Genomic DNA, 50,836 nt, shown 5'->3' with positions numbered 1-50,836 from the left:
CTTAAAATAATTATTTAAAAATTACTTCATATAAGTGTTCGATAGCTTTTATGAGCCTTTACGTACATGTACGCTTAGTATAATTATATACAGTTGAAATAGACACTTTTAATTTAGCTGCAATATCCTTTTTTGATACACCCCGATTAGTTAGTTGATGAATGGCTTCACTTTTTTCGGCAGATATGCTTGGCCTCCCCCCAGATCGGCCTCTTTTTTTAGCTGCTTTTAAGCCCAGCAAAGTCCTTTCTCGAATCATCGATACTTCCATTTCAGCGATAGCCGCGATGAGGATAAAATAGAACTTACCGATGGGGGAGGAGGTATCGATTTTTTCTTTTAAGCTGATGAAATGGATGTTCTTTTTCTGCAGAAACTCGCTGATTTCCAATAAATCTTTTGTTGTGCGACTTAGTCGGTCTAGTTTAGTCACGACCAGTGTATCCCCGGCTCTCATTCGTAAAAATAAATTTTCTAGCTCTTTTCGTCGTTTCCTACCTGACTCTTTCTCAAGAACAATCTGCTGACAGCCAAAAGCTTCTAAAGCATCCACTTGACTATGCATGGATTGCTCTTGTGTCGATACTCTAGCGTAGCCGTAAATTTTAGCTTTCATTTCTTTCACTTCTCCCATTTGTGAATATTCCATGAACGTAACCACCTACCTTTAAAATTTTCTCTTTTTTTTATCTGCTTCTCTTGCATACTATGCGTGAAACAGATAATATGTAGAATATACCACAAAATATTTAATTTCTCAAAAAACGTTCGTTTTTTAAATTTTCGAACTAAATGCCATATAAACCATGCTAGTGTATAGTTATGTGAGAAAAATAGACTGAAAGACCACCCTTCTAAAAAATGAACGTTTTTTTAGAAGGGTGGTCTTTGTCTTGGGGAATAAACTAGTTCACTTTATTGATTCAATTGAATTTCAGCATTATACCCGACTAATCCACCTATATTTCGGAATGGAAATTTTTTTGGAAAGACATATATCTGATTGATGATGTGGTGCTTTATAGCCGGCATAGAGGAAGTTATATGAAAATAATTCCTGTTTTTTTGAGTAATATTTTGTATGGCGAAAAGAAGTCATATATTGCTTGGAATGAGAGTGTTTCGCGGTATCTATGGAATTTATAAAACTTGCCTTCCCAAATTCTAAAGTAAAGCCGACTATAGATTTTGTGTACCAGCGAGAGAACCTTTGGGGTAGCTTTTTTAACTCAGTAGAATGTATGGAAGCCGCGCTGCTGAAAACATTGTTGGGTAGCATTAGTAAACAGACACTACAACGAATCCATAAGTCTAGCTTAGTATTTTTGGGAATCAAACTAACCTTTCAGAAAATCAGCTACAGGTTACTTGTGCATCACTATATCTTAAAAGTGCTGTTCATATAAATAAAGAACTAAATTGTTGCATGCTTCTTTGCCATATCTCGCTCAATATATGGATACACTGTTTGAAGAATTCATGGTAAAGGAGGGGAGAAAAATGTGAAGGAAAGTAGATTTACTAACAATCTAGAGTTTAGAAACTGTTGGTGAAGGAGGATGGTGCTTATGGAATTTAATGATTTCAAAGGGAGTTAGCGTACTCTAATCTAAAACAAATAGAAACTATATCAAAATATGATAATTAAAATTTGAACAGTAAAAAGGAGGCATTTTTAAATTATGAAAAAAATATTTATTACGATGATATGTGTTGTTATGGCATTGGTTGCCGTGTACAATCCTTATTTAGCGCCAGGGGAAAAGGCGCATGCAACATCTGGGAATATCACATCGATTGTGGATAGGCCATTTTCTCCAAATGATTATCGTGGGGGTGTGATGGATGTAACTTTTACTTCATCCTCTTCTCTATATTACATGACACAGGAAGACTATTATAATGGCTCTTGGTACAGAATTAGTTCTCAGCGGGTAGGTGCTCTTAGAGGAACACTTACATTTAGTGCATCGAGCAATGCACGATACGGCGATCAGTATCGCTACACGCTGTCAACCAAAGATAATAAAGGTGGTATAGTGCTAGCTACAAGCTACCATTCGTTGCGAAATGATTATGGAACCTTGCGAAGTACAACGATTGGTAGTTTAACATCTTTATCAACAAGTGTAACAGGATTGGCTGAGGCTAATTCTACAGTTACTATTCGAAATGGTACAACTGTGCTGGGAAGCGGAACAGCCAATAGTTCTAGACAATATACAATCTCTATACCTGCTCAACCAGCAGGGAGTACGATAACTGCTACGGCGGTGTTGGGGAACTTAAGTGCTCCAGCGGTCAGTACTATTGTTCAACCAGCTACGCTGGAAGACACAACGTTGGATTCCTTAACGAACCAGTCTACAAGCGCATCAGGAACAGCACATCCAGGAGCTACAGTACGAATTGAAAATGGGACAACAGTGATTGGGACGGGTACAGCCGACAACAATGGGGATTACACTATTCCTATTCCGGCCCAAGCAGTGGGAACTGTTGTAACGGCTCAGGCCACATTTAATAATGTGAGTTCTAATATTGCATCGAGAACAGTTACCAGCGCACAAACGGTGGGAACGATTACACCCAACCGCTTTAATGTGGGAGATATGAATATTACTGGAACATACACGGATGATGTGGTACGAGCACGTGTATGGGTTAATGGAGCTTCCATAAATATTGGTGGTGATTTCGATAATGGCAACTTCTCATTCTTTGTTGGGAATGCAGGAATTAAAGCTGGAGATATTGTGACTATTCAAGCGTTAGATTTCAACAACCGTATTTTGGATACGCAACAACTTACTGTTGTGTCTCCGTTACCACAAGGCACTATTCGACCAAGTGATTACACCGTTGGGACAACAGCTATTACAGGAAGTTATACGGGCGCTGTAACCAGTGCACGTTTAGAAGTTGATGGTCGAATCATTACGGCAGCTGGTGGAACGTTCAGAGCAGACGGCACTTTCACATATTTTGTGAGCCCAGGCACTATTCGAGCCGGCGCTAGGGTAGAGTTGATTGCATTGGATGTTCCAGGAGGTAGGGTGTTAGATCGTCAGCTAGTAAACGTGATTGCGAATTCGCAAGGAACAATTACACCAGCGAATTATCGTGTGGGTGACGCTAATATTACAGGAACGTATACGGGTGATGTCACAAGTGCGCGTTTATTGGTCAACAATAATGTTGTTACACCTGCTGGTGGAACATTCAATGCGGATGGAACCTTCACCTTTTTTGTTCGTAGTGGTGCGATTCGATTTGGTGATGACGTAGAACTTATTGCACTCGACGCCCCAGGTGGAAGAGAACTTGATCGTAAAACAGTAAGCGTCCTTGCAAATACGCAAGGAACGATTACACCAGCGAATTATCGTGTGGGTGACGCTAATATTACAGGAACGTATACGGGTGATATCACAAGTGCTCGCCTGTTGGTTAATCGTAATATTGTCACACCTGCTGGCGGAACGTTCAATGCAGATGGAACCTTCACCTTCTTTGTTCGATCTGGAGTAATTCGAGCCGGCGATGACGTAGAACTCATTGCGCTCGATGCCCCAGGTGGAAGAGAACTTGATCGTAGCACAGTAACGATTGCATCAACGCAAGGAACGATTACACCAAATTCATTCCGTGTCGTACAAGGAAATAGCAATATCACAGGAACGTATACGGGTGATGTCACAAGTGCGCGTTTATTGGTCAACAATAATGTCGTGATACCTGCTGGCGGAACATTCAATGCGGATGGAACCTTCACCTTCTTTGTTCGAAGTGGTACGATTCAAGTTGGCGATGACGTAGAACTCATTGCACTCGACGCCCCAGGCGGGAGAGTACTTGATCGTAGCCCAGTAACAATTGCACTAACACAAGGAACGCTTACAGCCAATGCTTACAAAGTGGGAGAGACTAATATTACCGGAACCTACACCGGTGATGTAGCATCTGCGCGTCTAGTGGTGAATAACAATATCATTACCGCTGGTGGTGGGACATTCACGAATGGAACCTTTTCATACTTTGTACGCGCTGGCGTGATTCAAGCTGGAGACGATGTGACATTAATTGCGCTCGATGCAAATGATCGTGAATTGTATAAAACTACTGTGCGCGTGAATCCAAATATTCAAGGTACCATCACATTAGATAACTATACCGCTGGAGGCGCCAACTTGACAGGTACCTATACAGGTGATGTGGCACGCGGACGTATCACTGTCAATGGTGTCGTTGGTAATTGGGGCGGTACATTCAACCTGAATGGCACCTTCTCATACTATGTTGGTAACCTAGGACTTCAAACAGGAGATGTTGTTAAGTTAACAGGTTTCAGCTTAGATCACACAGAGCTCGATGATAGTACGATTACTGTTCAATAATTATTAGCACAAAAATAACTGGCTTAATTCCTGCGAGAGCAATCTTGCAGGAATAGCCTATTTTATGGAATAAAGGAGATATCTTATGAAAAAAATAATAATTGCTAGTAGCATAGTTGTTCTTACCGTGCTAGGGGCTTGTTCAACGAATGCAGAGCCGGATACTAATCCAAAAGATACCAGCACAGCGAAGGAAAATAGTAAAAAAATCAGCAACAGATAACAATAAATCAGCTACGGATAATAAGAAAGTCACTGCATCGGAGCCTGTGGTTGTCAATGGAATCCAATTAACGTTAGATAAACAAGAAGTTACGAAAGCTATTTCAAAAGACCAAAAAGAGCAAAATCTTTACACCTTCCGTGTCACAGGTAAAAACGTTTCTTCTATCAATAAAGGACTGGGATCAGCTGATTTTATTCTGAAGACAAAAGACAACAAAACATTAGAAACAGACTATAATTACGCAGCATTCGGTGGAGAAATCCAACCAGAAAAAACCCTTTCTGGCCCCGTATCGTTCACGTTGAATAAAGATCAAAAAGCGACGAAATTAATTTATCGTATCGGTAAGAAAGAAATGATGTCCTGGGATGTGGAAAATTAAATGAAGATTAATGTGATGGGCTTAGGCTATATAGGTTTACCGACAGCTCTAATCTTTGCTAAATATGGTGCTAACATTGTAGGCGTTGATATCTCAAAGGAAATTATAGAAAAGTTAAATGCAGGAGAAGTGCATATTGAGGAGCCTGGAATACCTGCAATGCTTCAGCGAGTAATAGATACGGGGAATTTTAAAGCTAGCTTGGTACCGGAAAAAGCCGATGTTTTCATTATTGCTGTTCCTACACCGAACCAACAAGATACATTTAAGAGCTGTGATCTGACATATGTGAAACAAGCAATGTTAAGCATCTTACCTTACTTGGAAACTGGTAATACCGTCATTATTGAATCCACCGTTTCGCCACGAACAACAGAAGGCATTATAAAAGTGATGATAGAAGAAGCTGGTTTTAATATTGGGCAAGATATTTATCTTGTGCATTGCCCGGAACGAGTATTACCTGGGAAAATTTTAGAGGAGCTCATTTTTAATAACCGCATTATAGGTGGTGTTACGGAAGCTTGTACGAAGCGAGGAAAAGAGATTTATGAGCTTTTTGTGAGAGGTGAACTGATTGGAGCTACGGCCTCGGCTGCTGAACTTTCTAAACTAATGGAGAATACGTATCGAGATGTCAATATTGCGCTTGCAAATGAATTGGTGAGAGTAGGAGACGCTCTAAATATTGATGCGCTTCGTGTGATTGAGATGGCTAATAGGCATCCTCGTGTAAATATTCATCAGCCAGGGCCTGGTGTAGGTGGGCATTGCTTAGCGGTTGATCCCTATTTTATTATTTCAGAAGCTCCGGAACAAACAACGCTTATTCAAGCAGCGCGAGACATCAACAATGCGATGCCGCAATTCATCATAGATAAGGTACAAGAGTTAATGCAGCACTATCAGTCTAAAACGTTGACTATTTTAGGCGTTTCTTATAAAGGAAATACGGATGATATACGTGAAAGTCCAGCAATGGCTATTTATAATGGACTTCAAGCGCTGGGTCAATTTGACATTCGTGTATACGATCCCCATGTGACACAATCATTTATTGCATCTAATTTGGAAGAGGCTCTGACAGGAAGCGAGATGGCTTTAGTTCTATGCGATCATGATGCATTTAGATCTTTGTTATCAGAGGATTTTTCTTCTATGGAAAAGAAACTTATTTTTGATACGAAGAATTGTATAGAAATAACGGATGTTTCGATAAACAAATATAATTTGGGTAATTTCAATTGGAGTGAAACAAACTATGAAGGTAAATACGCTTTTTAGTGATGGCTTTCTCTGGAACGCGAATTTGGAGTTGGAAAGTGGTGTAGTAGTGAATCGAGATTTTGTTTCTGTGGCTACATTCGAGGCAGAATCTAGATCTAAACTACTACAATCTTTGAAAAGTTATCCTCAAATAAAAAGGGTCCTTTTTATTAACTGTGTCGGTGAAGCATTAGTTCTTAAAGAAGATTTGGGACTAGGAGAATGATATTGTGAATACTCGAATCGATTTAAACAAAATTCTTGTGTCTATCAAGAATAATAAATGGTGGCTTATCGGGATTTTGTTGATTATTTTGACAAGCGCGTTTGTTTATCTACATTATTTCGCTACACCGATATATCAAAAAAAAACGCAAATCCTAGTCAATCAGTCTGAGAATGTGCAAAAAAATAATTTAGAGGCTCAGACTGTTCAAGCTGATTTGCAATTGGTCAATACGTATAGTGCGATTATTTTGAGTCCGCGAATTTTGACGAAAGTAGAAAAGGGACTACAAAATAAATATGATATCCAAGAACTTACAGATATGATTCAAGTTAAAAATTCAACCAATTCACAAGTTATTGATATAAGTGTAGATAACCCAAGTCCTGAAGTTGCTGCAAGAATTGCAAATTTAACTGCTCAAACTTTCAAAAAAGAAATTGCTCAAATCATGAAAATAGAGAATGTTACGACGCTTTCGGATGCTATGTATACAGGCAAGGAAGTGCCCATCAAGCCTCAAAAATTTTTTAATTATGAGTTTGTCGTTTCTTTGCGGGGTCATGATAGGATTTATCTTTATTTTGACGAAGCTTTTTTTTGAACGTACATTTACATCCGTTGATGAGATTCAGGAGTTGTTACATTTAAATGTTTTAGGTGAAGTAAGTGAGTTTTCGGTTAGCTATAACGTGCAAGCAAGAAATGAAAAATGAGGTGAGTCCATTGTCGAGATATAAAAGGAAAGGAAAGAAAAGTTATTCTCCTGTGGGCGAGCAGTTTAAGTTGATTCGGACAGGGATAGATTTTTCAAATATCGATAAGCAGAAACAGGTGATTCTGATTACCTCTCCAGAAAGTGGCACGGGTAAATCTACTATCGCCTCGCACTTGGCTATCAGTTATGCTCAAAGAGGAGAGCGCGTCTTGTTGGTTGATGCAGATATGCGGAGGCCAACATTGCATCGACGTTTTTCCAAGGGCCTTCATGCCGGTTTATCCAATATAATCTTAGGATACCATAGCGTGGAAGATGGGTTACAAAACGTAACTTTAGAAGATTGTAATTTCTTTATTTTAACAAGTGGCTCCATACCTCCAAACCCAAGTGAGCTACTATCGTCTGAAAAGATGATAGAACTACTGGAAAAGCTTAGAGAGGAATTTGATTATATCATCATCGATACACCTCCCGTTACGATTGTTTCGGATGCGTTGGCGCTAGCTGATATGGTGGATGGCATGATTTTAGTTTGCCGATACCATAAAACACTTCGAGTAAAGGCTGTTCAAGCTGTTGAAAAGCTCAGCCTCTCTCAAACAAAAATATTAGGTGCTATATTTAATGGCACTAAAAATATGGAAAATTATTATTATTAGGAGTGCAAGACACATGAAACCAAATATGTATCTTAAAAATTAAAAAAAAAATCTGATTGTGTCATAAGTTTGCTTGCTCTTGCGTTACTGTCACCAATTTTAATCATTATTATGTTAGTAATCAAGCTTTCCAGTTTGCATGCTCCTGTGTTTTTTAAGCAAAAGCGCGTCGGAGAAGATGGTCATTTATTTTATATGTATAAATTCCGGACGATGCACGTGGATGCGGAAGCCCAATTAAATTACTATTTAAAACAGAATGAGATCGAAGGAGCTATGTTTAAACTGAGAAATGATCCACGTGTCACTAAATTTGGACGTATTTTAAGAAAAACGAGTCTCGATGAGTTACCACAGCTTTGGAATGTCATCAAGGGTAATATGGCGCTCGTAGGTCCCAGGCCACCTTTACCACGGGAAGTAGCCGAATATACTACGCATGATAAGAAACGGCTTTCAATCATACCAGGGTGTACGGGACTTTGGCAGGTGAGTGGGCGTAATGAGCTCAGCTTTCAAGAAATGGTTGAGCTAGATTTGCAATATATTCAACAGGTTTCGTTCAAGTTAGATGCTAAAATTATTGGTAAAACAGTTTTGGTTATCCTGATGCCTAAAGGAGCATATTAATGGTGGCAAAGGAGCGAATTCACCTGCTTGGAAGTTATCTAGATCCGCTGACGATGGAGGAAACCTTGGAGCGTGTGGAAGCGTTTGTTACCTCAGGGGAATATGTACAGCATGTAGTTATTAATGCAGGAAAGATTAACCTTATGGCGCAGAATCCTACTTGTCGGCAAATTATTAATAAAAGTGCACTCATTAATGCGGATGGACAATCGATTGTATGGGCAGCTCGATTTCTTGGCTATGATGTACCAGAACGAGTAACTGGAATTGATTTATTTGAGGAATTAGTTAAAAAAGCGGCTGAAAAGGGTTGGCGCCCCTACTATTTTGGGGCTACGGAAGATGTCGTTCAAGCGGTTGTTACCAAGCATCGGCAACAGTACCCCAAATTAGATATTGCGGGCTTTCGCAACGGTTATTTTGAAGAGATGGAATCAATGGAAATTGCAGAAGCGATTCGTGATAGCCGAGCTGATTTGCTTTTCGTTGCTTTCTCTAGCCCCAAAAAAGAAATATGGGTTCGTGATTATCAGTCAGTTATGGAGGTTCCTTTTGTGATGGGTGTTGGTGGAAGCTTTGATGTGCTTGCTGGTAAAACGAAACGGGCACCGAAATGGATACAACGAATAGGGTTGGAATGGTTTTATCGATGGGTGCAGGAGCCAAGGCGGATGTTCAAACGCTATATTATCGGCAATATTGCTTTTATTCAACGGGTTCTGAAAGAGAAGTGGGAACGGAGTTAAAAAAAATGACAATGACGAAAATACCTCTTAATATTCTTATTTTTATTGGCCTTACTGCGATATTTCCGCTTATTGATTTTTTAAATGGGCTGTTTCTTACCACTGGAATACCGGTGCCTGTCGGGGTTGGCTATCGTTTTGTTTTCCTCTTATTTTTGCTTATTTCAATTGGTATGGAAGATCTTCCAAAATCAGGATTGACATATATCACCTTTTTGTTTGTTGCAGGTAATCTCTTGATTTGGCTCTTGCAGGGAATTTTTCTACAAAATCCAATTAGCTGGATGATGGCGGATTTGTCAGTTTTTATCAAATATTTTTTTATGGGTTTTGATTCCTTACTACATCTATCAACGAAAAAGTGTTCTCAGGACAATCCGCTATGAAGAACTGTTTATTGTGATTAGTTTTTTATTTACTGCTGGTCTTTTGATTCCGTATGTGCTTGGTGTGGGTTATCAAACGTATGACAATTCAGATGCTGGGTATAAAGGTTATTTTTTCGCAAATAATGATACTAGTTTTGCCTTCATTATTTCAATTACATTTACGGCAAGAGCACTGTGGCTACAGTTGGCGGGAAAGTGGAACATGCGATTGCTACTATTGCTTGTTCTTTATGCTGGCAATATCATCTGCTTGCTTCTAGTGGGTACGAAAACAGGTATTTTATACGGCGTGACGGTGAGTGTTTTTCTACTTGTGCATCTCCTTTTTGGCACAGGTTATCGCTCGACATTGCACCGCATCTTGATTTGGATTGCCAGCTTTCTTGCTATTGGTTGGGTAGTGTTTCGAGGCATTCATTATGCTGTGGAGATAGTGGAAGGGACGTATGAACGTATTGTTTATTTCTACCATTTGTACGATGGGGATTTAGTGCGACTTTTGACGAGTTCACGAAGCGATTTTTTAGAAAGTGGGATGACGTATTTTTTAGAGGATTCAAATCTTGGTTTCAGTTTTTTATTTGGGCAAGGGTTTGAGTACAGGTTAGAAAATTTCGGACGGCTCGGGCTGATTGAAATGGACTTTTTTGATGGATTATTTGGGCTAGGAATGCTCGGAATCCTACTTCTAGTTCTGATGCTTGGATACTTTTCATGGTTGGCTTTTGCAAAAGGTGAGCGCTCTATTTATAGTTATATGTTTCTCGTAATCGTGATGTACAGTTTCTTCGCTGGGCATGTTCTATTTTCAGCGTTGTCTTCCACCTTTTTAGGACTTGTTTGTGGCGGTATTATTCTATCTAAGAAAGAATGAGGTTATTTTGAAACAATTATTGATTCGTTTAGGCCAATTTTCGATTGGTTCATTGGGGGCAGCTTTGCTGAATTTAATCTTGATCCCCGTGACCACTTATTTTTTGTCACCTTCAGAATATGGAAAGACAAGTATGTTCTTCCTGGCGCAGACTTTCTTGATTTACATCATTTATTTAGGATTTGATCAGGCATTTACCAGAGAATTTCACGATCAACCAAAGCCGGTCACTCTAATGAAGCAAGCAATGGTGATTCCACTTCTTTCTTCCTTAGCGCTTATCGGGTTCATGGTAGGGTTTGCACCTTGGATTTCCACTATTTTATTTGCGGATTCAAGTTATACTATCGCCATTTATTTGTTGGGGGTTTCGAGCTTTTTCCTGATTTTTGAGCGCTTCTTGCTATTGCTCATTCGAATGGAAAATCGAGCACTTTCTTTTTCATTCTACAGTATTCTTGTCAAGGGAATGATTTTGATTGGGACACTGGTTGCGCTATGGGTTGGGCCACCGACGTTCATTACGGTTATTTACGGTATGTTAATCGGGCAAATTGTGGGTGATTTTCTATTGATATTGGCTCATTTTTATCTATTTCGTGCGATGCCAGGGAAGCTGGATACCCACCTCTTAAAGCAGCTGGCGCATTTTGGATTACCCGTTGTTGTAGGAACCTTTCTCTACAGTCTACTTATTCTAATAGATAAGGTTTTCCTACGGATGTTGGCTGATTTTTATGTTCTTGGTATTTATACTGCTGCGTTTAAAGTCGCCAGTGCGCTAATGATTATTCAGGTGAGTTTTGCTAATTTTTGGGTTCCGACGGCGTACGAATGGTACAAGCATAAGAAGCCGATTAGCTATTATGAAAAAGTGAGTCATATAGTGATGTTTGGTATTAGTTTTTTCTTTCTGACGATGCTTTTTTTCAAAGAATGGATTGTTGTGATTCTTTCACCAGCATATTTGGAAGCGCAGTATATCTTTCCGCTTCTTTGTTTTTACCCACTTATGATGACAGTTAGTGAAACGACCAATCTGGGTATCGTTTTTTTTAAAGCGCAGCGCTCTGAATATTTATGTCTCATTGATTGCTCTTATTTTTGCAGTGGTATTGAATTTTCTGTTCGTCCCACTCTACGGTGCGGTGGGTGCAGCGCTTGCGACAGGAACAGCGTACATTATTTTTTTCCTAGCTCGTACTTTTTTTTTTCCATGCGTATTTGGGAAGGGTTTTTCTGTCAAGCGGCACTTAATCATCATTAGCATCTTATATGGGCTCGCTGTTTACAGTGCTTTTTTTAGACAAGAATGGATTGAAAAAGCGCTGATTATTGGAGCGTTTGCCTTCTTAGTTTGGTTGTACCGCCAAGATATAAGGGATCTTCGTACAAAATTTAGCAACCGTAAAGGAGGAAGTGCATGAACATATTAATGGTAGGGCCAGATCCGAGGGCAAAAGGTGGTATGGCAACAGTGCTGTCTAATTTTCAAAAATATTATAGCCATCCTGAGCATCGTCTTTTCTTTTTAAGTTCTTGGTCAGGGGAACAAAAATGGCGTACAGAATGGCGAGCTTTTCAAATGATTCGGCATATCATTCGAGAAGAGCAGATTGATGTTGTCCATTTTCATGTCGCCCAAAAAGGCAGTTTTTTTTCGAAAGGCGCTCTTAGCTAGGCTTGTTCCGAAGTGTTGTCGGGTGATTTTTCATATGCATGCCTCGCAGTTTGATGTGTTTTTCCAGCAGAGTAGCATTTTTATACAAAACCAGATTAGAAAGGCGCTAGACCGTTTAGATCGTCTTGTTGTCTTAAGTGATAGTTGGGCAGATTTTTATAAGCAACTCACAAATACAGCAGTGACGGTTATTCCTAATGCTGTGAAACTACCCGAGCAGTCTATTTTTCAGCTGTCCTCAAAGACCATTGTGACATTTGGACGGATGGGACAGCGGAAAGGGAGCTACGATCTTTTACAGGTAGCACGAGAAATAGAGGCTATATTCCCGGATGTGCGCTTTGTCTTATATGGAGATGGTGAAGCCAAACAAGTAGCTGCCGCGATTCACGCGCAGCAAATTCAGAATGTTGCCATCGGTGGTTGGATTGATACAGAAGAACAGCAGGAAGTTTTGGAGAATGCGCTTCTGCATTTCTTACCTTCCTATCATGAAGGGCTTCCAATGGCGATTCTAGAAACGATGGCAGCGGGAATTCCCAACCTTTCGACAAGGGTTGGCGGCATTCCGGAAGTGATTCAGGATGGTGAAAATGGGATGCTTTCAGAGCCAGGTGATGTCAAGGATATGGTAGGCAAACTTACATCATTTTTAAAGGATACTAGAAGGCAGAAAATGTATAGTATAGCTGCACGAAGCACAATAAAAAACCAATATTCGCTCAAAGCATACCATGAAAAATGGATGGATCTATATAATGCATTGAGATGAAGAACAGAGTAGAGACTATCATATCAAGATGAATGATATAAAAAATAAATACCTTAGCACAAAATATAAATTAACAATATAAAGTGAATGAATTCAAGTAAAGGAGTTTTATGCTATGAAGGAACTTTGGCTTCCACTCACAGACACGATAGAATTCCAACAACACGCTGAATTAATAACAGTTAAGAAAGATGAAACATTTTACTATGAATCAGGCATTATACTCGTTGACGATGGCTTGGTATCATGTACGGGTGCTAATAATTTACATTTAATAGGAACAGATGGAATGCTATTCAATGTGAAGTCACTTACATTTAGAGCTTGGAAAAATACATGTATATGGTACCTCCCAATGCCACTGTTAAGAAGGATGGGCGATAGAAAAGAAGTGTGTAATTTAATATTGTGGAGCAAACAACAACAGTCAATATGGAGAGAATGTATTTTAAGCAAAGAAAATGTTAAGTCAGCCATTTTGAATACACTTATTGAGCTGTTTATTAAAAGAGGTAGAGAACGATTTTATTTGGTGTTAGACGAGCTATGCAATGAGATGGCATATTATTCTAAAGAAATGATTCACACTGCTTGTTTAAATTTATCCGAAGAAAACGCTATTTATTTTAGTCGCCGAAACAATAAAATAACATTTTCTGCCACAGCTTTTGCACAATATATTGATAGGCAGGTCTGTGCTACATATACAACTAGTATTAAAAAAATACCAGATTTATGTAGATTAGATTGAATGACATATTGCTTTCTGGTAATGTAAAAGCCAATTAAATGAACTATGATAGCATTCCCCTTAGTAAACAAGTGGATTGAGGCGGTGCTACGCTGAGAATAAAAATATCATATCTGGATTAGCGCTGATATATACTTAATGTTAATAGTATTTTGTATATACAGGTGGAAAAATGCGTATCAAAAATCTGACATTAGATTTTCGATACGCATTTTTTAATATTGTGGTGAGGATATTTTGTGTGTGCTGAGCTAGGCATGGTTTTTTGTTGAGAAGTACTTCAAAAATGCTTATTAGTAAATAAGTGTCACATTTTTTTCCTTTAAGAATTGTCGCCACTCGTGTGATGGTTCTTGGTCGGTGATTAGGTAATCGATTTCTGAGATGTCGACAATATTAATGAAGGCGCTTTTGTCGAACTTAGAAGCATCAGCGACTAGAATCACTTTGTTAGCACGTTTGAGCATGTGGTTTTTAATCTCGGCTTCTGGCTCATTCGAATCAGTGATACCATTTTCCATAGAGATACCTTTACAACTAATAATCGCATAGTCTACAAAATAGCGACTGATTGTATTGGCAGCATCGGAACCAATCAGGGAGTTGGATTTAGTACGCAATGTTCCACCGGTCAAAATAAGCTGTACTTTAAATTTGGAAAGCAAATCCACGGCTGTAATCGAATTGGTAATGATTGTGAGATTTTCTTTCTCACGTACGAGCAAATTCAGGGCTTCAAAAACGGTAGAGCTCGTATCCGCAATGAGGGAATCACCGGCTTTGATTAGTGATGTGGTTTTTCCTGCGATTACTTTTTTCTCTTCAACGTTAATGATGTTTCTCGTGGCATATGGTAAATCTTCGTTTGTATGTTGGCTTAGTGTCGCTCCACCATAGCTTCGTTCCACAATACCTTCTTTTTCTAACTTATCTAAATCACGCCGAATAGTTTCTTCGGACACACTGAAAATCTTGGCTAGTTGGGATACGTGGACTTTCTTGTTTTTCTTGATTTCTGATAGTATTTTGTCTTTTCGCTCGAAAGCAAGCATTTTCATCACATCCTTGTCTTCTTCATTGTAAACAAAGCTAGATTTACAAGCAAGCATTAATCAAACTCCACACAAAAACCACATAAAACTACAAAATAGTAAATTTAAATGTTGACTTAATGATGATTTTGGTTTATTCTTGGTTTATAAATTAAAAATGTGGAGGGGGAAGGGCTTTTGAAACATGTGGCTGTGGATGTTGGCGCGTCAAGTGGGCGTTTACTTATGGGCGAGCTAGTGAGTGGAAAAATGGAGCTGACAGAGATTCACCGTTTTCAAAATGGCTTCACAGAGGTTGATAATCAATGCGTATGGGACATTGATCATATATTCACGAACATTTTAATTGGTTTGGAGAAATTGAAAAAAACAGGTGTGACAAGCTGCACGTTAGGAATTGATACGTGGGCGGTAGACTACTGTTTATTAGATAAAGAAGGAAAGCGATTACATGAAGTGGTGAGTTATCGAGATAAGCGGACGGATTACGCGATGGAAGAGGTTTTAGCGAAAGTTCCGGCTGCGGATATTTATGAGAAAACAGGGATTCAATTTTTGCAGTTTAATTCATTGTATCAGTTATATGTGGAAGATGTTGCGCTTAAGAAGCGGGTAGATGCAGTGATGATGGTACCTGATTATTTGGGATATCTTTTGACGGGTGTGGGTGTGACAGAAGTGACGAATGCTTCTTCTACTCAAATGTTGAACTTACATACGAAACAATTTGATGAGGATTTATTGCATTTAGTGCAACTGGACGCGGAGCAGTTTTCGCGATTTGTGAATCCAGGTGAGCTGTTGGGAAAGGTTTCGAGAAAGTGGCATGAGCAGTATGATTTACCGGATTGTGATGTGATTGTAGTGGCAACGCATGACACAGCTTCGGCGGTATTGGGAGCACCTGGGACTGGTGATGATTGGGCGTTTTTGTCAAGCGGGACTTGGTCGTTACTTGGAGCAGAGTTACCAAACCCAATCAATAGCGAGGTAGCATTTGAGGCGAACTATACGAATGAGTGGGGTGCGTATAACACATTCCGGTTCTTGAAAAATATTATGGGGTTGTGGCTAATTCAAGAGGTTGCGAGGATGCAGAATTATGCTTATAGTTATGCAGAGTTGGCAGAATTAGCTGCTGGTGAAGAAGCATTTTCCATTTTGATTGGTGTAGATGATTATCGTTTTTTGAATCCGACAGATATGATTGCGGAGATTCAGGCGTACTGCATGGAAACGGGGCAGCCCATTCCGGAGACACCGGGTCGATTGGCGCGTGCTATTTATGATAGTTTAGCGGTTCAGTATGCGATTCAGGTTGAACAGTTGCAAGCGCTGATAGGAAAAGAAGTGAGGCATCTGCATATTATTGGTGGTGGCTCGAATATTGCGATATTAAACCAATTAACGGCTGATTTGACAGGGATTACGGTGCATGCAGGACCAACTGAGGCCACTGGACTTGGAAATCTGGCGGTACAGATGATTGCAAGTGGTGAGGCCAAGGATATAGCAGAGGTTCGAGCGTTGATTCGCAACTCGACTAAGGTAACGACATATGTGCCGAGCAATGGTGTAAATATGGCGGAAATTCGGGCAAGGTATAAAAATATATCTGGAAAACAGGAGGCTTTTTAAATGGGGAACGAAAAGTTGCAACAACAGTATGATTGGGCAAAAGAAGAATATGCGCAATATGGCGTGAATGTGGATGATGTTTTAAAGCGTTTGGCAGATGTGAAAATTTCTATGCATTGTTGGCAAGGTGATGATGTGACCGGTTTTATGAATCCAGATCAGGAGCTGACGGGTGGTATTTCGGTTACGGGAAATTATCCTGGTGCTGCGCACACACCAGATCAGTTGCGTCAGGACTTGGAAAAGGCGTTCTCATTAATTCCCGGAAAACATAAAGTGAACCTCCATGCCATGTATGTAGATACAGATGAGCCAGTTGATTTAGACGAAATTGAACCAGTACATTATGTGAAATGGGTAGATTGGGCCAAAGCGCAAGGTTTAGGTTTAGATTTCAACCCTACATTCTTCTCACATCCTAACTCTGAAGACGGTTTTACGCTGAGCCATCCAGATAAAAAAATTCGCGATTTTTGGATTGAGCATGGGAAGCGATCTCGTAAAGTAGCGGCATACTTCGGTGAAGAACTAGGGCAAACATCGGTCAATAATTTTTGGGTTCCTGATGGATATAAAGATAATCCCATTGATCGCTTAGCACCACGTAAACGTTTGATGGAATCGCTCGATACTATTTTTGCAGAGGAGTTAGACCGAAAATATACGCTGGACGCGGTGGAAAGTAAGCTATTTGGTCTTGGTGCGGAGGCTTATACGGTAGGATCTCACGAGTTTTATATGGGGTATGGCATTACGCGCAACAAGCTAATCTGTCTAGATGCGGGACATTTTCATCCAACAGAAGTGATTTCAAACAAGCTATCATCGCTATCTTTGTTTAGTGATGGGATTTTGCTACATGTGAGCCGTCCAGTACGTTGGGATAGCGATCATGTGGTGATTATGGATGATGAGTTGCAGGAAATTGGGCGTGAGTTAGTTCGAAATGATTTGCTAGGCAAAACGCATATCGGTTTAGACTTCTTCGATGCGACGATTAATCGCGTAGCTGCGTGGGTCATTGGAACGCGAAATACGCTGAAGGCACTTTTAAAAGCAATGCTCGAACCAACAGAATATTTGCGAAAAATAGAGTTGGATGGTGATTATACGTCACGTTTGGCTCTGACAGAAGAGTTGAAGGACTTTCCTTTTGTCGCAGTTTGGGATTATTATTGCCAAATGCAAAACGTGCCTGTTCGGGAGGAATGGCTAAAAGAAGTGAAAGATTATGAAAAAAAATGTGCTGGTAAAGCGATCTGAGGAGGTCATTGGAATTGAGTAAAGAGGTTATGAAAGCACCATTTGTACAGGAAATGATGAAAGTAACGGCTAACTTATATCGTCTAGGTTGGGATGAAAGAAATGGTGGTAATATTAGTTATTTGCTGACGGAGGCGGAGGTTGGAGAGTATCTTAATCCGGACCAAGTGATCCGCACAATTCCGATGATTTTTGATGCGACGGAGCTTGCAGGAAAATATTTCATTGTCACTGGTTCAGGAAAATATTTCAAAAATGTTATCGATGCACCTGATGTAAATCTTGGTATTATCCGCGTTGCTAAAGCAGGTGACAGTGTGGAATTGTTATGGGGCTTTACCGATGGTGGTATACCAACAAGTGAGTTACCATCACATTTTATGAGCCACATCGAACGCCTGAAAATAGATGCTAATCATCGTATCATTATGCACAACCATGCAACTAACATTATCGCTATGACATTTACGCATTCTTTAGAAGAACGTGATTTCACACGTACTTTATGGCAGATGTGTACAGAATGTATTGTTGTTTTCCCAGAGGGTGTCGGAATCTTACCATGGATGGTGCCTGGAACGGATGCGATTGGGATAGCGACTGCTACAAAAATGCGCGAATTCCGCCTAGTTATCTGGCCACATCATGGGATTTTTGGAGCTGGGAGTACGATGGATGAAGTGTTTGGCTTAATTGAAACAGCTGAAAAAGCTGCGGAAGTTTATACACTAGTTCAAGCACAAGGTGGCGCACAGCAGACGATTACCGATCAACAGCTACAAGACTTAGCAGATGCATTTGGAGTAACAGCGAAATCAGGCTACTTACAAGTAGGAGTTAAGTAAATTTTATTGGGTGGCGATTAATTTTCGCTACCCTAAATATAGTAGGAGGCGTCGCAACATGGAGAGAGTGGCATCAATTATGTACTTGAAAGATGGTTTTGTAGAAGAATATAAGGCGAGGCACGATGATTTATGGCCAGAAATGGAGCAAGCACTAAAAGAACATGGCGCGCAGAACTATTCGATTTTCCTGGACGATAATACACACGTTTTGTTCGCGTACTTAGAAGTTGAAAATAAAGAAAAATACGACGAAATTGCATCAACTGAAATCTGCAAAAAATGGTGGGCATATATGGAGCCGTTCATGGATACAAATGAAGATAATAGCCCCGTTTCGAAAGATTTAACATCTGTTTTTTATCTTGCGTAACATAGAAGAAGGAGGAAAAATGTATGGCAAATGCAGGACAAGGTAGTTTAAAAGCGACTCTTACTGTGTCGATGTCGAATTTTCTGGAAGCTGGATCTATTGTTGCAGCAGCTGGAGGTCTTACGCTATGGGTGAATTATTTGAATTTATCGGATGCATCTGTCGGTTTGCTCGGTGCCGTTAGTGCAAATGGCTTTGGATCAGCTGTTGGTGCTTTTATCGGTGGTGCGCTAGTCGATAAATATGGACGGAAATTTATCTATAAATACGATTTGATTGTATATATGATTGGCGTACTTTTGATAGCGCTATCATTGAATTTCGGTATGTTGTTGACGGGGTATATTGTGACAGGGATAGCAGTCGGTGCAGCGATCCCAGCGGCTTGGACGTATATTGCAGAGGAAGCTCCAGCAAAGGATAGGGCAGCGCATGTTGGGTATGGGCAGTTGGCTTGGTCGGTGGGTCCCGCGGTTATGCTATTTCTGGCGGTATTAATGGCACCGCTTGGTTTGATGGGAAGTCGTATTATTTTTGGGATGTTATTTGTAATCGCTCTCATCACGTGGATTTTACAACAACAAATTAATGAGTCTACCGTGTGGGAAAATCAGAAAAAAGAGGATTCAAAAGCGGAAAATGTAGGGAAAAAAGTCTCGATTAAGGAATTATTTACAATTAAAGCGAACCGAAAAGCGATTATGCTCGTTCTTGGAATCTACTTTTTCTGGAATTTGGTTGCGGGTGTAATGGGTTATTTCATGCCATATATTTATCAAGTTGTTGGCGGTTTGACACCAGCGCACGCGAATTTATTGCAAGGGACGTTATGGGTGTTTACGATTCTATCAACGTACTTTGTTTTCATTAAATTGGGTGATACGTTGAACCGGAAATTGTTGTTTGGAATTGGTGCGGTGATGGGGATTGTAGCATGGATTATTCTGGCGTTTGGCTCGATGGGAATGACGCAATTGCTATTATTTATTATTTTATGGGGTGTTGCGGCTGGATTTGGAGCGCAGGCGTTCTATGGACTATGGGCAGGTGAACTTTTCAAAACGCAATATCGAGCCAAAGTTCAAGGGTTGATGTTTGGCTTGGTGAGAGTGGGTGTTGGTTTGATTTCACTTGTTGTACCGGCCATGATTACTTTTCTGGGATTCAAAGCAGCGGGTGTCGTGATGATTATTTTCCTTGTGATTCATTTAATTATTGGGCTAGTTTTGGCGCCAGAAACACGTGGTAAAACGCTAAAAGAGATTGAGGAGGAGCGTTACGGCCCAGAGGAAAGTGGCATTATCGAGGAAGAGCAATTAGATGGTTTATAGAATGATTTTAAATCAAACTTCTGATTTTAGCAGGCATTATTTTGTTAATAAAAATTTCATATTTTCATCTTAAAAAATTCATGACTGTCCTGTAATGTATATTTTGTAGATAACAGTAACTACTTTTTAACTCCCTTTTAGAGTAGTTGCAATGTTTCTCACCTTTTTTCATACCTCTCTTATAAAAACATCAGTCCTGACTAGGATTGGTGTTTTTGTATGTACAAATTCAAAACATGATACAATGAACCAAGTTAGGAAATGCTAAAGGAGAAGATTTTATGCTTAAAAAAGGTGATTCAATAGGCTTGGTTGCTTGCTCTAATGGGCGTGGTAGGGAGAATGCTGGAGATATCACACGTTTGGAGGAGCTGCTCTTAAATTATTTTTCAATAGAATGCGTGAGAGCGAGTACGATTTTCAAGGTAGAAAACGAGCGAATGGATCGAAGTGCCAGTAAACGTGCCGAAGAATTGATGAAGCTATATCAAAATCCTGAAATCAAGGCGATATTTGATATTTCGGGCGGGGATGTAGCGAATGAAATTTTGCCATACCTTGATTTTGAAATTATAAGAAAAGCTAATAAACCCTTTGTTGGATATAGTGATTTAACAGTAGTGTTGAATGCGGTATGGGCGAATACTGGTGTTGAAGGGTATAATTACCAGATTCTCCATTTGACGGGGAGCGAATCAAAGTTCCAGTTGGAGCAGTTTAAAAAGGTATTTTTGGATGGGGAAAAGCCTGTTTTTCCATATGAGATTTTACGTAAAGTGACTAAGATGCGCGGAGAAGTTATCGGTGGAAATATTAGATGCTTGTTAAAGCTTGCTGGTACGAGATATTTACCTGATCCTGCTGGAAAAACAATTCTTCTGGAAGCAATGAGTGGTAATCGTAATAAAATCGCTACTTATTTTGCGCAATTGGATCAAATTGGATATCTAGAACATGCGAATGGTATTATTTTAGGAACTTTTTCTGAGCTGGAGAAGTCGGGACGGCGGCAGGAAGTTGATGAAATAGCTCAAATGTATATGGAAAGGTATAATAAATTTTTGCTAAAAACCACTGTTGTTGGGCATAATGACAACGCTTGGCCATTTCCGCTTGGCAAAATACTTGAATTCTAATAAAACTCTCATGAAACCCCCGCAAAAATTTCATCAATTCCCTGTATTATAAAAAGTGTAAAGCAAGGACAGCAATTAGTTTCCCCCTTTTTCTAATTGTGTTGTTCCTTATACAAACTCCCTTTTTGACCAGCTTCCCCGGCTGGTTTTTTTGTTGTGCAGTAGGTTATGATTGTGAAGTAACGGGAGGGATTTTAGTGGATATCGATAACAAGGTTTATGCAATGAATCGTAGTGAGTGGCGAGCGTGGCTGGAATCAAACGGTGAATTTGAGAAATATTGTTGGCTCATTTTGCCGCGAAAACAGAGTAAATTTACGTATATTGATGCTGTAGAGGAAGCTTTGTGTTTTGGCTGGATAGATAGCACTAAAAAAGGTCTGGATGACGAGCACATTGCGCAACGATTTTCACACCGCGTACCGAAAAGTAATTGGACAGAATTAAATAAAGAGCGTGCGCGTAGGATGAGGAAACTGGGTTTAATGACACCGCAAGGGGAACGCGTTTTACCAAATTTGGAAGCGAAATTTGAAATCGCTACGGATATATTGGAGGCGATAGTAGAGGACGTGGCTTTAGCAGAGAATTTTGCGAAACTTCCCGACTTATATGTTCGAATCAAATTAGATAATATCCAATCAGTTGCTAAGGATCGCGCGTTATATGATAAGCGACTGGCAACCTTTTTTGAAAAGACGAGGAGGGGTGAGTTGTACGGTAAATGGAATGATGGTGGTCGGCTGACGGATGTTTAAATAGAAGGAGTGAGTATAGTATGGCTTTAGAAATTAGGGTAGTGAATAGAGCGCAGAACAAACTGGCGCAAAAAGTTTTTATATACATAGATGGTCAGCAAAAAACGACGAATATCCCTCAATTGGAAAATGGTGAGGAGTGTTGTATCGAGATACCTACGGCAGAGCAAGATTTGGCCAAAAATATTGTTCTTTCTTATTTAAATACAGATAGCGCTATCATTATCACAAAAATTGGAGAAGTTACCGATTTGATTCAAACAGTACGGTTAAGCATTACGGATATAACGCTAGAAGGTACAATTAGATACAGCATGACATAAAAAATGAAAGTTTCATGGAATTCTAATGAAAATCCCTGCAAACTTTCATCGATAGCCTGTATTATAGGAAATGTAAACAAGGATAGCAATTAGTTTTTCCCCCCCCCCTTTTTTCTAATTGTAAGAGTCCTTTAAACTCCTTTTTTGAATCAGCTTCCCCCGGCTGGTTCTTTTTTTTGGTGCTGTTATGAATAAAATGGTGATTAACTCATTGCACGAGAAATCATGTGTTAAAATAAGAGCATAATCAAGTTATGAAAGGAGTCTATAAAAATGTCAGTACGTACGGAGGAAGCAATCGAGTTTTTAACTAAATCTTATGCGGAGTTAGGCATAGACGTGACAGAACTTGAAAAACGTGTTGGTGTGGTGCAACAGGAAATCACGCAAAAAGGTACATATTTGCATACGATGGAAGAATTGGTGATTGGTGCAAAAATGGCATGGCGAAACAGTAACCGCTGTATTGGCCGACTGTTCTGGGATCGCATCCAAGTTGTTGACGCTCGCGAAGCAAAGACGGTGTCGGAAATTCGCGATGCGCTTTTTGAACATATCGAAAAAGCGACGAATGGCGGTCAAATCAGGCCTTTTATCACAATTTTCAAGCCAGGTAGTGACGGTCCACGAATCTGGAATCACCAGCTAATTCGTTATGCTGGATACGCATCAGAGCATGGCGTTATTGGTGATCCAGCATCGGTGTCCTTTACGCAAGTATGCGAAAAGCTCGGCTGGCGTGGCGCACGTGGAGAATTCGATATTTTACCACTCGTAATTCAAGAAAATGCTGATGCGGTGCCAAACGTTATCGAAATCCCGCCAGAAATCGTACTCGAAGTCCCGATTGCGCACCCGGAGTTCCCATCAATCGCCGAGCTTGGTCTACGCTGGTATGCTGTCCCAATCATCTCCGAAATGAAGCTCGAAATTGGAGGCATCACATATCAAGCGGCACCATTCAACGGCTGGTATATGGAAACGGAGATTGGCGCGAGGAATTTTGCGGACCAGGGGAGGTACAACAAGCTTGCCGCTGTAGCCGAGAAACTTGGACTAAATACGAAGCGTCTCGATTCGTTATGGAAAGATCGCGCTTTGGTGGAGCTCAATGTTGCCGTCCTTGATTCTTATCACAAAGCCAAAGTTCAGATTGTCGACCATCATACCGCAGCCCGCCAATTTGGTCAATTCGAAACAAATGAGCAAGCCGCAGGGCGCGAAGTTACCGGCGAATGGGCATGGCTTATCCCGCCAGTCTCTCCTGCAACGACGCACATGTTCCATCAACGCTACCCGAACAAAATCCTCAAACCGAATTTTTTCTATCAAGACGCGCTATTTAAGCGTGCCGAAATCATGCCTGTAAAACGTGGTGGTTGTCCATTTCATTGAGTTGCCAAATACTATGTAAAAATGGTAACATAGAGACATCCACGAGTTTGCGTTAGCCCATACACGGAAGCCGGATAAATATGTCTATCGAATGGAGTTTTTACGATGAATTTTGCGAAAGCATTGGGGATTATTGGAGCATTGCTCGCGATGGGGCTTAGCCTAACCGTTATTTCCGTCGACAGCATTGCACGTATTTTGGAAGAAGACTCGTTAGTATTCACGATTCTGAACTTCATAACATTAGGTATGTCATTTGTTGGCTTGTTCGGCGCCATTATCATGAATAAAGCACCACTAAAAGGTGGCGTCATGCTAATCGCCTCGGCTGTAGCTTGCACAATGAGCGTCTCGATGATGTTCCTAGTTCCAATCGTACTGCTTTGCGTAGCTGGCTTAATTAGCCTAAGCACGGCAGATGATTTAACAGAAGCAAAAGCATAATTTAAAAAAGCGCAATCTGCGTCTCACTCAGAAACTTTGAGTAGATGTGGATTGTGCTTTTTCATCAGACTTCATTTATTAAGTTTATGTAAATAAGTCCGTAGTATGATATAGTATGAACAATAAATATGTTACAATAGAAGACAACTGTGAACAAATTAATAGCAAAATTTGAGTTAGGACGTGATAGATTCGTGGATATTATTCAAGCGATGATCAGCTTCATCATCCATATTGATCAGCATCTTGTTGAAATTATCAATACATTTGGCGTTTGGACGTACGTCATTATTTTCTTAATTATATTTGTAGAAACGGGGCTTGTTATTTTCCCATTCTTGCCAGGAGATTCCCTACTGTTCGCAGCAGGCGCTTTGGCAGTACTACCAGGATCAGAGCTCAATATTGTCGTGCTTCTCATTGTCTTGTGGGTAGCCGCAGTACTGGGCGACACCGTCAACTACCATATCGGTAAAAAAGTCGGCACCTCGATTCCGCCAGACAGTTGGCTTGGCAAAGTCATTAATCAAGAAAAAATGGATAAAGCAGAAGCGTTTTTCAATAAGCACGGTGGTAAAACGATTTTCATTGCGCGCTTCATGCCATTTATCCGTACTTTCGCGCCATTTGTAGCTGGTGCAAGTCGCATGAATTACCGTTATTTCTTGAATTATAACTTGCTTGGTGCGACGGTTTGGGTACTTATTTGCACAATGGCTGGTTATTTCTTTGGGAATATTCCAGTTGTAAAAGAGAACTTTTCACTCGTTGTATTAGGTATTATTTTCGTATCAATCTTACCGATGATTTTCTCGTTTATTAAAGGTAAAATGGATAGTAAGAAAGCGAAATAAGGATGAAGTAACTTTGACGGTAATTTCAAAAAATGTTATAACAAGGGTAACAAAAGGAAACTATGCGTCAAAATGATTTCTTGATAGTAGCTCCGTTAAAGACGGTGACAATAGTTTATAGTGATAACCATCGACTCTCGCCCGAGTGAGGATGGTTATTTTTGTTGTCGTTGTTAAGCTTAATAAATGCAATACAAGAGCAATTAAGGAAATCAAAAGACTTCCGAAACCAACTGCCAATTGCAAAGTTTCTGCTACAGACAAAAAGGCGGCTCCTTTCTTTAGAGTAGACACTTAATATAATATTCTTAAAGAGTCGCTTTTGTTCGGATGACATTTTTATAAAAATATAAACATAAAGTTCTAAAAACCTAATGAAAATCCAGCTAATTAGTGTCGATTCGAATCGAAATAATGCTTTTAGAGTCTTTTAATTAGCATTAATATACAACCTGTGTAAATAAAAACCAAATAGTGTAAGTGCTGTGTGTAACAAATATATCCTTTCAAACCTTTATGTTAGCGTTTTCTTGGTTGGCACAATAATTGCATAATACATAAGTGTCCAGAATTTAGTACACGATAAAAGGGGGATCTAACGGGGGAATATTAAAATTCTGGGTTTAGAAATTGCAGAGAAAGTAGACATACCGTAAGTAGAACGCAAAAATTATGAAGAGGTGAAGAAATGAAAAAGGTAACAAAGAGGGTTGTAAGTGTAGTCTCGGTGTTGTTGTTAGTCGTTTCGTTATTTGCGTCATCCGTTCTAGGTAGTGTAGGGAATTCTTCTGTGAAGGCAAAAGCCGCAACCACATCATCACAATTGAGAAATGTGATGTACTACGGAGATTGGTCCATTTGGGGTGGGGAAGGTCAGTTTTATCCGAAAGACATACCGGCAGAGCAATTGACTCATCTAAACTTTGCTTTTCTTGATTTCGACAGTAACGGAAACTTGAAATTCACAGATAAAGATGCAGCAGTTGGTGCGCCAGTTGGACAAGATGGAGTTCAATGGGGTGGAGCAAATGCAGGTATTTTAAACGCAATTCAAGATTTAAGAGCCAAGAACCCGAATATGAAAATAGGTATTTCAATCGGTGGTTGGTCTAAATCTGGTGACTTCTCTGCAATCGGAGAAAACGCCACAGCTCGTGCTAATTTTGTAAGCAATGTTATGAAATTTATCAAATATACAAATATGGATTTTGTTGATTTAGATTGGGAATATCCAGCATCTGTTCGTGCTGCTGATTTAGTGGACAATAAGAACGATGAGGGGACTCCGAACGCAAAACCAGCAGATAAACAAAACTATATTACGCTTCTTCAAGATTTGCGTACCGCCTTAGATAAGCAAGGCGTGGATGTGAAGAAAAAATATGAGCTTTCTGTAGCTCTACCTGCATCTCAAGGTTTACTTGCAAGCGGAGTTGATGTTGCGAAGCTTTTCAATGTTGTTGATTTTGCAAATATCATGACCTATGATATGAATGGTGCTTGGACACCGAATAGTGCTCATCATACAGCACTTTACGGTAACCCAGCAGATCCTAATTACAGCTCTGGTTTCTCTGTAGATCAAACTGTGCAATATCTGAAAAGTCAGGGTGCCGCATCAGATAAAATTGTTGTCGGCGCAGCATTCTACTCTCGTGGTTGGAACAAAGTCGAGGCCGGTACGAGCACAACACAACCGGGACTTTTTCAGCCGGCTACAAAAAATAATAAAGATGCAGACCAAAGCGCAACATACGGCGCTCCGAATGAAAAACCATTAGCAACTGGTGATGGCGGCCGTGCAGGCGGTGTTTGGGCGTATAAGAGTATTGACGCGTTGAAAGCTAAATCGCCAACGCTAGTTGAATATTGGGACGATGTGGCAAAAGCGCCATATCTGTACAGCAAAACAACTGGTGAATTCTATACTTTTGAAAATGTACGTTCCGTCACTGCAAAAGCACAATACGTGAAAGATAACAATTTGGGCGGAATGATTTCGTGGATGCAATCACAGGATAAGACAACCACGTCAACAAAACGCGATGAATTGACCAAAACGATGAAACAAGTGATGTTGGGTGCTGGAGCGATTGCACCGAATACCATTGTTTACTCAAATCTGAATGTAGAAGCTACTGTGGCACCATATAGTGAAAATGGTGTCGGTTATGAAATCACAATCAAAAACAAAGAAGTTGCCAATGAAACAAATGAAGTGTTGAAAGCCACTGAATTTGCGGCGGAAACAGTAAAATTACCGAAGTTCTATATTCCTGTAAAAGCAGGCGAAACATTGACAGCTGGGGATTACAAAGCTGGAACGGTAGCAACTGCTAACGGTTTTACAACTGTTGATTTAGCGTCCGTTTATGATGGTCAAGAAATCCCGCAAGGTGCAACGTATACATTCCGTTTGAAATCCAATTTAACGTCTGTAAACGTGAACAATATTGCGAATATCGAATTGACCCAACGCATGTCTAAGACGGGAGCAGAGCTTGGTAAACAAGTTATCTTTGGTGGAGGAGCGGTTGTTCCTGATCCTAGTGACACAGTAGCGCCAACAGCACCAACCAATTTGGCAACAGCAACTGCGAATGTTACTGATGTAGCGGTACCGCTTAGCTGGACGGCTTCAACAGATAATGTGGGTGTAGCAGGTTATAAAGTATATCGTAATGGTACAGAGGTTGCGACCGTTTCTGGAACGTCATACACAGATACAGGTCTTACGGCTTCGACAGCTTATACGTATACTGTAAAAGCATACGACGTCGCAGGCAATGTTTCGTCATCAAGTGCGACGCTTTCTGTAACGACAAAAGCTGCTACTGTAACGCCACCAGTTGGACCTGGAGCATGGGATGCAACTAAAATTTACAACCAAAATGACCAAGTAACTTATAATGGTCATACGTATAAAGCGAAATGGTGGACACAAGGCAACGTTCCGGGAGCAGAACAATGGGGTCCTTGGGAACTAGTCTCATAACGTCGCGTGACGACAAACGCTCATTTGCGTCGTTAAAGATTCCGCTCCGATGCTCACGTACAGTCGTACGCTCCGCTTCGGTACTCGTCTTTGCCTAGCAACTAAGCATTTGTCATCCCGATCCTAGTTTTGCGGGTAATCTTGGTGGGAGTTAATAGAGAAGTGGGGGAGAGGAAGAGGGCTCTCCTGCTTTTTTGTGGTGAAATAGTTGGAATGTGACGTTCGGAGGGATATACTTACATAAGAGTGATTATTTGGGAGGTTTTGATATGGAGTTGAAGGTTACAGATAGGAAGGTTTTTCATAATGGACAGGGGATTCCGCTAGTTGGGCTTGGCGTTTGGAAGATGGAAGATGAGCATGAGGCGGTCGATGCGATTCAGGTGGCTGTGGATGCTGGGTATCGGGCGATTGATACAGCGAAAGCTTATGAAAATGAGGTGTTTGTTGGGCGTGCAATTCGTGAAGTTGGAATTCCGCGAGAGGATTTGACGATTACTTCGAAGCTTTGGAACGCAGATCATGGGTATGATGAGACATTGCGAGCTTTTGATGCATCTTTGAAAAAATTGCAGCTTGATTATCTAGATTTGTATTTGATTCATTGGCCAGTCGGAAGCTATAAAGATTCATGGCGGGCTATGGAGCGCTTATATAATGAAGGTTTGGTGCAATCGATTGGTGTGAGTAATTTTCATCAGCACCATTTGGAGAGCTTATTTACGACTGCAAATGAAAAGCCAGTGATTGATCAGATTGAAATGCATCCATTGTTGTCGCAAAAGCCGTTGCGAGCATATTTGGAGAGTCAGGATATTGTACATGAAGCATGGTCGCCGCTCGCTAAGGGTGGGGAGCTGTTGCAACATCCCGTTTTAATATCAATTGCAGAGGCGAGAGAATTGACTGTGGCGCAAGTAATTTTGCGTTGGCATTTGAATAACGGTTCAGTGGTTATTCCCAAATCAGTGACACCGAAACGAATTCAGAATAATATTGACGTATTTCATTTCGACTTGACGGATGAAGATATGACCAAAATTGATGCGCTGAATAAGGATGAACGCACGGGCTCTAATCCTGATAGCAAGGAATTTTTGGCACGTACGTGGAATTAAATCAATGCAGCATACTGACCGGTTTTGATATGATCAGTATGCTGTGCCTTTATTCAGCAAACGCAATTATTAATTTGTTGGTAATCCCGCTTTAAGTGCTGCAATCAATTCTTTATTTGCTGTTTGTTTAATATGAACGTTTACAGAAGTATCTGAACTATAGAATGGCGGAAGTCCGTCTGCAAATGCATCCAATTCAGCTTGTGTTGCTCGTTCCACGCCATACTGGAATTGTGTTCTGTCTGCTGGAATCGAACCTTCCATTGTAGAACCAAAAGCACCGAAATCGGCTACACCTTTAGGATTAATTTCTAGTCCTTTGGCATAAATGAATGTGCCGTACTTAGGGTGACCTAAATACCGTATTGCATTCGGCACACCTTTTAGCTGTAAATCATATCTGAGTTGTGCATATCCACGTGTTGCCAGCATAAATGGTGTTTGGATTTCAGATTTTGCTGTATTTCCCGCAGTGACCATAATCAAGTTCCCGAAGCGATCGAGTTGTGCCACTGCGTTGCCGTCTCCACCATTTGCAATATCTTTCTGTGCCGCTTCAATAAGATATGGCGCAAGGCCTTCATCTGGGTTGTTCGGTGATGGTGCTGTGTAGTCTAGAGCACGTGGATAAGCGGCTTTTAACGCTCTGTAAATTGGATCCGTCGTCGCTAATGTTTTGGGATTGAGAAGCTGATTTTCTGGCAAATCGTTGTTGATTCTACCTGAAACTGCTCCTAGCGTTGCCTCAAAAGCTGTGGATGTCAGCGCGTATGTCTGATCCTCGATAGTGGTTTGGTTCCCAAAAATAGGTGAAACCGGAGCGCCAGATGCTGCACGCGAAAACTTAGCAGTAGAACCTAGCACAGCTGGATAAGAAATACTATTTTTTGCAACTGCTTGCATATTAGTGCCTTTTAGTGATGGGAATGATGCTGTTTTGTCGAAGTTGATTCCGGCATACGTATCAAGGGCTGACACGACGGTATTCGAGAATCCAGCTTGCAAAATAGAACCTGTGCACATGAGGCATGGGTCAAGCGATGTTACCAAAACAATATTTTTAGGTGCAGGTAAATTAAGTCTCTGTTTATTTTCAAAATACCAGTCAATCATTTGGCGCTCGCCGTGAGCAGTTGGATCGAAAACTAAATTATTTTTGACCACATTATTGTGTTCTGTATAAAGCACATTCCCATTAGTGTCCATGAGCACACCACCAACGCTAAAAGTCCCTTGATCAGAAGCGTGAAGTACTTGATGCGCCGCTTCATGCACAGCTTCTTGTACTCCATGAATTGTTGTAGGTTCAGCATTTGCGAGTTCATTGTGTAGTGCATTCCCTAATACAACGCTACCTGTTAAAATAGATACTGCAGCTAAAATTGCCCCTTTTTTCCATGTAAACTTCATTAAAAATCACTCCTATTTATTTTTTAGGATCAAACTCATAATTGGCTCCGTTCCCTGCGAAAAAGAATAATGATTGTAAGAATAGTTATTCAAATTTGAGTGGATAAGCGCTTATCTTTAACTCCATTCTCCAAATAGTAAGCGTTTTCGCAAATGAATTGTATCATGTCTGGAATGAAATGTAAAACACTTTTTATCAAAAAGATAAAAAGGGGGAGGGTATTTTAAAGAAAATGACAAATAAAAAAGTTTTAAAGCTGTTCTGTAGGAAGGGGTATAGGGTTTATGGATGAAAATTCAAGAAAAACATAAAATTAATAAATAACCACATTTTTTAATATTTGTCAATGAACGTTTATATAATTTGTGGTGAATTATGAGTGTGAATGTGACTAAAATGTGTCTTTTTATACGAAAATAAATATTTTTTTATCAATAAATGGTGAAAAAAATTACATCTATGCTATTATTGAAATGTGAGCAGGAATTAGATGATCTATCAGTCAGTCCTTTATATTTCATTACCCTCCATCCCATATAACACGGTGAAATATAATAAGACTGAATAAATCCTATAGTGTACAATCTGAATTCATCTGCGCCTGACTTCAAGATTTAAGTGATATAACTACGTAACAAAAACTTCGCAACACCTCTCCAACAAACACATGAAAGAGCCCCCAAACTCACTCATGGCCCCATATGAAATATCGATTAAATAAGAAAAAAGCGACATGAAATTGATGCTGGCATGGCAATTCGTGATAAGCTATGGCGCTGACATTTTCGCAGTAACTCCCTTAGGCAACACTACTTATTATGAGCAGTGTTGCTTATTTTTTTTCGAGGAGGTTAGAAAAATGAAAAAAATAATAGAGGCTGTCATTATGATTGGCGTTATATTTGGCGGCATTATCGTACATATAGAACCCTCGAAAGCTGTGGAAACGGATTTTTCGGTGTCGGCGCTCATTCCGGATAATCAGATTGATAAATCAAAAAAAATATTTTGAGTTGCGGATGAAGCCCAGTCAAGTGCAGGAGTTAGAGGTGTTGTTAACCAATAATTTGGCGCGTCCTATGACGATTGAGATGCATGCTAATACGGCAGTCACAAATGATTACGGCACTGTGGATTATAGTAACAAGGCACCACAATTTGATAATACGCTTCAATTCCCTTTTTCCGAAATTGCGGAAATGCCTGATGAAATCATGCTACATGCAAATGGGAGTAGAAAGATGAAAGTGAAATTGCGGATGCCGAGTGTTCCTTTTGATGGTCTGATTTTGGGAGGACTTCACTTTTCTGAAAAAGGCGGGCTAGGAGATTATGTGATTGGCGTGATTTTGTCGGAGAAGGATACTGTGGTAGAGCCTGATATGAAGCTGAATGGAGTTAAACCAAGCCAGATTAGCAAACGTAATGTGTTGAAAGTTAATTTGCAGAATATTAAACCTATGATTTTGCAAAATTTAGTTGTAGAGGCACGTATTTATAAGGAAGATAGTGATGAAGTTCTATATCGAACAAAGCGAGATATGTTACGGATGGCTCCGAATTCTAATTTTGACCTAGGGATTAGTTGGAAAAATCAAGCATTTGAAGCTGGGAAATATCGTCTGAAAATAGTGGCAACCTCGGAGCATAATATTTGGAAATGGAATGAAGAATTTGAAATAGAGAAGGACTTAGCCACAAAGTTGAACAGTAGGGCAGTTGGAATCGAGAAGAGTTTTGCATTATGGTATATCGGATGCGGTGTTGTGCTTCTGATGCTTGGTTGGGCCTTTTTAATGAATCGGCAAAAAACAAGGAAGAGTAAATGATATCAGAAAAGAATGAGTTTGTCCCAAACTCATTCTTTTTAGTATTATTTCTTTTCGACTACAATGTGTTCTAGTTTCTCGGTCGCAAAATCCACTGTAAATGCTTGTCCAAAGCCAATGACATAACGTCCGTCTAATGGTGTCAGCTCGAAAATCGACATGTCAATGGTGCGTAGTAATTGAATGAGCTGGGAGCCATGAATTGCTGTCATTTTTTCAAAAATAGCTTCTAAATTATCATTCCCGATATTTTCGGCGGTGCATTTGAAGTAAAGCCGTTCGCGCGCAAATAGGTTTTTCGTACCTTGTTCATCAGCAAGCATCATGATTTGAATCGTTTTGTTTTGCTCAATAAAATTGTAATGCTCGGCGATGGCGCTGATATAGATGTAGAGTTTACCTTCATGTCTAATGAAAGGCGCATAACTAATAAACGGGTTTCCATCCGCATCATTTGAGCTAATCACAATAGTTTTTCGGCTCGTGACAAATGCATCATAGCGCGATTTTACTTTGTCAATATTGATTGTTGCTACCATAATTTATCCAACCTCCTATATTAAAATTTAAACATCTCCTGTGCGCATCAAATAAAGGAAATATGGTGCGCCAACGATAGCCATGATAATTCCTGCTGGTATGTCGAGTGGTGCAAAAAGTGAGCGACCAATCGTGTCTGCTACGAGTAAAACGAAGGCGCCAAGTACCATACTCATCGGAATGAGGCGCCAATAATTGGAGCCGACTAGAAAACGTGCCATGTGTGGTACGACGAGGCCGACAAAGCCAAGCAAACCAACAACTGATACAGAAATCGCTGCTAAGTATACTGCGATAATTGATAGTATGATGCGTGTTTGGTTCATTTTTTCACCGAGATTTACCGCGATATCATCACCGAGGCTCAAAATGTTGGCTTTACGGATGAAGAGAATTGCGAAAATCCAGCCGATGACGGAATAGGGAAGAAGTAATGTAACGTCGCCCATTCCTTTCGCGGCAAGACTTCCGTTCATCCATTGAACAACAGCAGGTAATCGGTCGCTATACAGAATCGACAGCAGGCCGATGATTCCTCCCATAATAGCGTTGACAGCGACTCCAGATAGAATAATACGCATCGGCGAGATTTTGCCATTTTTCCAAGCTAGTGCGTAGACAATAACGACTGCGACAAGCCCTCCCAACATACCGGCAAGTGGTGCTAAACTACCGAAATTCGGAAAAAGGAGCACGATAACCAAAACGGTAACGGCGGCTCCGCTAGAAACTCCAGTTAAACCTGGATCCGCCAGCGGATTGCGCATCACAGCTTGCAAAAACGCGCCTGATACAGCTAAATTTGTGCCAACGATGACGGCGACAAGAACTCGCGGAATCCGCAAATTCCATAGAATTGTCTGGGATAGCTCGGCACCTTCGCCGAACAGGGTTCGGATACTTTCTGTTGGAGCGATATGAATACTTCCGATGCCCACCGAGACAATCATCGAGACGGTAAGCAGGATAGCAGTTATACCAATGAGAATCCAGCTTTTTTGCCTGCGCTGTTCCATTTTATTTGTAAAGGGTATCTTTCAGTTGTTCTAAACCAGTTGTTGCATTGTTCAGTGAAGCATAGCCGAAAATATCGTAATCAAGTGCTTGAACTTTGTCATTTTTAAATGCGTTTTAGTTTCTCCCAAGCGCCATTTTTCTTTACGTCAGCTTTGAATTGTGTCAGGGCGGCAGTTGGATCACCGTGTGATACGAGCAGAATGGCATCTGGATTTGCAGCTGTGACATCTTCCATATTTAGTGGTACATAAGATTCTTTGGTTTTCATCGTTTCTGTGACGACGTTTTTGGCTTTCACAGTTTTTACAAGGCTTCCCACATAGGTTGTGTCATTCATCAACATGAATGAGCTACCAGTTCCGAATAAAATTAGGACTGTTGGTGCCTTTTTATCAGGGATGGAGCTGACAATCTTGTCTTCGTCTTTTTGTAGTTTTGTGAGGTATGTAGTGGCGTTTTTCTCTTTATCAAATGCTGAGCCAAGAACCTCTAGCGATACTTTTAAGTCGGGATAGGAATCTGTAGGCAGGTACGCACCTTTTAGATTGATATTACTGATCTTTTTGTCGATGCTGTCTTTGATAGATTCAGAACCTAGGACTAAATCCGGGTTTAAGCTCGCGATTTTTTCAACATCGGGTTCAACGGCAGAACCGATTTTTGGAATATCTGTAAAATTGTCTGGGAGTTTATGTGTGGTGCTAGGAATTCCAACAGGCGTGATACTTACTATATCCAGCATTTCGGTTACGGAAACAGAAGTGGCAACAACTTTTTTTTGCTGGTTCAGCTGGAAATTGTGCGGAGAGCTCTTTTATTTGTGCTGTTTCTGACTTGGATTTTGCTGGTGTTGTATCGCCATGTCCAGATGTCTTGACTTCTGCTTTCGTGGTTTCGTCCGCGGTGCCACAACCAGCTAGCGCTAAAGCCGATACGGTTAATAAGCTAAATACTACTTTTTTGATCATTTTGTGAATCCCCCTTTTATTTTAATTGATATTGATAATCATTATCAATTAATTGGAGTATACCAAATTTGATTTTGTTTGGCAAGCTTGTAAATTATATCGAGTCGTGATATATTATGAATATAAAATACATCGAGGTGTGATATATTTATGGATGAAAAACTAATAAAAACGTACGTCCCGATGACAGAAACAGCTTTTTACATTTTGCTATCATTAACTCAGCCACGACACGGGTACGCCATTACAGATAATGTGAAAAAAATGACGAACAACCGCATTGTTTTAGGACCAGGGACGATTTACGGTAGTCTATCAAAAATGAAAAAAGATCAATTAGTCGCGATTATTCAAGAAGAAAAAAATCGGAAAATCTATCAAATTACTGAGCTAGGTAAACAAGTTCTTGAAATGGAAAAATCGCGTATTGTGGAGTTATATACGAATTCTAGGGAGGCAAACCAACATGACGAAGAAGGTATTTAAATTTATTACGGTGGATAATGTTGAGAAAGAAGAAGCTTTTTTGGAAGAAATGGCAAGTAAGGGGTGGTTCTTTAGTAAGTACGCTTTACTTCGTTATCATTTTGAGCAATCTGAGCCGAGAGACTATACGTATTGTATTGATTATAAGGAAGATGCAGGGGATGAAGCGGAATATTTGACACTATTTGAGGATGCTGGGTGGGAGCATGTTTGCTCATATCCAATTTTGAATGGAAAGTGGATGTATTTTAGAAAAGCTGTGAAGGAAGGTGCACCAAAAGAAGCCATTTTTACAGATAATGACTCTATGGTAGCGCTTTGGAAAACGATACGTTCGCGGTGGAGCTGGTTTGGTGGGGTTGTGGTGCTGATGTTAATCGCTTTAGGATTAATTTCTTTGTTTACATCGACTTACATCATCGGGAGTATTTTTATATTCACTGTAGCAGCGATACTCATTGTACTATATGGAAAAATGTACATTAGAATGACACGGAAAATCAAACTAAGAAGTTAGAAGCGACATTTATCAGATACGAGGCCCGAGACAATACGAGTTGCTGTAGGAAATAGGTTTATAAGAAATTTAATAATACTATTAATGAAGAGAAGCGCTAATCTTGGAAACAGGACGGTAGCTTCTTTTTATATACCTAAAAACCTCACTGTCTTGCAAACTGAAATTCAAAATCAATTTTCTGGAAAATCCCTGTTTTTGTATTTTTGGATGGTAAGCTATGAGTATATTAAATCGCAACAACAAAAAATTACAAATAGGAGAGGAAGTATTTTTATGAAGAAAAGTAAAAGCTGGATCGCATTATTTGTTTTAAGCTTGACGCTGGTAGCAGTTATCGCTGGATGTGGTACTACAGCTGGTGCAGATGATATAGGAAAAACGAGAACGGCCAATGATTTAGAAATGACAGTGACGCATGTCGAAACTTTAAATAGTAAGAATGATAAAATGCAACTTGCAAAAATCGATTTTGAAATTACGAACGTTGGCTCAGATGAAGCAGGCGTAGGTGCTGGAGATTTTGTTGTCGAGACAAAAGACGGTAAGAAGCGAGAAGTTGACGGGATGCACGCTAATAACTTCGGTGACGCAATCGCAGCAGGAAAAATGCTCCGAGGTTCTGGTTATTATGAAGTACCGGCAGGAGAACAAGATGTAACGGTTATCTATAAACCAGTAAATGGCAAGGCTGATCAAAAAGCAACATGGACGATAACGCTTCCTGAAAAATAAGAAAGGTGGAATTTAAAAAAATGAAGATTACAGTAGTAGGACTTGGATACATTGGGTTACCAACTGCGATTTTGTTTGCAAAGTACGGGAATACAGTTACCGGAGTTGATTTATCTCCTGTTATGACGGATAACTTAAACGCTGGACGCATTCATATTGAAGAACCTGGACTGGAAACAGATTTGCAAGAAGCGCTAGCTTTGAATAAATTCCATGCAAGTACAACACCGGTGAATGCAGATGCTTATATCATTGCTGTCCCGACGCCTAACAAGAATGATGAGTACAAATCATGTGATACAGCGTATGTTGAATCGGCACTAGCAAGCATAACGCCATTTTTGAAGAAGAATGACACGATTATAGTAGAGTCAACAATTGCACCAAGAACAATGGCTGATGTCGTGCAACCTTTAATTGAAAAACAAGGATTTACAGTCGGACAAGATATCTTTCTAGCACATTGCCCAGAGCGAGTTTTGCCGGGGAATATCATGCATGAATTAGTCCACAACCCGCGAATTATCGGTGGAATTACGGAACAATGTACAGAAAAAGCCGCAGCGGTTTATGGTGAATTTGTTGAAGGTGAAATTATTAAAGCGCAGGCCGGTGAAGCCGAGCTAAGTAAATTGATGGAAAATACGTATCGTGATGTGAATATTGCACTCGCAAATGAGCTCGCAAAAATCAGTAATTACCTCGAAATCGACGCTTTACGTGTTATCGAAATGGCGAACAAGCATCCTCGTGTGAACTTACATCAGCCAGGGCCAGGCGTTGGTGGACATTGTTTAGCGGTAGATCCATACTTCGTTATCGCAGCAGCCCCAGAACAATCACCACTTATGCAAACGGCGCGTCAAGTAAACAACAGTATGCCAGAATATGTCGTGGAAAATGTGAAGGAAATCATGGAACAACGTGATGGCAACACAGTGACGTTATTCGGACTCACGTATAAAGGCAACATTGACGATATTCGTGAAAGCCCAGCAATGGAAATCAAGGATATGCTCGTTAAAGAAGGCTTCGATGTCAAAAGTTTTGACCCACACGTTATATCTGCACCCCTGACAGGTGAAGAAGCTTGTGAAGATAGCTCGTTAATCGTGGTTTTGAGCGATCACAATGAATTCCGCACAATCCCAACGGCATATACAGATAAAATGCGCACACCAATGATTTTTGATACGAAAAACATGGTTCAAAATGTAGGCGAGCAAGTTGTCTACGCAAATTATGGTAACCTGCATGAAATGACCAAGGATAAAGCACAATACCAATTCAATTAAGGACGTGAATGCCAATGGAAAAAACGTATTTTAACTTCCGAGAATGGTCTACCACAACCCGAAAATCCCACGAAAAACCACTACATGACAAAGTATGGCGGCTGTTTGATGTCTTCGCGGCTATCTTTGCTCTAATCATCTCCCTCCCTATCCTCCTTACTATTGCCACAACCATCAAATTCGAAAACTGGAAAGCTCCGATTTTCTTCAAACAAAAGCGAGTCGGCAAAGATGGCAAAACCTTCTATATGTATAAATTTCGCTCGATGTACGTCGATGCAGAAGCGCAACTGGCTAAGCTTCAGGCGCAAAATGAAATGGACGGCCACATGTTTAAGATGAAAGACGATCCCCGCATTACCCGCGTCGGCAAATGGATTCGCAAAACGAGTCTCGACGAATTCCCCCAATTTATCAATATTTTAAAAGGCGATATGTCCTTCGTTGGACCTCGTCCCCCCTTGACGTCAGAATACGCGAACTATTCAAATCGCGATAAAAAACGTCTCCTCGTAACACCCGGATGTACCGGTTTGTGGCAAGTCAGTGGCAGAAACAACCTGACTTTTAGCGAAATGATTACCCTTGATCTGCAATACATTGAAAAAAGATCCATCACTTTCAATATCAAGATTTTATTACTCACTTTCAAAGAATTTACGAGCAAAGGCAATGGTATGTAACAACGGCTGTCTAGAAAGTTGATTTTTAAAAACAAGTTTCTGGAAAATCCCTGTTTTTGAAAAAATGTTTGGTAAAGTATACGTAGGCAAACAAATAGGAGGTGAGGAGAATGTGAAGTGAGGCCGAACTACCCAGTAGAACAGTAAACAATTATTTATTCCTCGAAATAACATCCCTCATAAAATCTTTTAATAATACCCCAAAATTCAAGTTATAAGACAGACTCTTATAACAAAAGGAGAACTATAAAACATGAAAAAGCAAATCCCATTTAACGTAGTACCTACGAAAAAGGTAAAGAAAGCACTCTTCACAACCTTAGCAACAGTAACAGTTCTATCTCAAATGTTAACCGTCTATCCAACAACAAGTGCAGCAGCTGAAGGTTCCGAAATTGGAACAACAGAAGCACCAACACGAGTAGGCGATTTCGCGACATTGAAACAAATTATTTCACAAGATAATGGCATTACAAATATCGAATTAACAGCAGATATTACGATGACAGCAGGAATTCAAATTAACAATAAGAAGACAGAACTAACAATCAATGGTAACGGTCATACTTTGACAGAGAGTAAAGTAGCTATAAATGGAGCAGACCAAACAATTTTCGCTTACACTGGCTCAGCGATGAAAACAATGAATATCAAAAACTTAACAATTCGTGGCACACATTACTACTCACCGTTTACAGTATATGATGGTGTCAAAGGTGTAGTACAGAACTTTGAAAATATCGATTACATCGGACCTCAATTTGTTTACAATATCAATGGAGCAGTTAATTTTTCAGGGAAAAACAAAATTGTAAACGGACAAGGCGTTGACAATTTAGGAACACTAAATGAACTGGTTCAAGCAAACAGCGTTACAATTGACGGTGAATTTATCGGTGAGCATAACACAACAGGAACATATGCTTTTGCCCTATACGGAACTAATCCATATTTCATCATTAAAGATGGTGCAAAAGTAGATATCGCAGCAAACGGTGGAGAACTTCTGTATGCTCCAGCAAATACAGCAAACTTTATCGTAGGTAAAAACGCAACGTTTAATCTTAATACGCTTCGTGAAATGTTCCCATATGCAATGGCTAACATAACATTTGATACGAGCTCTACAACAACAATTAATCGTACAGACATTTCAGCTGCATCATTAATGCTAGTAGGGCAGACTCTTACTATAAATCCAAATGCAAGTTTAGTAGCGCAACAACCAGCGACATCAAACGCAGCAGCGCATATTATCCGCACAACAGCTGCAAATGCAGTAATCAACATCAATGACCCACGTAAATTAGACCTAAATGCAAACGGAACTGGTGCTAACCGCGTGTTCTCAGCTTATGGTAAAACAACAATTAACTTCAAGAACTTAGCAGAAATCGGTGTGTTTAATCCAACAAACAAAACAGAAACACCAAACCTAGCGTGGCAAGAAGCTACATTCCAAGTTATTCAAGCATCTGCTCAAGCTGGAATCGTTCAAGTAGGCGCACTTTCATCTACTGGTGATATCCAAACGAAATTCGTATTAGCAGACGCAAAACGTATTACAACAACAGGAACAGTTGAAATCGCACAAAAAGCAGTAAGCGAACTTTTCACTAACAACGATCCAGCAACAGATACAATCAAAGATACAACAACACAAGCAAAAATTGATGCAGCACAAAAATTAATCGATGTAGTAACAGATACAGTTGAAAAAACAGCATTGCAAAAAGATTTAGATCGCGCTCAAGAACTTTTAAATGAACGTAACGCAGTAAGCACAGATAAAGAACGTCAAGCAGCAGCACAAAAAGCAGTAAACGAATTATTCACGAGCGATCAACCATCAACTGATAAAATCAAAGATACAACAACACAAGCATCTATTGACGACGCACAAGGATTAATTGACCTAGTAGTTGATCCAACAGTAAAAGCAGCACTACAAAAAGACTTAGATCGTGCGCAAGAATTGTTGAACGAACGTAACGCAGCAAATGCGGCAGAAAAAGCACGTCAAGAAGCAGCGCTAAAAGCAGTCAATGAACTATTCAACAGCGACAAACCATCAACAGACGCAATCAAAGACATCACGAACCAAGCAGCCATTGATGCAGCGCAAAAATTAGTAGACGCAGTAACAGATCCAACAGTAAAAGCACAATTACAAAAAGACTTAGATCGTGCCCAAGAATTATTAGATGCACGTAACGCAGAATTAGCAGCAGAAAAAGCACGTCAAGAAGCAGCACTAAAAGCAGTCAATGAGCTATTCAACAGCGACAAACCATCAACAGACGCAATCAAAGACATCACGAACCAAGCAGCCATTGATGCCGCGCAAAAACTAGTAGACGCAGTAACAGATCCAACAGTAAAAGCAGAACTACAAAAAGATTTAGACCGCGCTCAAGAATTACTAGATGCACGTAACGCAGCAGCATCATCAGAGCAAGAGCGCCAAGAAGCAGCGAGAAAAGCAGTAGATGAGCTATTTACTAGCGACAAGCCATCAACAGACACAATCAAAGATACAACAACACAAGCTTCTATCAACGCAGCACAAAAATTAATAAACGTAGTAACAGATGAGGCAGTAAAAGCAGAACTACAAAAAGATTTAGACCGTGCGCAAGAATTACTAGATGCACGTAATGCAGCAGAGGCAGCAGAAAAAGCACGCCAAGAAGCAGCCCAAAAAGCAGTAAACGAATTGTTTAACAGCAATAAACCATCAACAGATGCAATCAAAGGTTCGACAACACAAGAAGCCATTGATGCAGCGCAAAAATTAGTAGACGCAGTAACAGATCCAACAGTAAAAGCAGAACTACAAAAAGATCTAGATCGTGCGCAAGAATTACTAGATGCACGTAATGCAGAAAAAGCACGTCAAGAAGCAGCTCAAAAAGCGGTAAACGAGTTGTTCACGAACGATACACCAGCATCAAACGAAATCAAAGACCCAACAATTCAACCTTCTATTGATGCAGCACAAAAAATAATCGATACAGTAACAGATCCAGCAGTGAAAGCACAATTACAACGAGATCTAGATCGCGCTCAAGAACTATTAAACATGCGTTCATCAACAGTTGGAACAATCACACCAGCAGACTTCCTAATCGGTGGCGACAAGTATGTTACAGGAACATTCACAGGAAGCGTAGCGAAAATCTCTCTACTAGTGAATGACAAAGAGTACACTGGCGGATCAGTCAAAGCAGACGGAACATTCACCTTCTACGCAAACGACAAAAACATCAAGAAAACAGATGCAGTATTCGCAGTAGCATACGACAAGTACGGCAAAGAACTAGAAAGAACAAAAGTGAAATTCGTCGTCGTAACAGCAGGTAAAATCACACCAGCAACATACAACTTAGCGTCTGACAAAAATATCACAGGAACGTATACGGAAGATGTAACAAAAGTAACCGTAACAGTTGGCGATAAAGTGTATAAAGGTGGAACAGTAGCAAACGGAGCCTTCACATTCTATGCTTTTGACAAAATCAAGAACGCAACAGACGTTGTAACCATCCACGCCTACGACTCAGTTGGTAAACTACTAGACACGAAAACATTGAAAGTAGTAACAGGCGTACCAGTTGTAACCAAAGGTAGCATTACAGTGAACGACATGTTAGTACCAGGCGACAAAAACATCACAGGAACATATACAGATGACGTACACTATGTCGTAGTTACAGTAGACGGTACAGAGTATAAAGGCGGTACGTTTGTAGATGGCGAATTCAAGTTCTACGCTTTCGACAAAATCACAAGCGCGTCTAGCCAAGTAACAATGAAAGCTTTCGACAAAGCTGGCAAACTATTAGACACGAAAACAGTGAAACTTGTAGCACCAGCAAAACCAATCTCAGGCCTTGTTAACCCGAACACATTCACATTTGGAACAGATAAAAACATCACAGGAACATATTCAGGCGATGTGAAATCGGTACAAGTAACAGTTGGCGAAACAGCATATAAAGGCGGCACATTTACAGACGGCGAATTCAAATTCTACGCTTATGACAAAATCAAGTCCACAACAGATACAGTTACTATTAAAGCATTAGATAAAGACGGTAACGTATTAGACACGAAAACAGTAACAGTAGTAGCAAAATAATAATTTAGAGTTGAGCGGTGACCCGATTTTTACAGGGTTGCCGCTCTTTGTTGGGGCTGTTCGAATAAAAAGAGTTACAGCCCCAATATACATGAGAGCGGAGCGAGCATGTAAACCACCCCCCGGCTGTTCGAATAAAAAGAGTTACAGCCCAATATAAGCGTGAACAACGTGAACGGCTAATCCATATGATACGCAGAGCTATGACCTGACGAGGAAGACTTATAGTTCTGTTTCTAAATTAAGTAGCAAGCTTATTTTGACAAAATGGTAAAAATTGCTTACTATAGATAAAACAGAGATATAGTGCTATGAATAGGATTTATTACAAATAGTTAAGTAATTTTATTTCTATATATGTGATAAAAAGCACCAATCATCTCTAACAACAATGAACGGAGGAAGATGAAATGAATATCGTAATTTTAGGCGCTTTTGGACATCTTGGAAAGGCGGTTTATCAACTTTTAGAACCGCTGCCGAACGTCAATTTAACATTGTTTGGACGAGAGAAAGCGAATATCGAGGTAGCTTCGACAACGAAAGTTATTTTTGGCGGTGCAACGAGCACAGCAGACCTAGAGGAGGCACTTCGTGGTCAGGATGTTGTTTTTTCTACGCTTGGTCCGTTTCATGTGGAGGCTTTCGCGAAACCATTGGTGGAGACAATGGAAAAACTGGATGTGAAAAGACTTTTTTGGACGACACAATTCCAAATTAAGCAAGATGAAGTTACGGCGGAAAATATAGCGTTAGCTCAGACTTTTGGTTTTGACGAGGAGACAGAGCGAACGTATGTGGCAAATCAGAAGCTTGGAGCGCAGATTATTGAAGGTAGTGGTCTTGATTATACGCTGTTGATGCCACATTTCTTTAAATATGATAACAGCGTCGCAAAAGTGATTCTGCAGGGTGAGGATGAAACGGTGAAGGGCGGGCCGATTAGTATTTATAGTTTGGCGGTTGGTCTTGTTTATTTATTGCTTCGACCTGAACTTTATAGTAAAGCAGGTGTTATTATTTCTGCTACTGAGTGAAGTCAAAAAAGCCTCAAAGATTTTTGTATCTTTGAGGCTTTTGCGTATTCTAAATAATTAGTACAGTTACCGTTTGAATCTCGCCACCTAATAAATCGTAGCCAGTTAAAGTAACAATATCTGTCCGATTTTTAATCAATGGTTTCGCGTAATACTGGAAATCTGGTCCGGTTGGTGGAGTATTGATAGTAGTCTGCTTCACGTTGTTCACAGTCAAGCTAATTCGTGTTACATCCCCTGTAAATTGACCTTTGACATAGCCATCCGTGCCAATTAGGAAGGGATTTACTGTCACACCGCCATTTGCAGATGTTACTGGAACTACTTTTGTGCTAACGATATCACCGGCTGTGTTATAACCAACCAATTCGATGATATCCGTAACTTTTGTGATGTTTGTTTTTGCATAGTATTTAATTGTGCCATCGGTTACGTTAATGCGTTGTAAGGCTACTTTGTTAATTTGTAACTCAACTTTCGCCACATCACCAGTGAATGTACCAGTTACGTAACTATCTTTGCCGACTTTGAATGGTGCGATAGTGTCAATACTTCCAGGTAAGCTGATGCCGTTTAGAACAGTGACTGTTTTAGTGTCTAAGACTTTTCCAACGTTATCATAGGCGGTTAGTTTGACGTTGTCGCTTATGTTGCGAATCACATTATTCGCATAGTACTTAAAGTCTGTTGGTGACACACTAATTTTTGTGCCCTCAACGTTATTGACTGTTAAGCTAATTTTTGCTATATCCCCAGAAAACTGTCCTGTTACATAGTTGTCTTTACCGATTTTAAATGGTGCTAGTGAATTAATAGCTCCGGTTGTGCCGGCTTCTTTTGCGATTGTAACAGTCTTGGTATCAAGGACTTTGCCGTTATTATCATAGGCTGTCATCTTCGCGTTGTCTGTCAAGTTGCGGATGACTTTATTCGCGTAGTACTGGAAATCGGTTGTTGTTACAGTAATTTTAGTACCTTCCATATCACCTACTGTCAAGCTAATTTTTGCCACATCGCCTGAAAATTGTCCGGTGATATAGTTGTCTTTGCCAAGATAGAATGGATTAAGCGTTAGTTGTCCAGCTGTTGCTTTTTGTACGTTTACCTTTGTTTTTTGTAATTCGTTGCCCTCTTTATCATAGCCAATCATGTTGACTTGATCAGTTGGTGCATTGATTTTGCCTTTTGCGTAATACTGGTACGGAGAGCCTGTTGCATTGATTATTTGTTGCATTGTACCGTTCACTTCGAGGGCTATTTTCACTACATCGCCAGTGTATGTGCCTTTGACATAGCTATCGGTTCCGATGACAAAATCGTTTGTTGTGATAGTCCCAGATGTTTTGCCTCTGTTTGCTAGTAATTCTTTTGCTTTGTTTAAATTGGTTTGTAATACTGATTTTGTAGCTAAATCAGCAACAGCGTCTACTGCTTTTTGTGCTGCATCGATAGCTTTTTGATCCGTTTCAGCTTTGATCGTCCCAGAAGTAACATTATCGTTGGTGAATAGCGCTTGGACAGCTTTTGTTGCGGTTTCTTCTTTTTGCGCTTGTTCGGCTGATGCACCATTATCAACCATTGGGCCCCAGTTGTTTGTTGTGAATGCGCGGATAGTAAGTTTTGTTGTTTTTGGAAGTACTGTTCCTGCTGTATATTTTGTTGCTTTGTTTGATACAATGCCGTCTGCACCCATTGGATCTGTTCCGTCTGTCGTGTAGTATACATCGGTGTTGGCATTAGGATTTTGTAATACAACACCAGATCCGCTCGGTACGATGTTAACGCTTTGTAGTGTATGCGCCATACCGTATTTTGTCCACATCTCTAGGTTGTATTTCACGCGATCAGGAACTTGTGCTTGTGTTTTGACTTGGGCGGCTAACCAATCTTTGTAAATAGTTGTTCTGGCACCCATGAATGCTGCATCTAGTTTGTATGCTGCATCAATTTGCTGTTGGTTTTCTAAAATAAGCTGTCTCACGTTTGCAACGGATAATGGCGCGTCTGTTGCACCCGCGAAATCACCATTTGCTGGACCGATTTGTTTTAAAACTTGATCTTTAACGAGCGTTTTGAACTCTAGGTTACCAGCTGTTGGAACAGTCATGCTATCACCTGAAAAATTACCGAATAGAACGCCAGCACCTTTTCTTGAGTTAGCATCTGCCCATTTGTAGCGATATGTTCCGCCTCCACCTACGAAGACAGAAGAGCTTGTACCGGTACCGCCGTTATTGTAGAAGGCGCCGTCAGTATCATTGATGTTGAATTTCATCTTAATGCCATTACCGTTTAAAATATCATTGGAAACGACCGCGTCAACTTCTTGTTCGGTGTCGATAAACATGAAAAGAATTTGTGTCTTGATGAGGTCTTCTACATCAACATAGTTTTTAAATTCTTGGAAGTTTTTCGCTGTTGCAACTGCTTTTACTTTTGTTAAAATGTTTGCATCACCTTCGCCTGCTTCTACGATACCAGGAATGAAGTAGCCGTCTTGGAAACGGATTTTCGTGTAGTCGTCATCGCTGTCGCCGAAGTATTCTTCAAACATGTTTTGACCAAAATCTTCACGCATTGTTTTAACACCCATGTACTTACCGTTGTAGTAGTAGTGTACGTATTTTGTGTGTAGAGAGAGTTTACCCATGCGTTGTGCTAACGTGTCTGTCACAGTCTCATCATAGCGATTGTAGCCAAGGTTGTAGACATCGCTTTGTGGGCCGTCTTGCCCTTCTTTCAATTCTAGCTTGCTGAATTTACCTACGACTGGGAATGCTTCGCCAGGCGTTGCGTCAAAGAAGTTGTATTTTGCTTTTTTGGCGTTGTAATCACGATGGAATTTCACTGCGACGCCGGAGTTGAATTGTCCTGCACTTGCTTGACCGAACTTTTTAGCGCCAGAGTAATTGACGTAGTTAGTTCCGCCAGCTCCCATGTGTGAATCTAAATACTCGAATGTTCCAGGGCTATAAGAAATAGCATCTAAGTCTGCCACGGCACCGGTCACAGAAACAACTGGAAAATCATCGATGGCTTGTGCGTATTCATCGCTGGTAATGTTTGTTTTGAACTGCCATAGATAGCCTGATGTAACTTCGTTTTTGTAGTTGTCGCGTAGAACGTAGGTGTTAGAAAGTACGCCTGTGTTCCCCGTTGCATCGTAACCATAGACTTTGACTACTGTTGTTTTGCTAATCGTAATTGGACCAGTATAAGTGGTACCTTTCGTTGCGCTAGGCTCGCTGCCGTCTAGCGTGTATTTCAGTGTGATGCCTGGTTTAGAAGTCATTGTTAAATCAAAACCACTGTCATACATGCCACGATCTTTGTTAAACTGTACGGCATAATTGCTTTGGCCGCTGTTATTAGATGTGCCAAATGTTTCCGAGCTGAAAAGTGTTAATGTTTTGCTTGCATCAGTTTGGCGCCCGAATGTTTGATTATAAGCTTGCTTCGTATACTTGATGGAGTCTACTGTTTTAAATTCAGAACCGACTTTTGCGGATAAAACAACGTCTCCGCTACCGCCGATTTCGAAGCTTAGATGGTTATTCCCTAGTTCAGGTGCTTTATCGGAATACAACACACGGTATCCTTTTGCTGGAATCACTAGGTTTGAAAATTCGAATTTGTCGAGTGTTTTTGTTTTGTCGGTCAGGTACGTACCTTTTCCTAAAACAACTGGTACATCATTGTCGTTGTAAAGTTCAACCCATGCGTCTTTAGAGCTTGCTGTACCTTCTGATGACAATTCGTTGATGTAGACATTGTTGATTTTGTCTGGTGTTGCAAGTGCGCCTTCGATACTTGGCCCTTTGCCGTTGTTCTTGTATTTAATGATAAGTCTTGCTGAGTTAGCACCGCCGCCTTGGTAGACGCTACCGATATAGTTGTCACCATCGATGCGGAATGCCATAGATTGGCCATTTTTCCAGCCGTTGAAGCGGTTTTCATTGATAAGATCTTTTAAGTTAGTTGTGCGAACAATTTGGTTGGCTGCTGTGAATGCTGGTTGATTGTACTTCACGACTAAATTACTGTAGGGACGTGAAGTGATGTTTCCGGCCGTACTATTGTAGATTTCAGGATTACCACCGAGTTCGGTACGAATCTCCATGTTGGAGCTTACTTTTGCTGTATTTGCTGCCGATGTTGTGAATTCCAAATAGGCATCTTCAATTTCCGCAGAATCTGGAAGTGTGACATTATTGAAACGGAATGCAGAGATGTCTTTGTAAACAGGAGTAAGAGTAGCTGTGTAGTACCCACCGATTCTTAGGTTAGCATTGAGATTTATTGCTTTTGCTGTACCGTACTCTTCTGCGTCATCGTTAACTGTCGCCACTTGAGCACGTGAATCACCGCTAGCAGAGTAATATTCTAATACTAATTTTGGAGCTGTTGCCGCGCCTCCTTCATAAGAGCGAGCAATGTAAGAGCCGGTTTTGTCTCCATCCACTTTGAAAACGAGGTCTTTCAACTCTGTGTCTTCATCGCGCATTTCATTGATAACTTCTGTTAAATCCCCTGTATTCACAAAATCATTAACAGCTACTTTTGCAGGTGTGGTTGATTTAACGACTGTATTTGTCAATGTGCGATCTGTAAAAGATGCTACTGTCGCTGCGAAAGCATCACCGTTTCCAACTTCCCCAGCAACTGATAAATTCGTTGGTGTGCTTGAAGCTGTTGATGTTGAGAACGTTAGATAAGCTTTTGTAATCACGGCATCAGCTGGGATAGAAACATCTGCAAAACGAACAAATGTGGATTGTGGTATAGCATTTAGGAGGCCGTGTAAATTCAGTGTTGTACTTGTCGAATTGATAGTAGTAGGGCCAACCATTACGTCATCAGATCCTGATTTGACACTGTATTCTTTAGTTGCTAAAGGAATCTGTTCTGCGTCATCACGAATCGAGTAGATATATGTTTGTACGCCGCTATTTTGTTTAGAATTATAGGCATATGCTTTTAGTGTTACGTTCTTATCAACCGTGATTGGGCCTGTATAAGTTTTTCCGTTTGTTTCACTTGGTATAGAGCCATCTGTGGTATATTTGATTGTGTTGATACTATCTGTGTTTAGAGTCAAGTTGAAAGCTGATTTGTACACACCAGTTTTTTGACTAGGTGTAATCGTTACGATTGGAGTAGCATCATTGTTCGAGCTCTCGTACGTACCTGTTTGGTAAGAAACAAGATGACTGTCAGCATCGTTAAAACGGCCTAAAGTTTCATCAAATTCCATTTTTTTTACGGCAAAACTATCTTGTGTGTGAAAGCTACCACCGTATTGTGTAGTTAGGTAGAGTGTTGTGTCGCGGTCTCCTAGTGTGAAATTAACAGAAGCGTTATCTTGTGTCCCATTCGCCTTCACAACGCGGTAGCCTTTTGCTGGTATATAGAGATTTTTCAGCTCTGACTTGCCTAAATTAGCAGCTTCATCAGATAGAAAAACACCATTTTTAAAAAATACAGGTGTATCATTGTTGTTGTAAATCTCAATCCAGCCACTATTTTGCACGTCTGTACCCATACTTGCGACTTCGTTAATAAATAAGTTTTTCATTTTTGCAGGATCTATTACAACATCTGAACCAATTGCGTCATTTTCACTGTACGTATATTTAATAACTAATTTTGGCTGTAAGGATGTATCGGCGGTTCCACCTTGATAAATACTTCCAATATAATTATCACCATCGACTTTAAAAGCAAGCGAGTTCCCATTTTGCCATCCCATTAGGCGGGTTTCGTCGATAATACGTTTTAGATTAGGTGTTCGAATGACTTGTTTAGCTGTTGCGAAAGAAGGTTGTTCATATTTCACCGTGGATGCTGTGTAATTACGGCCACTGATGTTTCCAGCTGTGCTTGTATACGTTGCAGGATTACCTAGTTCGGCTGAAATAACCATGTTGGAAGTCTTATTTATGACGGTTGCTTTAGTTGTGAATTCTAGATAAGCATCGTCAATTTTTGCATTTTCCGGCAAGTCTACATTCGCAAAACGGAACGCAGAAAGATTTTTGTTTGCTGGTGTTAGCGCAGTAGCTGTGTAGCCACCGATTTTCATTTCGTTGTTTAAGGCGATTGTCTTTGCTGTACCGGATTCTTCTGCGTCATCAGATGTTGCACCGATTTTTGTATTAAATTCACCAGATGGCGACGTGTACTCAACCATAAGTTTTGGCGCCATTGCTGCACTAGAATCGAATGAGCGCATAACAAAAGAACCTAGACCGCTACCGGTTACTTTGAATACATAGTTTTTTATATCCGCAGTATTTGCGCGCATTTCTTTCATAATTGGTGAAACATCATTTGTATTGAAAATGGTATTTGTAGTAACAGTGGGAGTCGTCATAGACATCGAGGTGTTTGTGAAAGTCCGGTTTGTAAAAGAGGCGACGGTACTTGTAAAATCTGCTTGTGAGCCGAGTTCTCCGGTCACATTGATTGTGGTAGATTGTGTTGCCGAGGAGGCATCGCGGGTTGTAAATGAAATGTATGCTTTCGAAATCTTTGCATCTGTTGGTAGGTTTACATCGGTAAATCGTAAATAAGTCGCCTGTGTTGTACCTGCTATTTGTAAATCAAGACCAGTACTTGTTAAATTTACTGTGCTACTTGTTACCTCTGCGTCATCTGTGCTTTTCTGAATAGGAAATGCTTTGGCAAAGGAAAATGTTTGGTTTTCATTTGCAGTATTTGTAGATTGTGTCGTCGGCTGGCTTTCGGCGAATGATCCGATGTTTCCAATCGAACTAGGTACCATTAATGATACAATCATTGCCATTGATAAAACTTTTAATCCAATATTTTTCTTTCTTTTCATGTTTAAATTTATAACTACTTATGCATCATTCTCTATGATCGGCAGTTATATCCTCCTTGTTTTAGCTAGAATAGTTTACATATTTTTT

44 protein-coding genes and 1 pseudogene are annotated in these 50,836 nt (G+C 40.2%); 36 read left to right on the top strand and 9 right to left on the bottom strand.

Features of this window, described 5'->3' with window-relative positions; all coding sequences use genetic code 11:
- Positions 1–58 precede the first annotated feature (58 nt).
- Positions 59–649, bottom strand: coding sequence for a recombinase family protein (locus tag PROCOU_RS06785; protein WP_051994253.1), 591 nt, complete (start codon positions 647–649; stop codon positions 59–61).
- A gap of 1,033 nt (positions 650–1,682) precedes the next feature.
- On the opposite strand from PROCOU_RS06785, the gene PROCOU_RS06775 reads away from it, so the two are divergent.
- From PROCOU_RS06775 to PROCOU_RS06720, 14 genes and pseudogenes are all read left to right on the top strand, one after another.
- The gene (locus tag PROCOU_RS06775) at positions 1,683–4,397 is read left to right on the top strand and encodes an immunoglobulin-like domain-containing protein (RefSeq protein WP_051994252.1); all 2,715 of its coding nucleotides are present in this window, start codon (positions 1,683–1,685) and stop codon (positions 4,395–4,397) included.
- A 149-nt stretch (positions 4,398–4,546) separates the two neighbouring features.
- A complete protein-coding gene (locus PROCOU_RS06770) occupies positions 4,547–5,005 on the top strand; it encodes a DUF4352 domain-containing protein (protein WP_051994251.1) in 459 nt (152 codons plus the stop codon).
- Complete coding sequence (locus PROCOU_RS06765) at positions 5,006–6,289, top strand: nucleotide sugar dehydrogenase (protein ID WP_036070765.1); 1,284 nt, start codon at positions 5,006–5,008, stop codon at positions 6,287–6,289.
- Positions 6,267–6,497: a hypothetical protein gene (locus PROCOU_RS06760; RefSeq protein ID WP_036070763.1), complete on the top strand. Its 231-nt coding sequence runs from the start codon at positions 6,267–6,269 to the stop codon at positions 6,495–6,497. The genes PROCOU_RS06765 and PROCOU_RS06760 overlap by 23 nt, the downstream gene beginning before the upstream one ends.
- Positions 6,498–6,501: 4 nt before the next feature.
- Positions 6,502–7,101, top strand: a complete 600-nt coding sequence (locus tag PROCOU_RS06755; RefSeq protein ID WP_244266256.1) for a YveK family protein — start codon at positions 6,502–6,504, stop codon at positions 7,099–7,101.
- Positions 7,102–7,214: 113 nt separating this feature from the next.
- The gene (locus PROCOU_RS17465; protein ID WP_036070784.1) at positions 7,215–7,877 is read left to right on the top strand and encodes a CpsD/CapB family tyrosine-protein kinase; all 663 of its coding nucleotides are present in this window, start codon (positions 7,215–7,217) and stop codon (positions 7,875–7,877) included.
- Positions 7,878–7,931: 54 nt separating this feature from the next.
- Positions 7,932–8,507, top strand: a pseudogene (locus PROCOU_RS17460) (sugar transferase); the annotation flags it as partial.
- Positions 8,507–9,253, top strand: coding sequence for a WecB/TagA/CpsF family glycosyltransferase (locus PROCOU_RS06740; RefSeq protein ID WP_036070761.1), 747 nt, complete (start codon positions 8,507–8,509; stop codon positions 9,251–9,253). The pseudogene PROCOU_RS17460 and the gene PROCOU_RS06740, both read left to right, overlap by 1 nt.
- 5 nt (positions 9,254–9,258) lie before the next feature.
- Positions 9,259–9,639 carry a hypothetical protein gene (locus PROCOU_RS18375; RefSeq protein ID WP_244266255.1) on the top strand — a complete coding sequence of 127 codons (381 nt, stop codon included), beginning with the start codon at positions 9,259–9,261 and terminating at the stop codon, positions 9,637–9,639.
- Between the two features lie 13 nt (positions 9,640–9,652).
- Positions 9,653–10,516, top strand: coding sequence for an O-antigen ligase family protein (locus PROCOU_RS06735; protein ID WP_425268384.1), 864 nt, complete (start codon positions 9,653–9,655; stop codon positions 10,514–10,516).
- A 7-nt stretch (positions 10,517–10,523) separates the two neighbouring features.
- Positions 10,524–11,783 carry a lipopolysaccharide biosynthesis protein gene (locus PROCOU_RS19470; protein WP_482796762.1) on the top strand — a complete coding sequence of 420 codons (1,260 nt, stop codon included), beginning with the start codon at positions 10,524–10,526 and terminating at the stop codon, positions 11,781–11,783.
- 156 nt (positions 11,784–11,939) lie between these two features.
- A complete protein-coding gene (locus PROCOU_RS18360; RefSeq protein ID WP_244266252.1) occupies positions 11,940–12,197 on the top strand; it encodes a hypothetical protein in 258 nt (85 codons plus the stop codon).
- A 34-nt stretch (positions 12,198–12,231) separates the two neighbouring features.
- A complete protein-coding gene (locus PROCOU_RS06725) occupies positions 12,232–12,969 on the top strand; it encodes a glycosyltransferase family 4 protein (RefSeq protein WP_244266251.1) in 738 nt (245 codons plus the stop codon).
- Between the two features lie 115 nt (positions 12,970–13,084).
- Positions 13,085–13,720, top strand: coding sequence for a hypothetical protein (locus PROCOU_RS06720; RefSeq protein WP_036070760.1), 636 nt, complete (start codon positions 13,085–13,087; stop codon positions 13,718–13,720).
- 293 nt (positions 13,721–14,013) lie between these two features.
- Here the strand turns inward: PROCOU_RS06720 and PROCOU_RS06715 are convergent, their stop codons facing one another.
- A complete protein-coding gene (locus PROCOU_RS06715) occupies positions 14,014–14,829 on the bottom strand; it encodes a DeoR/GlpR family DNA-binding transcription regulator (RefSeq protein WP_243832123.1) in 816 nt (271 codons plus the stop codon).
- Between the two features lie 120 nt (positions 14,830–14,949).
- Between PROCOU_RS06715 and rhaB the strand changes: the two genes are divergently transcribed.
- From rhaB to PROCOU_RS06660, 11 genes are all read left to right on the top strand, one after another.
- Positions 14,950–16,410, top strand: coding sequence for a rhamnulokinase (rhaB, locus tag PROCOU_RS06710; RefSeq protein ID WP_036070758.1), 1,461 nt, complete (start codon positions 14,950–14,952; stop codon positions 16,408–16,410).
- Positions 16,411–17,673, top strand: coding sequence for an L-rhamnose isomerase (gene rhaA, locus PROCOU_RS06705; protein ID WP_036070757.1), 1,263 nt, complete (start codon positions 16,411–16,413; stop codon positions 17,671–17,673).
- A gap of 29 nt (positions 17,674–17,702) precedes the next feature.
- Positions 17,703–18,518: a rhamnulose-1-phosphate aldolase gene (gene rhaD / locus PROCOU_RS06700; protein WP_036070775.1), complete on the top strand. Its 816-nt coding sequence runs from the start codon at positions 17,703–17,705 to the stop codon at positions 18,516–18,518.
- Between the two features lie 58 nt (positions 18,519–18,576).
- Complete coding sequence (rhaM, locus tag PROCOU_RS06695; protein WP_036070754.1) at positions 18,577–18,891, top strand: L-rhamnose mutarotase; 315 nt, start codon at positions 18,577–18,579, stop codon at positions 18,889–18,891.
- A gap of 23 nt (positions 18,892–18,914) precedes the next feature.
- A complete protein-coding gene (locus PROCOU_RS06690; protein WP_036070751.1) occupies positions 18,915–20,222 on the top strand; it encodes an MFS transporter in 1,308 nt (435 codons plus the stop codon).
- Positions 20,223–20,503: 281 nt separating this feature from the next.
- The gene (locus tag PROCOU_RS06685; RefSeq protein WP_036070750.1) at positions 20,504–21,358 is read left to right on the top strand and encodes an LD-carboxypeptidase; all 855 of its coding nucleotides are present in this window, start codon (positions 20,504–20,506) and stop codon (positions 21,356–21,358) included.
- Between the two features lie 197 nt (positions 21,359–21,555).
- Positions 21,556–22,116: a YdeI/OmpD-associated family protein gene (locus PROCOU_RS06680; protein WP_036070749.1), complete on the top strand. Its 561-nt coding sequence runs from the start codon at positions 21,556–21,558 to the stop codon at positions 22,114–22,116.
- A gap of 20 nt (positions 22,117–22,136) precedes the next feature.
- Positions 22,137–22,439: a hypothetical protein gene (locus PROCOU_RS06675; protein ID WP_036070748.1), complete on the top strand. Its 303-nt coding sequence runs from the start codon at positions 22,137–22,139 to the stop codon at positions 22,437–22,439.
- 273 nt (positions 22,440–22,712) lie between these two features.
- Positions 22,713–23,834 (top strand): nitric oxide synthase oxygenase, encoded by a 1,122-nt coding sequence (locus PROCOU_RS06670; protein ID WP_036070747.1) that lies wholly within the window; start codon positions 22,713–22,715, stop codon positions 23,832–23,834.
- A gap of 105 nt (positions 23,835–23,939) precedes the next feature.
- Complete coding sequence (locus tag PROCOU_RS06665; RefSeq protein WP_036070746.1) at positions 23,940–24,278, top strand: hypothetical protein; 339 nt, start codon at positions 23,940–23,942, stop codon at positions 24,276–24,278.
- A gap of 194 nt (positions 24,279–24,472) precedes the next feature.
- Positions 24,473–25,132 carry a DedA family protein gene (locus PROCOU_RS06660; protein WP_036070772.1) on the top strand — a complete coding sequence of 220 codons (660 nt, stop codon included), beginning with the start codon at positions 24,473–24,475 and terminating at the stop codon, positions 25,130–25,132.
- 60 nt (positions 25,133–25,192) lie between these two features.
- Here the strand turns inward: PROCOU_RS06660 and PROCOU_RS06655 are convergent, their stop codons facing one another.
- Positions 25,193–25,396 carry a putative holin-like toxin gene (locus tag PROCOU_RS06655; protein ID WP_036070744.1) on the bottom strand — a complete coding sequence of 68 codons (204 nt, stop codon included), beginning with the start codon at positions 25,394–25,396 and terminating at the stop codon, positions 25,193–25,195.
- 424 nt (positions 25,397–25,820) lie between these two features.
- Between PROCOU_RS06655 and PROCOU_RS06650 the strand changes: the two genes are divergently transcribed.
- A complete protein-coding gene (locus PROCOU_RS06650) occupies positions 25,821–28,127 on the top strand; it encodes a glycosyl hydrolase family 18 protein (RefSeq protein ID WP_036070742.1) in 2,307 nt (768 codons plus the stop codon).
- 269 nt (positions 28,128–28,396) lie between these two features.
- A complete protein-coding gene (locus tag PROCOU_RS06645; protein ID WP_036070733.1) occupies positions 28,397–29,245 on the top strand; it encodes an aldo/keto reductase in 849 nt (282 codons plus the stop codon).
- 69 nt (positions 29,246–29,314) lie between these two features.
- On the opposite strand, the gene PROCOU_RS06640 is transcribed toward PROCOU_RS06645, so the two are convergent.
- The gene (locus tag PROCOU_RS06640) at positions 29,315–30,655 is read right to left on the bottom strand and encodes a nucleoside deaminase (RefSeq protein WP_077913356.1); all 1,341 of its coding nucleotides are present in this window, start codon (positions 30,653–30,655) and stop codon (positions 29,315–29,317) included.
- A gap of 860 nt (positions 30,656–31,515) precedes the next feature.
- Between PROCOU_RS06640 and PROCOU_RS17720 the strand changes: the two genes are divergently transcribed.
- Both PROCOU_RS17720 and PROCOU_RS06635 read left to right on the top strand, forming a co-directional pair.
- On the top strand, positions 31,516–31,668 hold the full coding sequence (locus PROCOU_RS17720; protein WP_159101192.1) for a hypothetical protein: 153 nt from the start codon (positions 31,516–31,518) through the stop codon (positions 31,666–31,668).
- A 7-nt stretch (positions 31,669–31,675) separates the two neighbouring features.
- The gene (locus tag PROCOU_RS06635) at positions 31,676–32,485 is read left to right on the top strand and encodes a WxLIP family cell surface protein (RefSeq protein ID WP_149023625.1); all 810 of its coding nucleotides are present in this window, start codon (positions 31,676–31,678) and stop codon (positions 32,483–32,485) included.
- A gap of 44 nt (positions 32,486–32,529) precedes the next feature.
- Here the strand turns inward: PROCOU_RS06635 and PROCOU_RS06630 are convergent, their stop codons facing one another.
- The 4 genes from PROCOU_RS06630 to PROCOU_RS06615 form a co-directional block, all read right to left on the bottom strand.
- Positions 32,530–33,024, bottom strand: a complete 495-nt coding sequence (locus PROCOU_RS06630) for a HugZ family pyridoxamine 5'-phosphate oxidase (RefSeq protein ID WP_036070731.1) — start codon at positions 33,022–33,024, stop codon at positions 32,530–32,532.
- A 27-nt stretch (positions 33,025–33,051) separates the two neighbouring features.
- Positions 33,052–34,041, bottom strand: coding sequence for a FecCD family ABC transporter permease (locus PROCOU_RS06625; protein WP_036070730.1), 990 nt, complete (start codon positions 34,039–34,041; stop codon positions 33,052–33,054).
- 104 nt (positions 34,042–34,145) lie between these two features.
- The gene (locus PROCOU_RS06620) at positions 34,146–34,784 is read right to left on the bottom strand and encodes an ABC transporter substrate-binding protein (RefSeq protein WP_051994249.1); all 639 of its coding nucleotides are present in this window, start codon (positions 34,782–34,784) and stop codon (positions 34,146–34,148) included.
- Entirely contained in the window at positions 34,744–35,010 is a 267-nt protein-coding gene (locus PROCOU_RS06615; protein ID WP_036070729.1) for a hypothetical protein, read from the bottom strand. The genes PROCOU_RS06620 and PROCOU_RS06615 overlap by 41 nt, the downstream gene beginning before the upstream one ends.
- Before the next feature lie 150 nt (positions 35,011–35,160).
- Here PROCOU_RS06615 and PROCOU_RS06610 point away from each other — a divergent pair, with 150 nt between their 5' ends.
- From PROCOU_RS06610 to PROCOU_RS06580, 7 genes are all read left to right on the top strand, one after another.
- On the top strand, positions 35,161–35,496 hold the full coding sequence (locus PROCOU_RS06610) for a PadR family transcriptional regulator (RefSeq protein ID WP_036070728.1): 336 nt from the start codon (positions 35,161–35,163) through the stop codon (positions 35,494–35,496).
- The gene (locus PROCOU_RS06605; RefSeq protein ID WP_036070727.1) at positions 35,477–36,013 is read left to right on the top strand and encodes a DUF2812 domain-containing protein; all 537 of its coding nucleotides are present in this window, start codon (positions 35,477–35,479) and stop codon (positions 36,011–36,013) included. The genes PROCOU_RS06610 and PROCOU_RS06605 overlap by 20 nt, the downstream gene beginning before the upstream one ends.
- Before the next feature lie 276 nt (positions 36,014–36,289).
- The gene (locus PROCOU_RS06600) at positions 36,290–36,748 is read left to right on the top strand and encodes a DUF4352 domain-containing protein (RefSeq protein WP_036070726.1); all 459 of its coding nucleotides are present in this window, start codon (positions 36,290–36,292) and stop codon (positions 36,746–36,748) included.
- Between the two features lie 20 nt (positions 36,749–36,768).
- Positions 36,769–38,043: a nucleotide sugar dehydrogenase gene (locus tag PROCOU_RS06595; RefSeq protein ID WP_036070724.1), complete on the top strand. Its 1,275-nt coding sequence runs from the start codon at positions 36,769–36,771 to the stop codon at positions 38,041–38,043.
- 14 nt (positions 38,044–38,057) lie between these two features.
- Positions 38,058–38,726: a sugar transferase gene (locus PROCOU_RS06590; protein WP_036070721.1), complete on the top strand. Its 669-nt coding sequence runs from the start codon at positions 38,058–38,060 to the stop codon at positions 38,724–38,726.
- Positions 38,727–38,979: 253 nt separating this feature from the next.
- Positions 38,980–42,867: an immunoglobulin-like domain-containing protein gene (locus tag PROCOU_RS06585; protein WP_036070718.1), complete on the top strand. Its 3,888-nt coding sequence runs from the start codon at positions 38,980–38,982 to the stop codon at positions 42,865–42,867.
- Positions 42,868–43,277: 410 nt separating this feature from the next.
- Positions 43,278–43,904, top strand: a complete 627-nt coding sequence (locus PROCOU_RS06580; protein WP_036070715.1) for an NAD(P)H-binding protein — start codon at positions 43,278–43,280, stop codon at positions 43,902–43,904.
- A gap of 49 nt (positions 43,905–43,953) precedes the next feature.
- Here the strand turns inward: PROCOU_RS06580 and PROCOU_RS06575 are convergent, their stop codons facing one another.
- Positions 43,954–50,748 carry an immunoglobulin-like domain-containing protein gene (locus PROCOU_RS06575; RefSeq protein WP_036070712.1) on the bottom strand — a complete coding sequence of 2,265 codons (6,795 nt, stop codon included), beginning with the start codon at positions 50,746–50,748 and terminating at the stop codon, positions 43,954–43,956.
- Positions 50,749–50,836 lie beyond the last annotated feature (88 nt).

This window comes from Listeria rocourtiae FSL F6-920, assembly GCF_000525975.1.
Taxonomy (GTDB): Bacteria; Bacillota; Bacilli; order Lactobacillales; family Listeriaceae; genus Listeria_A; species Listeria_A rocourtiae.
This window is presented reverse-complemented; position numbering and strand designations above follow the sequence as displayed.

Excerpts from the sequence above, each read along its gene's own strand:
- PROCOU_RS06610 (WP_036070728.1), top strand. The coding sequence starts at position 35,161 with ATGGATGAAAAACTAATAAAAACGTACGTCCCGATGACAGAAACAGCT.
- PROCOU_RS06590 (WP_036070721.1), top strand. The coding sequence starts at position 38,058 with ATGGAAAAAACGTATTTTAACTTCCGAGAATGGTCTACCACAACCCGA.
- PROCOU_RS06785 (WP_051994253.1), bottom strand. The coding sequence starts at position 649 with ATGGAATATTCACAAATGGGAGAAGTGAAAGAAATGAAAGCTAAAATT.
- PROCOU_RS06670 (WP_036070747.1), top strand. The coding sequence starts at position 22,713 with ATGTCAGTACGTACGGAGGAAGCAATCGAGTTTTTAACTAAATCTTAT.
- PROCOU_RS06740 (WP_036070761.1), top strand. The coding sequence starts at position 8,507 with ATGGTGGCAAAGGAGCGAATTCACCTGCTTGGAAGTTATCTAGATCCG.
- PROCOU_RS06685 (WP_036070750.1), top strand. The coding sequence starts at position 20,504 with ATGCTTAAAAAAGGTGATTCAATAGGCTTGGTTGCTTGCTCTAATGGG.
- PROCOU_RS06580 (WP_036070715.1), top strand. The coding sequence starts at position 43,278 with ATGAATATCGTAATTTTAGGCGCTTTTGGACATCTTGGAAAGGCGGTT.
- PROCOU_RS06765 (WP_036070765.1), top strand. The coding sequence starts at position 5,006 with ATGAAGATTAATGTGATGGGCTTAGGCTATATAGGTTTACCGACAGCT.
- PROCOU_RS06715 (WP_243832123.1), bottom strand. The coding sequence starts at position 14,829 with ATGCTTGCTTGTAAATCTAGCTTTGTTTACAATGAAGAAGACAAGGAT.
- PROCOU_RS06615 (WP_036070729.1), bottom strand. The coding sequence starts at position 35,010 with ATGATCAAAAAAGTAGTATTTAGCTTATTAACCGTATCGGCTTTAGCG.
- rhaM (WP_036070754.1), top strand. The coding sequence starts at position 18,577 with ATGGAGAGAGTGGCATCAATTATGTACTTGAAAGATGGTTTTGTAGAA.
- PROCOU_RS06675 (WP_036070748.1), top strand. The coding sequence starts at position 22,137 with ATGGCTTTAGAAATTAGGGTAGTGAATAGAGCGCAGAACAAACTGGCG.
- rhaA (WP_036070757.1), top strand. The coding sequence starts at position 16,411 with ATGGGGAACGAAAAGTTGCAACAACAGTATGATTGGGCAAAAGAAGAA.
- PROCOU_RS06625 (WP_036070730.1), bottom strand. The coding sequence starts at position 34,041 with ATGGAACAGCGCAGGCAAAAAAGCTGGATTCTCATTGGTATAACTGCT.
- rhaD (WP_036070775.1), top strand. The coding sequence starts at position 17,703 with ATGAAAGCACCATTTGTACAGGAAATGATGAAAGTAACGGCTAACTTA.
- PROCOU_RS06760 (WP_036070763.1), top strand. The coding sequence starts at position 6,267 with ATGAAGGTAAATACGCTTTTTAGTGATGGCTTTCTCTGGAACGCGAAT.
- PROCOU_RS06775 (WP_051994252.1), top strand. The coding sequence starts at position 1,683 with ATGAAAAAAATATTTATTACGATGATATGTGTTGTTATGGCATTGGTT.
- PROCOU_RS06690 (WP_036070751.1), top strand. The coding sequence starts at position 18,915 with ATGGCAAATGCAGGACAAGGTAGTTTAAAAGCGACTCTTACTGTGTCG.
- PROCOU_RS06720 (WP_036070760.1), top strand. The coding sequence starts at position 13,085 with ATGAAGGAACTTTGGCTTCCACTCACAGACACGATAGAATTCCAACAA.
- PROCOU_RS06575 (WP_036070712.1), bottom strand. The coding sequence starts at position 50,748 with ATGAAAAGAAAGAAAAATATTGGATTAAAAGTTTTATCAATGGCAATG.
- PROCOU_RS06665 (WP_036070746.1), top strand. The coding sequence starts at position 23,940 with ATGAATTTTGCGAAAGCATTGGGGATTATTGGAGCATTGCTCGCGATG.
- PROCOU_RS06725 (WP_244266251.1), top strand. The coding sequence starts at position 12,232 with ATGCATGCCTCGCAGTTTGATGTGTTTTTCCAGCAGAGTAGCATTTTT.
- PROCOU_RS06650 (WP_036070742.1), top strand. The coding sequence starts at position 25,821 with ATGAAAAAGGTAACAAAGAGGGTTGTAAGTGTAGTCTCGGTGTTGTTG.
- PROCOU_RS06770 (WP_051994251.1), top strand. The coding sequence starts at position 4,547 with ATGCAGAGCCGGATACTAATCCAAAAGATACCAGCACAGCGAAGGAAA.
- PROCOU_RS18360 (WP_244266252.1), top strand. The coding sequence starts at position 11,940 with ATGAACATATTAATGGTAGGGCCAGATCCGAGGGCAAAAGGTGGTATG.
- PROCOU_RS18375 (WP_244266255.1), top strand. The coding sequence starts at position 9,259 with ATGACAATGACGAAAATACCTCTTAATATTCTTATTTTTATTGGCCTT.
- PROCOU_RS06635 (WP_149023625.1), top strand. The coding sequence starts at position 31,676 with ATGAAGCCCAGTCAAGTGCAGGAGTTAGAGGTGTTGTTAACCAATAAT.
- PROCOU_RS06645 (WP_036070733.1), top strand. The coding sequence starts at position 28,397 with ATGGAGTTGAAGGTTACAGATAGGAAGGTTTTTCATAATGGACAGGGG.
- PROCOU_RS06640 (WP_077913356.1), bottom strand. The coding sequence starts at position 30,655 with ATGAAGTTTACATGGAAAAAAGGGGCAATTTTAGCTGCAGTATCTATT.
- PROCOU_RS06595 (WP_036070724.1), top strand. The coding sequence starts at position 36,769 with ATGAAGATTACAGTAGTAGGACTTGGATACATTGGGTTACCAACTGCG.
- PROCOU_RS06620 (WP_051994249.1), bottom strand. The coding sequence starts at position 34,784 with ATGCTGGATATAGTAAGTATCACGCCTGTTGGAATTCCTAGCACCACA.
- PROCOU_RS17720 (WP_159101192.1), top strand. The coding sequence starts at position 31,516 with ATGAAAAAAATAATAGAGGCTGTCATTATGATTGGCGTTATATTTGGC.
- PROCOU_RS06605 (WP_036070727.1), top strand. The coding sequence starts at position 35,477 with ATGACGAAGAAGGTATTTAAATTTATTACGGTGGATAATGTTGAGAAA.
- PROCOU_RS06630 (WP_036070731.1), bottom strand. The coding sequence starts at position 33,024 with ATGGTAGCAACAATCAATATTGACAAAGTAAAATCGCGCTATGATGCA.
- PROCOU_RS06600 (WP_036070726.1), top strand. The coding sequence starts at position 36,290 with ATGAAGAAAAGTAAAAGCTGGATCGCATTATTTGTTTTAAGCTTGACG.
- PROCOU_RS06585 (WP_036070718.1), top strand. The coding sequence starts at position 38,980 with ATGAAAAAGCAAATCCCATTTAACGTAGTACCTACGAAAAAGGTAAAG.